Origin of the sequence: Rhizobium oryziradicis (assembly GCF_001939045.1) — a bacterium.
Lineage (GTDB): Bacteria > Pseudomonadota > Alphaproteobacteria > Rhizobiales > Rhizobiaceae > Allorhizobium > Allorhizobium oryziradicis.
The window spans coordinates 401,449-458,561 of record NZ_MKIM01000028.1; the positions used below are offsets into that span (position 1 = coordinate 401,449).

Below are 57,113 nucleotides of genomic sequence, written 5' to 3' on the forward strand. Positions count from 1 at the left end.
TTGTGGTCACGATCGAAATTGCCAGGGGTGGAGCCGTAAGGACGATTTTCGGAGGCGGGCGAACCGGCACCTGGTGTATCGGAATAAGGCCAGCCGTCGCGAATGTTGCGTGATTCAAGGTCGCGAAGGTCGTCTTCGCTCGGAGCTGCGTTTTCATGTCTCGGATAGGTCATTTCGTGCTCTCCCTGATGATCTGGCCGTGCTTGATGGCCTGACGATGATCTTGAGGAGAGAACGTTTGAACTGCGGTTTTGTTCAATTGGCGCGAAAACCCATTGTCCGATAAAACGGCGCGAAGCCTTTCGTGATCAGGCGCGGCTTGCTTTCTGCCACTTTTTGAGTAAGCGCTCGCGCTTCAGACGAGAAAGGCGGTGGATCCAAAATTTTCCGTCGAGCTGGTCGATCTCGTGTTGCATGCAGATGGCGGCGAAATCCCGCAGCTCTTCTTCTACAATGCTACCATTCAGTGTTTGGTATCGTATGACCGCCGCTCTGGGCCGCGTGACTGTTTCCGTCATGCCGGGCATGCAGACGCTGCCTTCCACGTGCTCCATGGTCTCATCAGAGAGCGACAGTATTTCCGGGTTCACATAGGTCTTGCGGCCACCCAGTTCGGGTAAGTCGAGCACCACCAATCGAATGAATTCGCCAACATGCGCGGCCGTGATGCCCACGCCCGGTGCGTCGCGCATGGCATGATAAAGCTGGTCGGAAAATAGACTGAGCGCATCATCAAAACACTGCACAGGCTGGCACGGCTGTTCCAGACGTTGATCCGGGTATCGCAGGATTTTCAACGCCATGGTGGTTATTGATCAACACCGCCAGCGATGCGCAAGCGGCGCTCATCGGGAACGATGACATGTCGATTGTTTTCAATGACAATGACATTCTCTTTGCGGAGTTTGGTCATTTGCCGGCTGACAGTTTCGATGGTCAAACCCAGAAAATCGGCAATATCGGCGCGCGACAGAGGCAGATCAAACGTCTTTTTAAATGCCTGAGTTGGATCAATATGGGTGGCGATCAGATAAAGGAAACTTGCCACCTTCTCCTGCGCTGTCTTGCGGCCCAGGGTCAGCATCCACTCTCTCGCTTCATCCAGCTCTTTCAGAGCTTGCTGGTGCAATTTGTGTTCAAGATCCGGCGCTTCACCCACCAGCCGGTCAAAACTGGCGCGCGGGAACGCGCAAACTTCGACATTTGTGGCGGCCTCCGCTGTGAGACTGCTTTCCTTGAGGAAAGGGCGCCCCATGAAATCGGGAGCAAATTGCAGGCCAACAATCTGTTGGCGGCCATCTGCCATCATTTTCGAGAGCTTGACCACGCCATGGAGAATATTGCTGTAGCCTGCGGTTTGTTCGCCCTGGCCAATCACTTCACTTCCGGCCTCGAAATGGCGTTTTGTTGATGTGCGGTTGAGCTCGATCAATTGCGCGTGGGAAAGTGCGGCGCATACTCCGCCGTGTCGTGCTTCGCATGCGCTACACACTGACGGGGGCGCATCGGGCACACCCGTGTTGTTGTTTCTGCTTTGCGTATCCATTGTTCGCCCCACGCTTAACGTATGAACGGCTGCACCATCCATGGTCGATATCGAGCCTTCGCTACGACCCGCTTTACATCGATATCTCTACTTAAACGAGACTATCAAGAAATTGATCGAAGTCAAAGCGCTGTTATTGCCGATCCTCTAATTCATGAGGCCAAGATGCATTTTTACAAGGCCGAGCCTGATGACTGTGAAAGACCTGCTGGATAAATATTCTGCCGCCGTTCCTCGTTACACGAGCTATCCCACTGCGCCACATTTTCACAGTGGCGTAGACTGCGGCAAATATTCGCAATGGCTTTCCAGTCTTGCGTCCGGGCAGTCCATTTCTCTTTATATTCACATTCCCTACTGTGATCGTCTTTGCTGGTTTTGCGCCTGCCATACACGGCATACTCTGAAATATGGGCCAATAAAAACCTATCTCGAAGCACTTTTTATCGAAATCGAGCAGGTTGGTGCTCTTGTGAGCAATGATTCCAAAGTCGTAGAAGTTCATCTTGGTGGCGGCTCACCCACCATGCTGCGGCCAGAAGACATGATCGGCCTGATGGACCATTTGCGCACGCATTTCAGCTTTGCTGAGGCGGTGGAGGTCAGCGTTGAGATGGATCCCAATGATCTTGATGAAGGTCGTTTTGATGCCCTTGCAGCCATCGGTCTGACGCGCGCCAGCCTTGGTGTTCAGGATTTCGATCCTGTCGTGCAAAAGACCATTAATCGTATTCAGACATTTGAGCAGACAAAATCAGTGGTTGAGGCGGTGAGGGCCAGAGGCGTCACCTCCGTCAATTGTGATATTTTATACGGATTGCCGCACCAGACAGTTGGCACCTTGCAAAGCACTGTGCGCGATATTCTGTCTCTGGCCCCGGATCGGATCGCGCTCTTTGGCTATGCCCATGTGCCATGGATGAAGAAGCACCAGACCATGATTGCTGAGGATGCGTTGCCGGGTGTCGGGCAGCGCTTTGAGCAAATGTCGCGCGCAGCATCCATGCTGGTCGATGCTGGTTATCAGGCGATTGGCATTGATCATTTTGCCCTGCGCGATGATTCGATGGCAACGGCTGCGCGGGAGGGGCGCTTGCGGCGTAATTTTCAAGGCTATACCACGGATGCAGCCGATGCACTGATCGGTCTCGGCGCGTCCTCCATCAGCCAGTTGCCGCAGGGCTATGTGCAAAACATGGCCGCCACAGGGGAATATCAGCGCATGGTCAAGGATGGCGGTCTGGCCGCCGTGCGCGGCATTGCGCTCTCGACAGATGATCGCGCCCGCGCTGCCGTGATTGAGCAAATCATGTGTGACTTCGGCTTTTCATTTGCCGAATTGCGCAAGGCTTTTCCGCAGGATGCCGAGCTGATCATCACGGAGGCTAAGGTTTTTGCAGGCAGTGATCGCGATGGCTTATGCACCATCGAGCAGGACTATTTTGCCTTGAGCAAGGTTGGGAGAACCTTTGCCCGCAGCGTGGCGGCGGTGTTTGATTGCTACCTTTCAAATGGCAAAGCACGGCATTCCATTGCAGTTTGAAGCGCGATGATCGAAATTTTGCGGCAAAGGGGCCAAACAGGCCATTGGCTTTTGTCTGAGTTTTGCCTATGTGAGACGCTGAATTTGAATTTGTGAAGGAAAAATGGCGTGACCGCTACATTCGATAAAGTTGCCGACATCATTGCTGAAACCAGCGAGATCGACCGGGAAACCATTACGCCTGAAAGCCACACCATCGATGATCTTGGCATCGACAGCCTCGATTTCCTCGACATCGTGTTTGCGATCGACAAGGAATTCGGCATCAAGATCCCGCTGGAAAAGTGGACTCAGGAAGTCAACGAAGGCAAGGTAACCACGGAAGAATATTTCGTGCTCAAGAACCTCTGTGCCAAGATTGATGAGCTGAAAGCCGCCAAGGCTTGATGATCAAAACATCAGGCGACGCTTGATGCAGGCGACGCTTGAGGTTTTTGCGAAAGGCAAAGGGTATCTGATGCTTTTGGAATATTTCCAGATGGTCGATAAGGTTGAATCCGTCGATCTCAGTGGTCCAACGTTGAAGGCGCAATCGGTTGTGCCGGAAAAAAGCCCCGTTTTTGAAGGGCATTTTCCTGGAATGCCGCTTGTGCCCGGCGTGTTGCTGATCGAGACGATGGCCCAGGCCTCGGGGCTTCTGGTTCTCGCTGTCACGGATTTTGCGTCCATGCCATTCTTGATGTCGGTGGACGGTGCAAAAATGCGCAGCTTTGTCGAGCCGAATGCCGTGTTGGATATCGAAGCCTATCTGGAGCACGAAGGCTCTGGTTTTGCTGTCACCAAGGCGAAAATAACCTGCGAAGGCAAGAAAGTGGCTGATTGCCAGCTTAAATTACGCACCATGTCCTTTTCCGAGATCCCACTCGGCGACATCGTGCGCAAGCGGGCCGAAGATATCGGCCTGATGGCTGCAATCTCTGCTGCGCGTTAAGTGAGATTCTGAGGAATTCGTCAATAAGGCCGCCGCTTTTGCGTGCGGCCTTATTGCGTAAATCTGTCTGTCGGAGTACGGCAGGTCTATAGCCCTGACCCTGGGGTTTTCGCTTGGGTCAGATATTCGGCTGTAAGAGTTTGTTCGGGAAGAGTGGCTACCAGTTTTCTCCAGAGATAAACGCAAGTAAGAAAATTGAGAGGCTGTGCCGGTTGGCATGAACACGACAGACTCCCTATGTACGGTGCTGCTGGTTTCAAGGCACGGTGTTGCTGAAGAGGTATGATATGCAAAAGACACCCAAGGATGTGGTCATTACCGGCATCGGTATTGTCAGTTGCTTTGGTACGGGTAAAGAACCGCATATTGCGCTTCTGTCTGGCAAAGATGCGCCTGTTCCACCCATTGAGTCGGAAAAGTTCAAGCCATACCCCATTCATCCCATGCCCGAGATTGACTGGTCCTTGCAGATTGCCAAGCGCGGTGATCAGCGCCAGATGGAAAACTGGCAGCGGCTTGGGGTTTATTCTGCCGGTCTCGCTTTGGATGATGCCGGGCTGAAAGATAACGTGGAAGCCTGCGCCACCATGGACATGATTGTGGCGGCGGGCGGTGGCGAGCGTGACATTGCTGTCGATACGCTGATCGTCAACGAAGGGCTGAAGCGCAACGATCGCGAGCAGCTTGTGAACGAGAAGCTGACCACAGAATTGCGGCCAACACTGTTTTTGGCCCAGCTCTCGAATCTGATGGCGGGCAATATCTCGATTGTTCACAAGGTCACAGGCTCGTCGCGCACATTTATGGGCGAAGAAGCGGCTGGCCTGTCCGCCATTGAAACCGCATTTCACCGCATTCGCGCCGGGCAATCGACGCACTCGCTGGTGGGCGGCGCATTTGTTGCCGGTCGTGATGACATTTTTCTGCTGGTCGAGGGCATTCAGGCCCACGCCACTGGCGAATGGAAACCGCTGTGGCAGCGTGAGCAGGCGGACGGCGGCGGCATGATTCTTGGCACCGTTGGCGCATTCCTGGTGCTGGAATCGCGTGAACATGCGGCAGCCCGCGGCGCGCACATCTATGCAACGATTGACGCCATTGAGAGCGACCGGGGCCGCCGCGACGAAGGCGGTCTGGAAAAACGCCTGAACCGTATTGCTGAAGCCGTTGGCAAGGATGTTGCCTCTGGTGCTTTGGTGCTCTCCGGTGCAAGCGGCATGCATGATATCTCAGTGCGGGAAAAGGTTGTGCTGGATGCTGCATTCCCCGGCGCTGTGGTGCGCGGTTTTGGCGGCGTTACAGGGCATGGGCTGGAAGCACAGTTTCCGGTCGGTCTGGCGCTGGCAGCTTTGGCGCTGGATTCCAAAACCACGGTTCCGGCTTTTGATGAAAAGGCCGAAGCTGTCATGAGCAAGCCTGCCAGCGAGGCGATTGTCACAACGGTTGGCTATGTGCGCGGCGAAGGCATGGCGCATCTGTCGGCTGAAGCCTGAGGAGTTGAGACATATGACGAATTCTCGTTTCAAGGATCATTTGGGCCGCCCCATTGTTGCCGTCACCGGCATGGGCGTCATCACCTCGCTGGGGCAGGGGCTTGCTGACAATTGGGCCAAGCTCACCGGCGGCATCTCCGGTATTCACGCCATCACCCGTTTCCCCACGGAAGGCCTGAACACCCGCATCAGCGGCACGGTGGATTTTATTGACGTGCCAGCCAATAACGCTGTTGAGCGCTCCTATGCGATGGCGCGCGAAACAACGCTGGAGGCCTTGGCTCAAGCCGGTATTTCCGGCGAGTTTAACGGTCCGCTTTTCCTCGCCGCCCCGCCGGTTGAGCCTGAGTGGGAAGACCGTTTCATTTTGGCGGAGCGCGCACCCAAGGGCGATTATGCCCATGCGTATCAACAGGTTTTGGCCGCAGTGCGGGCAGAAGCTGACCCTGTGTTTTTGGAAGCTGTGCAGTTTGGCTCGATTTCCGAGCGTCTGGCGGATCGTTTCGGCACCCGTGGCCTGCCAGTGACGCTCTCGACGGCCTGTGCATCGGGCGCAACTGCAATCCAGCTTGGTGTGGAAGCCATTCGCCAGGGCCGCACCGATCGTGCCTTGACCGTTGCCACGGATGGATCTGTGGGCGCAGAAGCGCTAATCCGGTTTGCGCTTCTGTCGGCACTCTCCACTCAGAATGATCCGCCAGAAAAGGCCTCCAAGCCATTCAGCAAGGACCGCGACGGTTTTGTGATTGCCGAAGGCTCGGCAACACTGGTGCTGGAATCGCTGGAAGCGGCTGTTGCGCGCGGCGCAAAGGTGCTTGGCATCATGAAGGGTTGCGGCGAAAAGGCCGATCATTTCCATCGCACCCGCTCTTCACCGGATGGTGGACCAGCTATTGCGACGATCCGGGCCGCTCTTGATGATGCAGGGCTTTCGGCAGAAGAGATCGGCTATATCAACGCCCATGGCACTTCGACGCCTGAAAACGACAAGATGGAATATGGTGCCATGCTCTCGGTGTTTGGTGAGCGCCTGAGCGATCAGATTCTGGTGTCCTCCAACAAATCGATGATTGGCCACACATTGACGGCGGCTGGTGCCGTTGAAGCGGTCTTTTCCATTCAGACCATGTTGACCGGCACTGTGCCGCCAACCATCAACTATACCAACCCGGACCCAAGCATCGTTATGGATGTGGTGCCCAATGTGAAGCGCGATGCGCAAGTCACCGCTGTTTTGTCAAACAGCTTTGGCTTCGGTGGGCAGAATGCCAGCCTGATCATGACGATGGAGTCTGCATAATTGCAGGTTCCCACCCGGAATTAAAAGAATAAGGCCTTCGGGCAAGAAGGATTGAGACCTATGCGCGCATTGCAACTGATCGACGATCGTAAGCTGGAAATCACCGACCTGCCGGAGCCAGACGCTCCCGGCCCGGGTGAAGTGACGCTGCGCGTCAAAGCGGTCGCACTGAACCATATCGATGTCTGGGGCTGGCGCGGCATGGCTTTTGCCAAGCGCAAAATGCCCTTGGTGATTGGCGCTGAAGCATCGGGCGTGGTCGAAGCCATTGGTCCGGGCGTTGGCAATATTCTTCCTGGCCAGTTGGCCGCCGTCTATGGCGCGCGCACCTGCGGGCTGTGCAAGCCTTGCCGCGAAGGTCGTGACAATCTGTGCGAACACGTTGGCGGCGTGCACGGCTTCCATCTTGATGGCTTTGCCCAGGAAAAGATCAATATTCCGGCCCGTTTGCTGGTGCCTGCCCCTCCCGGTGTGGATGCGGTGGCGGCAGCCCTTGCTCCCGTAACCTTTGGCACCGTTGAGCATATGTTGTTTGATAATGCCAAGCTGGAGCCCGGCGAGACCATTTTGGTGCACGCCGGTGGCTCGGGCATTGGTACGGCGGCGATTCAGTTGGCCAAGAAAATCGGCTGCACGGTTATCACCACCGTTGGCTCGGATGACAAGATTGAGCGCGCCAAAGCGCTCGGTGCTGACCACGTTATCAATTATCGCACAGACCGCTTTGAAGGCGTTGTGCGCAAGCTGACCAAGAAAAAAGGCGTTGACGTTGTGTTCGAGCACGTTGGCAAAGACACCTGGGCAGGCTCCATGCTGTGCATGAAGCGCGGCGGGCGGCTTGTGACTTGCGGCTCCACCTCTGGTGTTTCGACCGACATGAACCTGATGATGCTGTTTCAGCAGCAGTTGAAGCTGCTCGGCTCCTTTGGCTGCCGCATGGAAAACATGGCCAATGCCATGCAGAAAATGGCGCGTGGCATTGTGCATCCGGTGATCGATACGGAAGTGACCTTTGAAGATATCGATGTTGCGTTGACGCGCATGGAAAGCCGACAGATTTTCGGCAAGATCATTCTGAAAATGGATTGATGCCGTGAAACGGCTGTTGCGACGCATTCTAACGCCGCTGGTTTTGCGCTTTCGTGCGTTTCCGCAATGGTTGGTGGCCAAGCTGCTGCTGATCTTGCTGCTGACGCTAAAAGTGTTTCCAGCGGATGCAGCCCTGAATTTTGCTGATCGTGTGGTGCGCTTTGTCGGGCCTAAGCTGGCCCGGCATCAACTGATGTTGACCAACCTGCGCAACGCCTATCCGGAAAAAACTGCGGCCGAGATCGAGAAAATTGCCTCAGATGCCTGGGGCCATATGGGCCGTCAGACGGCGGAATATGTGTTTCTGGATAAGCTGTTTGATTTTGATCCGGCAAAGCCGGGCGAGGGGCGAATCGATGTATCTGGCATTCCAATCTTTATGGAATTGCTCAATGCGCGCCGCCCTTTCATTGTTTTCACAGCTCATACCGGCAATTTTGAAATGTTGCCCGTGGCCGGTGCGGCCTATGGTCTGGACGTGACGGTGCTGTTTCGTCCGCCCAACAATCCATATATCGCCGATATGGTGTTTGGCTTTCGAAAAGCCCGTATGGGAAATCTGGTGCCATCGCATGCCGGCTCGGCCTTTCATCTTGCCAGCCAGCTGGAAGGTGGCAATGGCGTTGGTGTCTTGGTGGATCAAAAGTTTTCGCGTGGAAAGCCCACCACCTTTTTCAATCAGGATGTGCGCACCAATCCGCTGTTGGCCAAGCTGGTTCGCCAGTTTGATTGCGATGTCTTTCCTGCCCGCTGCATTCGCTTGCCCGGAAATCGTTATCGGCTGGAAATCGAGCCCAGAATTGCGCTGCCCTTTGATGACAAAGGCAACCTTGATGTGCAGGCCACGGCGCAAATGCTGAATGACAAGGTAGAGAGCTGGGTGCGGGAGTATCCCGAGCAATGGCTTTGGTATCACGACCGCTGGAACATCAAAAACACCCTTCAGGCCTCTTGAAACCAGCGGGCGGCAATTTCGGAATTTCGACCGTTGCGAACGCGCCCGCTCCGCGCTAAACCTCAACCATGAGCGACATATCCAGACCCGAAACGCTTCGCATTGCGGTAGCACAGTTTAACCCGACCGTCGGCGATGTGGCTGGCAACCTTGCGAAAGCGCGGGACGCGCGCGCGCAGGCGGCAGCTCAGGGTGCTGACCTGGTGTTGCTGACAGAGCTGTTTCTGTCGGGCTACCCGCCAGAAGATCTGGTGTTGAAACCAGCTTTTCTCAGAGCGTGTCAAGCGGCGGTTGATCAGCTTGCAGCCGATACCGCAGATGGCGGTCCCGGCATGATGATTGGTTTTCCACGCCAAAGCGAAAAAGGCCGTCATAATTCGGTTGCCGTCATTGATGGCGGCAAAATTTTAGGCTTACGCGACAAAATCGATCTGCCCAACTATGGCGAATTTGATGAAAAGCGGGTTTTCATTGAAGGCGAAATGCCGGGGCCGGTGAATTTTCGCGGTGTGCGCATTGGTGTACCGATCTGCGAAGAGATCTGGAATGATCTTGGCGTGTGCGAAACGCTGGCCGAAAGCGGCGCAGAGATTTTGCTTGTGCCCAATGGCTCGCCCTATTATCGCGGCAAGCTGGATGTGCGCTATCAGGTGGCTGTGCGGCAAGTCATGGAAAGCGGCCTGCCGCTGGTGTTTGCCAATCAGGTTGGCGGACAGGATGAACTGGTGTTCGATGGTGCCAGCTTCTGCCTCAATGCCGATAAATCGTTGGGATTTCAGATGCCGCAATTCGAGGAAGCCTTGACGCTGACAACCTGGCAGCGCGGCAAGGATGGCTGGCGCTGCGAAGCGGGCGTGGTTGCAGACATTCCGCAAGGCGAGGAAGCCGATTACCGAGCCTGCATGCTGGGCTTCCGCGATTACGTGAACAAAAATGGCTTCAAAAGTGTTGTGCTTGGCCTGTCTGGCGGCATTGATTCGGCCATTTGTGCGGCTATGGCGGTGGATGCGCTGGGGCGTGAGCGGGTGCGCACCATCATGCTGCCGTACCATTATACCTCGGAGGAATCCTTCAAGGATGCCGAGGATTGCGCCAAGGCGCTGGGTTGCCACTACGACATTGTGCCGATTTCAGAGCCTGTTGAAGGTTTTCTCTCAAGCCTTGCCGATATGTTTGAGGGTACCGAAAGCGGTATTACCGAAGAAAACCTGCAAAGCCGCACCCGTGGCACCATTCTGATGGCGGTGTCCAACAAATTTGGCTCGATGGTTGTCACAACGGGCAATAAATCTGAAATGTCGGTGGGCTATGCCACGCTGTATGGCGACATGAACGGCGGCTTCAACCCCATCAAAGACCTCTATAAAATGCAGGTCTACGCACTGTCGGCGTGGCGCAACACGCAGGTGCCGGTCGGTGGGCTTGGACCAGAGGGTGAGGTCATTCCTGCCAATATCATTTCCAAAGCGCCTTCAGCAGAGCTTCGGCCAAATCAGACCGACCAGGACAGCTTGCCGCCCTATCCGGTGCTGGACGATATTCTCGAATGCCTGATTGAGAAGGAAATGTCGGTGGACGACATTGTTGCCCGTGGCCATGATGTAGCCACCGTGCATCGCGTTGAACACCTGCTTTACTTGGCCGAATACAAGCGCCGCCAATCGGCACCGGGCGTTAAAATCACCAAGAAGAACTTTGGCCGTGACCGTCGCTATCCGATTACCAATCGTTTTCGGGACAGGTAGAGGCTGATGCTGCGCAGCTCCGTTGAGATCTATAACATCAAGACTCGCCAGAACCGCATTGTCTGGCAGACGGAGCGGCTGGTCGAGGCCCCAAACTGGTCACGCGATGGCGCGTCTCTCATCCTCAACAATGATGGGCTGATGTATCGGCTGCCGCTCTCTGGCGCACCGACGCCCTCCAAAATAGACACCGGCTTTGCCACCCGCTGCAACAATGATCACGGTCTCTCGCCTGATGGTGCGTGGCTGGCGATCTGCGATAAGGTGCAGCACGACAAAACCTGCCTTTACATTCTGCCTGCCGAGGGCGGAACGCCCATTCAGATCACCGATCATCTGCCATCCTATTGGCATGGCTGGTCGCCAGATGGGCAACGGGTGTGCTATTGCGGCATCCGGGATCAGGTGTTTGATATTTACACCATCACCGTCGAAGGCAGTGACGAGCGCCGCCTGACCCATGGTGAGGGCCGCAATGATGGGCCGGATTGGTCGGCAGATGGGCAGTGGATTTATTTCAACTCCAGCCGCACGGGTTTGATGCAGATCTGGCGCATCCATCCGGATGGCACCGGCTTGCAGCAGCTGACCAATGACAATTACGGTAACTGGTTTGCCCATCCATGCCCAAACAATCGTAAAGTCGTGTTTATCTCCTACGATCCAGAGGTGTTTGACCACCCGCGTGATTTGAATGTGCGCATGCGACTGATGGATATGGATGGCGGCAATCTGGAAACCCTGTTTCAGCTGTTTGGCGGGCAGGGCAGCATCAATGTGCCCAGCTGGTCACCATCGGGCGAGGAATTTGCTTACGTGCGCTATTTCCCTGAAAGCGCCTAGCCGCGTCATCATCTTTCCATTACATAGCCTGTCGTCAGGTGCTCATTTTGCAATGAGAGAATCGGGAATGCGGTGAAATTCCGCAACGTGCCCAACGCTGTGAGGTGGATGGTTGCAGCTTTTGCCACTGGTGAAAACCGGGAAGGTGCGGCAGCCAGATGAAGCCCAGTCAGAAGACCGGCCTGACAAGATAGACGTGCCTGCATGGACGGCAGGCGCGTTTTGCTGATCGCGATTCGGTAAGAATCGCGGGAGGCGCATTGTTGGGGACCAAACGATGCAAGACAAGCCAACTGATTCTCTGGTTTCCGCCGGAGCCTTCTCTGACGAAGAGCGCGCCGCCGTCTACCGGGCCATTATGACCCGCCGCGACGTGCGCGATGAATTCTTAGCTGATCCAATCGACGATGACGCACTCTGGCGCATCCTGACTGCCGCTCACCACGCCCCCTCCGTTGGCTTCATGCAGCCGTGGAACTTTGTGCTGGTGCGCGATAGCGCCCGCCGCCATGCCGTCTGGAAAGCCTTCTCGAAGGCCAATGATGAAGCAGCAGCGCTGTTTGAGGGCGAAAAAGCCACGCTCTATCGTAATCTCAAGCTAGAAGGCATTCTCAAAGCTCCCCTCGGCATCTGCGTCACCTGCGATCCAGACCGCGCCGGCCCCGTGGTGCTGGGCCGAACCCACAACCCCCGCATGGACAGCTATTCCACCGTCTGCGCCATCCAAAACCTCTGGCTCGCCGCCCGTGCCGAAGGCATCGGCATGGGTTGGGTCAGCATTTTTCACGATGCCGATTTGCGGGCACTTTTGAATATTCCTGAGCGGATTGAGATTGTTGGCTGGCTGTGCCTTGGCCATGTTGCCGAGCTTTATGATGAGCCGGAATTGCAGGTAAAGGGGTGGCGCAAGCGGTTGCCGCTGGAGGATTTGGTGTTTGAGGAGGGGTGGCAGGAGAATTAGGACCAATCAACAGGAGATGGTTGAATATTAGTCTCTTGCCAGCTTGTAAGCGGAGAACGCAAATACAATTCCCAATGTGCCATCTATCCATCGGCGAAGACGGCTGTAAATGGACACCATTTGGGGCGTGGAGAATGCTATGGCAATCAGCGTATAAAAAACAATAGAGAAGGAAATTGTGCCGGAAAGGACTGCAAAGATTGTCCAGATAGGGGCACCAGGCTCAATCGCGAGAGAAATTATGGCAACCCAGGTGAGAACTGCTTTAGGGTTGGCCAAGTTCAAGCCGCATCCTCGTAAAAACACATGAAATGCTTGGTATTCCTTATTGCCGGTAAGGTTTACATTGAGGTCATAGGTTGAAAATGCAGAGGAAAATGCCTTGTAGGCGAGATACAAGAGATACAAACATCCAAGGATGCGGATAATGTCCAGCATGCCAGCATAGGCTACCAGCAGAGTGGACAGGCCTAGAAACGCAAGAACGCCCCATATCAGTGCACTCATTGCGATACCAAGGCCCAACGCGATGCCAGCTTTTCGCCCCGATTCCATTGCTGTTCCCATCGTTGCCAGCATGGCTGGACCTGGGCTGATCGCTGATACGGCGTAGGTAGTGTAGGCCAGCATGATGCCGGGCCAATAGGAATGGATCGAATTCATCTGTTGCCCTGAAATCAAAAAATATTTGAAATGATATTGGCTCAATTTTCAGACATAAGCCATGCCAATTCTGCGGCAAATTCAATCATTCTGCCAGTCGTTATGAATTTTACAACCGCGATGTTCTCTTGATAGCCGTTGGCGGGCGTTTGTAAACTTCCAGAAAAACGGCGTTGAAGCGTCTGAGGCTGGTGAAGCCGGATTGGAGAGCGATGTCGGTGATCGGTAGGTTCGTTTCTGTGAGAAGGCGTTTTGCGCGTTGCACGCGGGCTGTTTTGGCCACCTGAAGGGGGCTTGCTCCCAGGTGTTTCTGAAACAGCCGTGTAAGATGGCGCGCACCAACGCCAACGCGCTCGGCAAGCCTCTCTACTGTTGCTTCTCGTGCATCCAGAGCGCCTTCCTCTCGTATAAGCCTTGCCGCTCTTTCCACGATTGTCGCGCTGCCTTTCCATGCCGGGCAAAAAGGCGCGGTTTCAGGACGGCATCGCAGGCAGGGCCGATAGCCCGCCAGTTCGGCCGCCGTAGCACTTGGCAGGAATTCGACGTTGCGGCGATAGGGAAGCCGCACTGGGCACACGCAACGGCAATAGATCCCTGTGGTTCGAACGCCAATGAAGAAACGGCCATCGAACTCGGGATTGCGTGCCAGCCACGCTTGCTCACATAGGGAGATATCCAAACTCATGAACGCGATATTATCGCAGTCGCGATGCCCGTAAAAGGACGGAGTCCGATTCCGGCGAGTAAGAGGCGTGAGATCGGATAAGTCTGTCTCATAGTATCACGACAGGACCTTTCCATGCAGAAAACCCAAACCATGCGTCTCTTCGATTGGGCTCTCCTTTTGTTTCTCTCCGTTCTATGGGGCGGTTCTTTCTTCTTTTCAAAACTTGCTCTCTCTGCGCTGCCGCCATTCACCGTGGTTTTTGCGCGTGTGGCAATTTCCGCCTTCGCGCTGTTTGTCTACCTGCGGGCCACGCGGCAGCCCATTCCAACAACTATGAAAATCTGGGCGGCGTTCTTTGGCATGGGGCTGCTGAACAATCTTATTCCGTTCAGTCTTCTTTTCTGGGGGCAGACACAGATTGCCAGCGGTCTTGCTTCTATTCTGAATGCAACAACGCCGATCTTTTCGATTGTTGTGGCGCATTTTCTGACCACAGAAGAACGGATGACGCGCAATAAGGTCGCAGGCATTGTCTTTGGTTTCATGGGCGTGCTGGTGCTGATGTCGAGCAATGCCCTGTCGTCGCATGAGCTGTCATTGCTTGCCCTGTTTGCTTGCCTCGGGGCTGCCCTGTCCTACGGGTTCGCGGGTGTCTTCGGTCGCCGGTTTCGGCGCATGGGTATTACGCCAGCAACAAGCGCTTTTGGCCAGACAACCGCGACAACTCTTATGATGATCCCCATCGTTGCCTTTGTGGATGCGCCCTGGCACTTGGCGATGCCGAGCGGCACAATCATCGCAGCGCTTCTCGGGCTGGGACTGCTGTCCACCGCGCTTGCCTATATCATCTTCTTTCATATTCTTGCGGTGGGCGGCGCGATTAACAGTTCGCTGGTGACTTTGCTCATTCCCGTGAGCGCTATATTTATGGGAAGAATGTTTTTGGGTGAAATATTGCTGATCAACCATTTCGTAGGCATGGTTTTGATTTTTATGGGGCTGCTGTCAATCGACGGGCGTCTGTTTCGCCTGCTTGGTGGAGGAAGCGCGGCGAGGGGCCAATGAAGACTATTCGCTATACTTTTATGAACAGTCCGATCGGCAGCCTTCTGCTGGCGGGTGATGGTCATCGACTATCCCGTATTGGTTTCCCAAGCGGGAAGGGTGCCGTTCAGCCCAAGCCGGAATGGATGTTTGATGATGCCGCTTTCGACGAGGCGAAAGCCCAATTGCAGGCATATTTTGACGGCAAAAGGCAGGAATTTGATCTGCCGCTTGATCTGAATGGAACCAATTTTCAATGTGACGTGTGGCAGGAGCTGATACGAATTCCGTTCGGCGTAACAATTAGTTATGGCGAGTTGGCAAGGCGGATAGGCCGCTTATCGGCGAGTCGTGCAGTTGGGGCTGCGAATGGAGCCAATCCTCTGCCGATTGTCATTCCATGTCATCGGGTGATTGGTGCAAACGGAAGCCTGACCGGATTTGGTGGTGGCCTTGATACGAAAAAATGGCTTTTGGCGTTGGAACGCGCCGTCGCAGGGGACGATGAGCCACGATTGCTTTGATAATAATATCAGAGAGCAATGAAAGCCTTCTGCGCAATCAAGGCGCAGAAGGCTGTTTGTCTTATACCGGGCGAACCAGAATATGCTTCTTCTTGCCCAATGACAGCTTGATCACGCCATCACCAGTTACTTCACCAGCCCCAATGCTCATACGCTCGTCAGTAACGCCTTGATCATTGATCTTCACGGCTCCGCCCTGCACATGGCGGCGGGCTTCGCCGTTGGAGGCAGCAAGGCCGGCCTTGACGATCAGGGCGAGGAGGCCGATGCCGGATTCGAGTTCGCTAGTAGTGACCTCGATGGAGGGAAGGTTGTCGGACAGTGCACCTTCTTCAAAGGTTTTGCGGGCGGTTTCTGCGGCTTCTTCGGCAGCTTGGCGGCCGTGCAGGATGGCGGTGACTTCCGTTGCAAGCACCTTCTTGGCTTCGTTCAGCTCTGCACCGCCAAGGGCGGCCAAGCGGGCCACTTCATCCATCGGCAGTTTGGTGAAAAGCTTCAGGAAGCGGGCAACGTCGGCATCTTCCGTGTTGCGCCAGTACTGCCAGAAATCATAGATCGGCAGCAGGTCAGCGTTCAGCCACACAGCACCAGAGGCGCTCTTGCCCATCTTTGCGCCAGACGACGTGGTCAGCAGCGGTGCGGTCAGTGCGTAGAGCTGTGGTGTGTCCATGCGGTGGCCAAGGTCGATACCGTTGATGATATTGCCCCATTGGTCAGAGCCGCCCATTTGCAAGCGGCAGCCGTAGCGCTTGTTCAGCTCCACGAAGTCATAGGCCTGAAGAATCATGTAGTTGAATTCGAGGAAGGACAGGGACTGTTCACGATCAAGGCGCGTCTTGACGCTATCAAACGACAACATGCGATTGACCGAGAAATGGCGGCCGACATCGCGCAGGAATTCGAGGTAGTTCAACCCGCGCAGCCATTCGGCGTTGTTGATCATCAAGGCACCGCCCTTGGGGCCTTTATCATAATCAAGGTAATGGGCAAAGCAGCGCTTGATGGAGGCGATGTTGTCCTCAATCATGTCGATGGTCATCAGTTTGCGGGCTTCTTCCTTGAAGGATGGATCGCCCACCATGCCCGTGCCGCCGCCCATCAGCGAAATTGGCTGGTGGCCGGTTTCCTGAAACCAGTTCAACATCATGATCTGCATCAGGTGGCCAACATGCAGGCTGGATGCCGTGGGATCATACCCGATATAGGCGGTCACGCTTTCCTTCGACAGCAGGTCATCCAGGCCGGTTTCGTCAGACATCTGGTGGATGAAGCCGCGCTCGGACAGGATATGCAGGAAATCGGACTTGAACTTTGACATGATCGTCACGCCTTCTGGTATCAGACTTGTGGAATTTGAGGCGGCTTTAGCATTGTTCTTTTGAAATTGCACCCATTTCGGCCATGAATTACGTGGTTTATGCGCCTGTCAGAGAAGGAATCTGGACGTTGAGCAAAATCTATCGCGCCATTGGGCTTATGAGCGGCACCTCCATGGATGGTATCGATGTGGCCATGCTCACCACGGATGGCTTGGGCAATGTTGAACGTGGACCATTTTTATCCGTTCCCTATGACGACACTTTTCGCGCCCAGCTTCGCCAGGGGCTTGAGGATGCCAAGAGCATCACCGAGCGGCGACAGCGGCCCGCAAGTTTGCTCTCACTGGAGCACGCGCTGACATTGCGCCACGCCGAGGCCGTAAAGGCATTTCTAACCGCCAATGCGATTCGTCCACGCGATATTGATGTGGTGGGGTTTCACGGGCAAACGGTACTCCACCGGCCAGATCAGGCATTGACCATTCAAATCGGCGATGGAGCCTTGCTTGCGCGTGAAACCGGCATATACGTGGTCTATGATATGCGCGCCAATGATATGGTGCATGGCGGGCAGGGTGCACCACTGGTGCCGGTCTACCACGCAGCAATTGCTTCATCGATTGGTACGTCCGCCTTGCCGGTATGCTTTGTCAATATTGGCGGTATTTCCAACCTGACCTTCATTGGCGCGGATGGGGACATTGCGGCCTTTGATAGCGGGCCGGGCAATACGCTGATTGACCAGTGGGTGGAGGCGCAGACCGGCAAAGCCTATGATGCCGGTGGCGAGATCGCTTTGAGCGGCAAGGTCGTCCCGGCGCTTGCGGATCGCTATCTCAAACATCCATTTTTTACCTCAAACACGCGGCGCTCGCTGGACCGAAACGATTTTGCACCACCCAATGTTGGCGATGCCAGTTTGGAAAACGGCGCGAGAACCCTGGCATATGTGGCGGCGGCCTCGATTTTTGCCTCTGCCCGACATCTTCCCCAAAGGCCAAAGACCTATGTGATTTGCGGTGGTGGCCGCTTGAATGCGGCCATAATGGCCGATTTGGCGGCGATGGCAGCGTGCGAGAGCGCCGTGGTGATCAATGCCGATGATTTGGCACTGGACGGTGACGCGATGGAAGCGGAAGCCTGGGCTTACCTCGCCGTGCGATCTCTCAAATGTCTGCCGCTGACATTTCCGGGCACCACGGGGGTAAAGGCAGCGGTGTCGGGTGGCGTGCATCAGATCCCGGTGGTTTGCGAAACGCAGCGTTTGATTTTGACCCCTTGGCGGGCAGGCGATGAAGCCTTGCTGGTCGATCTGCATTCAACGGCCGAGACCAGCCAGTTTGTCAGCACAGGCGAGCCATGGAGTGCACAATACGCAGCCCAGCGCATATCTGGATGGCTGGATGCCTATGAGGAAAGCGGCTTTGGCAAGTTGAAGCTGCTTGCCAAGGATGATGGGCGTTTCATAGGTCGGGCCGGATTTTCATGGTTGGAGGAAACATCCAGTTTTGAGCTTGGCTATTCTATTCGGCGGGAAGAATGGGGCAGGGGCTTTGCCACAGAAATCGGCAAGGGCTTGAGCCAATGGTTTTTTGAGCGCATGCCGAATGAGCAGTTTATCGCCTTTGCCCATGTGGACAATGCGGCATCCCTCGCAGTGCTGCGCAAACTTGGTTTGCGCGAAACGGATGTGCGCCAACACAAAGGCCGCCCATTTCAATATTTTCAAAGTCTGTCTGGAACATGAACGGCATCGTCAGCGTTAATTCATCAAGAGATCGCTAATTCTAGGCCATCGACTTTACGGAAGACACGTTAGGAGACAAAAATGAGAAAAATTATCGTTGCTGGCCTGATCGCCATCGGTTGCATCACCGCGACAGCTGCCCCCACCATGGCACAAAGTGCGATGGTGGTCATCTCTGACCGTGGCCACCATTCAGATCGTTATGAGCGCCGCCATGACCGCTTTGAGCGCTATCAAGACAGACGTTTCTATGGCCGTGAGCGTGTGCGCCATTTTCGTGGCGAGCGTTGCCGCACGAGCACTGTGAAGTTCCGCCATCACGGTCGTTGGGTCGTGGAAAAGCGCACAGTTTGCCGCTAAGTTCTGGAGTATATCCTGAAAATGAAAAAGCCAGATCGGTAACGATCTGGCTTTTTTACATCAGCTGTAACGCTGGAATATGGCTCCTCGGGCCGGATTCGAACCGGCGACCTGTCGATTAACAGTCGAATGCTCTACCGCTGAGCTACCAAGGAATAACCGCTTGAAGACGTATGATGCGCTTCGTTTGGTGTGAGTGGGCTTCTAGTGGGCCTTAATCGATTTGCCAAGTCTTTTATCGCAATTTTGCACAAGGTTTTCAAAAAAAACATTTTCCCACTGCGTTCCGCCGAGACAGTTGGGCTTCGATGCGCATGAAGCGCCACGATGGCTAATTCTTGATCAAAATTATGAAAATAAAAAAGCCACGCTGCATTAGCGTGGCTTTTAACATCAACCATTCGGTTGGAATATGGCTCCTCGGGCCGGATTCGAACCGGCGACCTGTCGATTAACAGTCGAATGCTCTACCGCTGAGCTACCAAGGAATAAGCCGCCTGAAATGGTGTGAACCACTTCGTTTGGTGTGAGTGGGCTTCTAATCAGCCTTGATCGATTTGCCAAGCCCTTTTTTTGAAAACCAAGTCGTTTTTTTGAAAAAATGACAACTTCCGTCGTTTTCTGCCTTTTGCTATCGGCAGGTGTGGATAACCGAAGCACCTGTCACCATATAAAGCATGGGTAAGTTGGCTGTGGTACTCGAAGTTTTCCTCTTAAATCATTGCAGGTTTAGGGAAAAACTCAAAAGATTTGCAAAGAGGCAGGAGAGAGCGTGAGCGCACGAAAAGCCCGTAAATATCGGATTGATAACGTGAGCGGACGATTGCATCTCGGAGCAATCTCCATGCCCTTTCCTCAGTCTAAGGCCGGTAGGGTGGCTGTGGGCGCTGGCTTGGTTGCCGGTGGCTGTCTGGGTTTTCTGCCTGTTTTGGGTTTTTGGATGGTGCCGCTGGGTCTGGTGGTGCTCTCGCATGATTTTGCCACTGCCCGGCGCATCCGTCGAAGATCCGGCGTCAAGCTTGCCCGGCTGGGGCTGAGATATCGGCAGTGGCGGCAAAAGGGCAGAGCAGACAACGCGCGATAAGCGGTGTCCCCGGAATTGCTGGCAAGCCTGTCAGGCAAAATATTTTTTGCGGGGTTCAATGGCCTGTGCGCTTGATACGGCTGGCAGGCTTTGCATGACGCGCTTGGCGGGCAGAATTGCAATGACTTCTGTGCCTTCACGCAATTTCGACTTCAGCTTGAACTCGCCACCATGCTTGGTCAAAATGGCTTGCACGATTGGCAGGCCAAGCCCCGTGCCTTGTTCGGCGCTTTTGATCGCAACCGACCCTTGCCCAAAGGCCGAAAGCACCACGGGGATCTCTTCTTCGGCAATGCCGGGGCCGTTGTCCTTGATCGACAGGTATTGGCCTCCGCCGACGGTCCAGCCAACTTTTACGACAACTTCTCCGCCTTCCGGGGTGAATTTCACCGCATTGGACAAAAGGTTCAGCACCACCTGACGCATGGCTTTTTCATCGGCCCAGATGGACGGCATATTGGCTTCATACTGGGAGCGGATCTTGATGCCCTTGGATTTCGCCCGCATTTGCACCATGCCCACACAGTCTTCTGCAACGTCCACGAGCGAGATTGCTTCTTCGGAGAGGTCGTATTTGCCCGCCTCAATGCGCGAGAGATCAAGAATTTCATTGATGAGAGCCAGCAGATGTTGGCCAGAGCGATGGATATCGCCGGAGTATTCCTTGTAGAGAGGGTTGTTAAGAGGCCCCAGCACTTCGTGCGCCATGACTTCAGAGAAGCCAAGGATGGCGTTGAGCGGCGTGCGCAATTCATGTGACATGGAGGCCAGAAACCGGGATTTGGCCATATTCGCCTCTTCCGCCCGCCGTCTTGCCTCATCCGAGAGGGACTTTGCCACCTCAAGCTCGGCAATCAGGTCGTCCTTTTCATTTTGAAACGACAAGAGTTTGAGATTGGAAGCATACAGCCGACCGGTGATATAGGTGAAAAAGCCAACGCAGATAATGAATGTGCCTGCAAGTGCTATGTCGTCCATGGCGCGGCTGGTGGCGGCCTGCACACAGAGCGACATAACAATGGGTGCCGCCGCATAGAGCACGGCCTGCCGCAGCAGAATATTGCACATCGCGGTGACGCTCAACACAATCAGAAGAACGGCACCTTTGAGCAAAAGGTCGGCGGTTGGCCCGCAGACTTCGCAGCTTTGATAGGCAAAAATTGCCCAGCAACAGCCCATCATCACGTGACCGGCCAGCAGCAGGTGTCGCCAATGCTCTTGATGTTTTGATATTGGAATGCGCTTGGCGGCTTTGCGAATAAGAAGAATGTTGCCCGCATGCGCACACAGGGTCAAAAGCGCCCAGACGATATAGCCCGGATTATGCGAAAAATAAGCGGAAGCCGCGGCAAAAATCACCGTAACAAAGGGCGTTATCGCCGCACCTTGCAAGCTGGCTTGCGCATGCATCGACAACAGCTCTTTTTCAAAAGCCGGTGTGCCGCCATGGGTGGATTGCAGCCGTTCTCTTGTCGCGCGCAAGGCTTTGGCCGTCGCGTCGTTGCGGCGGTTGCGCTTGAGGTCGACAATGTGTTTGTCAGACGAGTTTGAGACGGTGTTACCCATGATATGGTTGCATTTTTTCCAAAGTGACCCTTACATTAGCGAGGAAACCTTAAGAGTTACTTTCTGGAAAGGTTTTGTTTGCCAATTTTAGACACGGGCTGTTATCCAAATGGGCCGCAATGTGGCGATCGCGAATAGGTGACAATGACAGACGATCAACGAAGGCGAGAAATCGCAGCGCTGCTGCAGGCCGTGCAAGCCTGTCGACTCTGCTATGAATGTCCGGCGGGCGGCCCGGAAAAACAGCTCCCCCATGAGCCAAGGCCGGTTGTGACGCTGTCGTCTTCGGCGCGCATTTTGATTGCGGGGCAGGCCCCCGGCAAACGGGTGCATGAAACTGGGCTTCCCTTTAATGACGCCTCCGGCGACAGGCTTCGACAGTGGCTCGGCATTGATCGTGACAGCTTTTATGATCAAAGCCGATTTGCCATTGTGCCCATGGGTTTTTGCTTTCCGGGCTATGATGAGCATGGCCATGATCTGCCGCCGAGGCGCGAGTGTGCGCCGCTGTGGCGTGAGCGCATCATGCAATCGATGCCGCAGATTGAGTTGATTTTGTTGATCGGCCAATATGCGCAAAAGTGGCATTTGGGAAAGCGCCGAAAGCCGGGTATGACGGGAACGGTCGAGGCATGGCGCGAGTATTTTTTCAGCAATGAAGCCGGGCCAAAAATGCTGCCGCTACCGCATCCGAGCTGGCGCAATACCGGCTGGCTCAAAAAGCATCCGTGGTTTGAGGCGGATGTTCTTCCCGTGTTAAAAAAGGAAGTGGATCATCTCATAAGGTGAGAGCATTTGGCTGTCATCTGTGCTTTTTTGGGATATACCGGAAAAAAATTTCGATTGGATCGCATATGGATCGTCTGGACAGAAAAATTCTTCGTATTTTGCAAGAGGATTCAACTCTTGCCGTCGCGGATCTTGCCAAGAAGGTTGGTTTGTCGACAACGCCCTGTTGGCGGCGGATTCAAAAGATGGAAGAAGATGGCGTGATCATGCGTCGTGTGGCGCTGCTGGACCCGGCCAAGGTGAACACCAAGGTCACGGTGTTTGTGTCGATCCGCACCAACACTCACTCGATTGAATGGCTCAAGCGCTTTTCCGAAGTGGTGGGCGAGTTCCCTGAAGTGGTCGAATTTTACCGCATGAGCGGCGATGTCGATTATCTTTTGCGTGTCGTGGTGCCGGATATTGCGGCCTATGATGCCTTCTACAAACGCCTGATTGCGAAGATCGAGATTCGCGACGTGTCTTCGGTGTTTGCGATGGAGCAGATTAAATACACCACGCAATTGCCGCTGGATTACATGACGCTGGATAACAATAAATCCGGTGAGGAATAAGCGGCAACAGAAGCGGGCAGATGGCCGCCCGCTTCCGATAATTTTTACTTTTCCAATCGCGCCAACAGCGAAGATGTATCCCAGCGCTTGCCGCCAAGTTTTTGCACCTCTGCATAAAACTGATCCACAAGGGCGGTCACAGGCAGGCTCGCGCCATTGTTTTTGGCCTCATTGAGCACGATGCCCAAATCCTTGCGCATCCAGTCGACGGCAAAACCGAAATCATATTTACCTGCATTCATGGTTTTGTGGCGGTTTTCCATCTGCCACGATCCGGCAGCACCCTTGGAAATCACCTCGACGACTTTTTCAATATCCAAACCGGCGCTTTTGCCAAAATGCACGGCCTCAGCCAATCCTTGCACAACGCCCGCGATGCAAATCTGATTGACCATTTTGGTCAATTGTCCGGAGCCTGCTGGCCCCATCAGGCCAATCATCTTGGCAAAGGCTTCAATCACGGGCTTGGCAGTGGCAAACACGGCCTCGTCGCCACCACACATCACGGTGAGCACGCCGTTTTCCGCGCCGGCCTGACCGCCTGACACAGGCGCATCAACAAAGCCGCAGCCCTTGTCTTTGGCAAACGCGTAAAGCTCACGGGCAACATCGGCAGAGGCGGTGGTGTTATCAATCAGAATTGCGCTGGACTTCATGCTGGTCAAGACGCCATCAGCACCAATGGTCACTGCACGCAGGTCATCGTCGTTGCCAACGCAGGTGAAAACAAAATCAGCACCTTTGGCGGCCTCTGCCGGTGTCAAAGCATGGGTGCCGCCAAATTGCTTGACCCAGTTTTCTGCCTTGGCAGTTGTGCGGTTATAAACCGTGACATCATGTCCACCCTTGGTCTTTAGGTGTCCCGCCATGGGGTAGCCCATGACGCCCAATCCGATGAATGCAACTTTGGCCATGCCTTGTTCCTTGCTTGTTTTAATCGCTTTGACTCCCTGTTCGAAGCCCGATTATCCGTCACAAATTATCGCGTGGTGGGCGCAATCAAAAGGGTTAAAGATCAACAATCGGTCCTGTTACGGGTCGATTTTTTAAAAATACACCCAAACCATAGCCGGGCGCATCCATGAAGGCCACGCCACCTGTCTCCAGTGCCAGGCGCAATTGCTCGGCGGTTGTGCGGTGGATGTCATGCCGATCACCCTCAAAATCCCGAATCGTGCTACGCGATACGTGAGAATGTTCCGCGAGCTCAATTTGCGTCCAGTTCAACATGCCCCGTGCCGCTCTGCACAGCGCTGGTGTTAAAATACCGCTTTTATCACCTTGACCCACGTTTCTATACTGCCCATATTGGTCAACATAGAATTTTCATAGCAATGTTTCCGTCTGCTTTCCAGTCTTTGATAAGGAATTCCCATGCCCCATGACACACCACTGATCTCAACAATTGTCGGTGGTCTCGTGTTGGCGTTTATTTTTGGTGTTATCGCGCACCGGTTCAAAATGCCGCCTCTGGTTGGCTATCTGGTTGCCGGTATTCTGGTTGGGCCACACACGCCCGGTTTTGTGGCAGATCAGGGGCTGGCACCCGAGCTTGCGGAAATCGGCGTCATCTTGCTGATGTTCGGTGTCGGACTCCATTTCTCCCTGAAGGATCTTTTGTCTGTTCGTTTTATTGCTGTGCCGGGGGCCGTTGTGCAGATTGGCGTGGCAACGCTGATGGGTCTGGGCATGGGGTATATGATGGGCTGGCCCATCGCTGGCGGCCTGGTGTTTGGCTTGGCGCTGTCCGTTGCCTCCACCGTGGTGTTACTGAAGGCCTTGCAGGAGCGGCGTATCGTTGAGACCGAGCGCGGCAAGATTGCGGTTGGCTGGCTGATTGTTGAAGATTTGGCCATGGTGCTGGCTCTGGTTCTCATTCCGGCCCTGGCCAAGGGTCCAAGCGATGTATCTCACGCCGATCCTGTATCCGTGATGATACAAAACATGCTGGGCATCGATCTGGGGGTTGGCGGTGCAATTGCGTTGACCTTGTTGAAGGTCGCATTGTTTGTGGCCGTTATGTTGGTGTTTGGCCGCCGGTTGATTCCATGGATCCTGCACCACATCGCCCATACCGGATCGAAAGAGCTTTTTCGGCTTGGCGTTTTGGCCATTGCGCTGGGCGTGGCCTTTGGTGCCGCCAAATTGTTTGGTGTATCCTTGGCGCTTGGGGCTTTCTTTGCAGGCATGGTGTTGTCGGAAAGTGAGCTCTCCAATCGCGCAGCGCAAGAAAGCCTGCCCCTGCGTGATGCGTTTGCAGTGCTGTTCTTCGTCTCGGTTGGCATGCTGTTTGATCCAGCCATCATTGTTTCCGAGCCATGGCTGATTTTGGGCACTATTTTCATCATCGTCGTTGGCAAATCACTGGCAGCCTTCCTGATTGTTCTGGCGTTTCGCAAAACCGTGTCAACGGCACTGACAATTTCCGCAAGCCTTGCGCAGATCGGCGAATTTTCCTTCATTCTCGCGGAGTTGGGTGTGGGGTTGAAGATCTTGCCAGAAGAAGGGCGCGATCTGATCTTGGCCGGTGCCATCATTTCCATCGTGCTTAATCCGGTGATGTTCTTTGTTTGTGACCGGATTAAAGATTGGCTGGAGGTCAGGCTCAATGCGGCTCCGGCAACCTTGGCGATGCAATCGGCCTCTCCAGGTGTCGGGGCGGCGGTCCATGCTGAGGCGGTTGTGTCGGATGGTCGGGTTTCGACCGGGCAAAACAATCGTGAAGATGCCCATGTTGTCACCTCGGCGGGTGATGAAGGGGATGTGGTGCGCAGCGCGCTATCGGGCCACGCCGTCGTGGTGGGCTACGGTCGCGTCGGGCAAATTCTTGTGTCCAATCTCAAGGCGTCCAATATTCCAATGCTGGTGATTGAGGATTCCGAACAGCGGGTGCAGGAATTGATGGCGATGGAGGTTCCGGTCATTGGTGGCAATGCAACATCTGAGCGCGTGTTGAAACTTGCCAATCTCGAGGCCGCAAAAAGCATTGCCATTGCTATTCCCAATGTGTTCGAGGCTGGCAATGTTGTGGCCAAGGCGAGGGCGACCAATCCCGGACTGCTGGTTCTGGGACGCGCCCATTCCGATGCCGAGATCGATCATTTGATGAAACAGGGCGCAGATACGGTCATTATGGGCGAGCGGGAAATTGCCAATGGCATGTTGAACCGTCTCAACCAAATTCACTTTGGATCAACTGGATAGAGTGAACAGCTTCAACGATGCACGATGCCATGTTGGGCGCACTGCTGTCATGGCCGCCATCTTCGACCACAATCAATTGGCTGCCCGGCCATGCCTGATTGAGCTGAAATGCGGTTTTCAGCGGACTGCCAAAATCGAGGCGGCCATGAATCAAGACGGCAGGAATGTCAGCTAGCCTGCTGATATGATTCAAAATTTTTCCCTCCGACAACCATGCCCGGTTTGCCCAGTAATGGGTAACCAGTCTGGCAAAGCACAAACGAAAGCGGGCATCGTCCCAACGCGGGTTGGGTGTATAGCCAGGAGTTGTGGCGAGAATGGAATTTTCCCAATCACACCAGGCACTTGCGGCCGGTTCATGAATCATTCTATCCGGGCTTGAAAGCAGACGATGATAGGCTGTTGCGAGATCGGCACCGCGTTCATGGGCTGGAAGATGATCAACGAAGCGCTGATGTTCGCGTGGAAAAAACTGCCCAACGCCATGGGTGATCCATTCGATCTCGGCGTCGCTGGTGGTGACGACCATGTAAAGCACAAAGCCGAGCACGCGATCCGGGTGGGCCTGTCCATAGGCCAGCGCCAGCGTTGATCCCCATGAGCCGCCCACCACCAACCAGCGTTCGATATGGAGAAAGTCGCGCAACGCTTCAATATCGCGCAGCAGATGCGCAAGTGTGTTGTGGCTGAGATCAACGACAGGATCACCCGCATGGGGCAGGCTGCGGCCGCAATGACGCTGATCAAACTGTATGATGTGATAACGGCCCGGATCAAAATATCGACGGGCTGTTTCCGATCGGCCAGAGCCGGGGCCGCCATGCAACACAATGGCTGGAATCCCGTTTGGGTTACCGCTGCATTCAAAATAAAGATGATGGCCATCACCAACTGGTAGATGGCCATGTCTGAAAGGTGTCAGTGGCGGGAAAAGCTTATGCATAATCCCCTCCCGCCGTTTTAAATTAATTCAGGGTTTTAAGCTGGGCAATCACCAGATGGCCGGGCGATGGCTCGCCATCTTGCATGCGCACATTGATGTCGGAAATTTCCAGCACTACAAAACCCGTGGCCGCAAGCCGCTCGCGCACATAGCTTTGCGCGTGCACGAAGCGCTGGTGTGGACCCACTTTATACGGCACGTCCTCGCCCATGGTCTCTGAGGAAAACACAAAAATGCCGCCCAGCGCCAGATTTTCAGACACGCCGAAAAACAATGGCTCAAGCGCGCCGAGATAGGGCAGCACGTCGGTGGCGGTCACCAGATCAAACAGTTCTTCATCATTGTCTTCGAGAAAGTCTTCGACTTCGGCCACGTAGAGCGTGTCGTAGAGGTCTTTCTCATGGGCAATTTCAACCATGTTTTCAGACAGGTCGATGCCGGTGATGTCTTCTGCCATGTCGCGCAGCGTGCCGCCGGTCAGCCCCGTGCCGCAGCCGAGATCCAGCATGCGCTTGAATGGGCCAAGGCCCAATTCTTGCAGGCGCTGGCGCACGATGGCAGGCACCGCATAACCCAACTGCTCGACCAGAATATCTTCAAAATCTTCTGCGTGTTGGTCAAACAGGGTTTCGACATAGGCGTCAGAGGCGCGCGATGGCGTTTCACCGCGCCCCAGCGAGGCAATGCGTACTGCAGCACCTCCGTGATCTTCCGGGTCGATGGCCAATACTTCTTCATAGGCTTTGACGGCTTCGTCAATCTTGCCTGCTTTTTCCAGCGCCAAGGCCCGGTTATAGGCCTCGGACAGCTTTTCTTCATCAATCTTTGCCATTGCGAAACCCTCAAAGCCTGTGCTGCCGCGCAGCTATTGTGGCAGGGAATATCGTCTCAAATACCATTTGGCAACATGAGGAAACCAAACCTTGAGATTTAGCCGGGTTCCTTGCGCCGTGAGGACGGCAGGAACTCCTGCACTGAAAATGGGCAGAAATTAATCACATGTTAGAGGAACAAATATATATTGACAGTTGAATTATCGGATTAACCCGGAGCCAAACGATGTCGTTTTCAATCCGAAACGTGCTGATCAGTGTGTTTGCAATACTCAGCATTCTGCTGGCGGTCCTTGTTGCAAGTTCGCTCTTGAAATCCTACCGAAATTATCAGGTCTATGCTGAGGTCTCAGAACTGACAGGCCTCGACAAGGCGCTTTTTGAGGCACTTCTTGCATTCCGCAGTGAGCGCGGCGATAGCCGCTCCGCTCTGGCGCTCAGCGCGACGGATGGTGCCGGTTCCATTGAATCGATGAAGAAGAAGCGCGCTGCGGTTGACGAGGGTATGACGCAGGCCAAGCTGATTGCGACGCGACTTGCTGCACCGGAACTTGAAGCGCCGGTTGCCAGTGTGATGGGGCGTTATGACGCCTTGCTTGCATTCCGCAAGGTGATTGACGGGGAGTTGGCAAAACCGGTTGATGCGCGCGACGCCAATACCGCCAAGAACTGGATGACGATTGCTGGTGATTTTCTCACCGAGCTGGAAAAAACGTCTCTGAAGGCTGAAGCGCGGATGCGCACGCTCGATCCTTCCCAGATGCCAATGATCCAGACACGCGCCTACGCCTGGGCAACGCGTGCAACCGCTGGCGATGCACTTATCATTCTCAGCAATGCGGTGACATCTGGCAAGCCGATTAACGCAGCGTTGCAGCAAAAGCTTGCGGTTGCCGATTCGAATGCCGCCCTTGCGTGGTACAATGTCAGCATTCTTGTCGATCATCCTCAAACGCCAAAAGCGATCCAGGATGCTTATCAGATCGCGACTCAGTCCTATTTCAAGGGCCAGTTCGCCGATATGCGTGCCGATCTGATCACCAAGATCAGCTCTGGTGAGAACCCGCCGCTGAGCATTGATCAGTGGCGCACGGCCACGACGCCTGCCATCAATTCGATTGCTGCTGTGGCCTCGCTGGCCATGGATACGCTCAACAACGATGCGCAAGCCGCCAAGTCGAAAGCCTTGGTCAACATGTTCTCGTTCCTCGCTCTGTTTATCTTCGTTCTTTTGCTTGGCGCAATCGGCATGCTGGTGATCCTTCGCAAGGTCATTCGGCCAATCGGCACGCTAACCAGCTGCATGCGCACATTGGCCAGCGGCGATCTTTCTGTGATGGTTCCTGGTGCAAAGCGTCGCGATGAAATCGGAGAAATGGCGCGTTCGGTTGAAGTCTTTCAGGTTGCAGCAAAACGAAATCGTGAGTTGGAAACAGAAGCTGAAGAAAGCCGCCGGGCCAATGAACGTGAACGTGCGGAAGTGCAGGCTCGCGCCGAGGCTGAAGCGGAGGCCCGCCTTATCCAGGCAACGGGTACGCTGGCCGCAGGCCTCAAGCGTCTGGCTGCCGGCGACTTGATGTGCGAAATCGATCAGCAATTTGCGCCGCAGTTTGAAGGGCTGCGTCATGACTTTAACACCTCCGTCAAGCAGCTGCGCTCCGTCCTTGTGTCGGTTGGCCAGTCAGCAGGTGCCGTGAGCGGCGGTTCCGGCGAGATTTCCTCCGCTTCGGACGATCTCGCCAAACGCACCGAGCAACAGGCTGCGGCCTTGGAGCAGACGGCGGCCGCCCTTGAGGAAATCACCGCCAATGTCTCGGCAACATCGCGCCGCACAGGTGATGCTCGTAACATCGTTCGCGACACGCGCAACCGTGCAGAGCAGTCTGGCGTGGTCGTGGGGAATGCTGTGACGGCCATGGAGCGAATTGAGCACGCTTCCAAGCAGATCAGTCAGATCATTGGCGTGATCGACGAAATTGCCTTCCAGACCAATTTGCTGGCGCTCAACGCCGGGGTCGAGGCGGCGCGGGCTGGTGAGGCTGGCAAGGGCTTTGCGGTGGTTGCGCAAGAGGTGCGTGAACTGGCGCAGCGCTCTGCCACTGCGGCGAAGGAGATCAAGGCGCTGATCAGCAATTCCGAAATTGCTGTTTCTGAAGGTGTCAAGCTCGTCAATGAAACGGGCGACGGCCTCAATTCGATCTCCGGATTGGTACAGGCAATCAACGAGCATATGGATGCGATCGCATCTGCCGCGCAGGAGCAATCCATTGGCCTCGGCGAAGTGAACTCTGCGGTCAATCAGATGGATCAATCGACACAGAAGAACGCAGCGATGGTGGAAGAAATGAACGCCGCCTCTGCGGGCTTGGCTCAGGAGGCCGCCAATCTTGCAGACCTGCTCCGTCAGTTCCGCACAGGGCTGGAGGGGACGGGAGCAGAGAACCAGCGTGTCCGGACACAGGCTCCATTGGTTTCGCCAAATCGCGCGCGCTCCCAGCAGATGACGGCTGGAAACACGGCGCTTGCCCGCGATAACTGGCAGGAGTTTTAACGCTCCTCTACCGCATCGGTCCGAAACGTGGAAACCCGTTTTCGGACCGATGCTTTTAATGATGAAAGATTAAACGCACGGTGGACCTGGCGTGTCACATGGTCTTTTTGCGTTTGATACAATGAATGGCATCGTCAGCAATGATTGTGCGCCGCAGACCAAGGTTAGACGCGCTCACGCATTTTTGCTTTGAGGACATTGCAAATATCTCAAATGCTGTCCAAGGGCTTGAGATATTTGCAAAAGGGATACCCAGTGAAACGTTCAATGCCTTTGTATCAGTGCAGAATGAACTCGCCCTTCAGGGCGCGCCATTCGTTGGCAGCAATCAGCTTGCGATGGACGTAGCGGACTGAATGCAGCGGCCCATCCAGCTTTTCCTGCCAGAATTTCAAAAAGCTCTGCATTTCGGGAAAATCCGGTGCCAGATCATAGTGCTGCCAAAGATAGGTTTGCAGTACGCTTGGATGATCCGGCATGCGGTAGAGAATGTGTGCGGTTGTCAGGCCGTAGCCTTTCAGCATCATTTCCATGTCTTCGTTCATGGTGACCTCGCTTTCAATCCCACAGGTTGCGCGCGGAACAGATGCCGACAGGACATCCGCTCCGCATCGGCTGTGCCGATAGAGGAATGGTTCCATGTCAGGCTTAATCGAGGCTTAACAAAACTGTCATATTCAAAAAAATGATTTAAATATCAGTGTGTTAGCAGCTTATTGGCGTGAGTGCTGCTAATGTGCTTTGCGTTTATGGGATTCAATCGAGCCGCGCCGTATTCGTCTTTGAGGCTGTCGCGCTCAAATCAATCCGGTTGAGCGCGACATGATTCAGCGTTTGAGATGGCGGGTAAGGTATTTCTCAATCGCGGCCCAGACGTGGCGCAGTGTTTCCACAATTGCGAGATAGAAAATCGCAGCCCATAAATAGGCCTGATAATCAAAGGTGCGCGAAAAGGCGTAGCGGGTTTGGCCCATCAAATCGAGCACAGTGATAATGGCCAGAATGGCCGACGCCTTCACCATCAAAATGATTTCGTTGCCATAGGGGCGCAGGGCAACAATCAAGGCTTGTGGCACAATGATTTTCCAAAAGGTTACGCTGCTGGAAAGCCCGAGCGATGCCGCACCCTCGCGCTGACCGCGCGGCACGCTCTCAATTGCACCGCGCAAGATTTCGGCCTGATAGGCGGCCGTGTTGAGGCTGAGGGCCAGAACACCGCAATACCACGCATCGCGGAAGAACCACCACAAATCCACCTGCTCAAAGGCGTCTCGAAACCCGCCCAAGCCGTAATAGATCATGAAAACCTGCGCCAGCAGCGGTGTGCCGCGAAAGACATAGACATAGGCAAAGGTGATGACATTGGCGATTCGATTTTTCGACATGCGGCCAATGGCAATCGGCACCGACAACACCGCACCACAAACAATCGAAACAGCAACGATCAACAGCGTGGTGACCAGGCCATCAAGAAGCCGTGGGCCGTATTTGACAAACTTATCCTGATCCCAATTGGTGATCATCATCGCCAGCAAACCAACGCCAAGGGCGGCCCAGATCACCAAAAGCACAATGCCAAGCACGCGCGCCGGGTTGAGGCGCGTATAGGCCGCCGGCGGGGCGGGGCGGGGCGGAATAAGGTCTTGTGAATAGCTCATCGGCTTGCTCCAGCGCGTTTTGTCCAGCGATCAATAAAGCCAATGGCAATCGACGATAGAACGGCCAGCACGAGATAGAGCGCGCAGGCGATGAGATAAAACAGGAAGGCTTCTTTGGTAACGCGTGCTGCAATGCCGGTTTGGCGGATAATGTCCGTGAGACCGACAACGGAAACAAGGGCCGTGTCTTTCAAAAGGTTCATCCACAAATTCACGATTCCCGGCAGAGCGATGCGAATGAGTTGTGGTAAAATAACCAGCAACATCGTTTTGGTTTTGGACAGGCCAATGGCCGCACCCGCTTCATATTGGCCATTGGGAATTGCCTTGAACGCCGATTGCAGCACTTCGGCGCAATAGGAGGAAAATACGAAGGCCAAAGCAATCATGCCAGCAAAGAAGGCATTGATTTCGAGCCGCTCCTGAAAGCCAATCGCGGCGAGAGCTGCTTGCAGAAAAATTTGCAGGCCGTAATAGACAATGAACAGTGTCAGCAATTCGGGCAGGCCACGAAAAATCGTGGTGTAAATGGCAGCGGCGCGCCGCAATGGTTTTTCCTGGCTCTGGGCTGCCAGAGCGATCAAGAAACCGATGGTCAAACCGATGGGCAAAGTTGCGCAGGCAAGCGTGACCGTGACTTTGAAGCCAAAGCCAATTTCATCACCCCAGCCAGAATCGCCACAGGCAAGGAGGGTGTTGTTCGCAAACAGCGAGAAAACCCCGACACTGCCGCAAAATGGATCGAAAATATGCGAAACGAACGCCCAGAGAGCGTCGAGCGCGGAAGCCAGTCCGCTCATTGAGCCAAATCCCCGCGCGGTCTTTGCCGCTTTATTGTTGGGTCAAAATCTCTGGCGGATGATTTTTCACCCGCCAGAGGCGTCTTAACCAGATTTATTCGTCGCCGTAAACGTCGAAGGTGAAATACTTTTCGTTGATCTTCTTGTAGGTGCCGTTGGCGCGGATGGCGGCAATGGCCTTGGAGAAACGATCAGCAAGGGCGGTTTCACCTTTGCGCACGGCAATGCCTGCACCTTCGCCGTTGATGGCGACATCAACCGGCAGCTTGGTGAGGATCTTGCAGCAGGCACCCGCGTCGCTCTTGGTCCACTGTGTCAGCACAACGATATCATCGATAACGGCGTCAACGCGGCCATTGGCAATATCCAGCTTGTACTCATCTGCGGTTGGATAGAGCTTCAGCTCAGAGCCGGGCATATGCTTTTCAGCATAGTTGGCGTGAGTCGTTGCCGATTGCGCACCGATGATCTTGCCCTTCAGGTCATCCAGGCTTTTGATCTTGGAATCTTTTGGCACGGCAATGGCTGGTGGCGTGTTGTAATATTTCTTGGAGAAGTCAACCTTTTGCAAGCGCTCCGGCGTGATCGACATAGAGGCGACGATGGCGTCGAACTTCTTGGCCTGAAGGCCGGGAATCAGTCCATCCCAATCGTTGCTGACAAAGGTGCAGGTCACCTTCATTTCGGTGCACAGAGCTTTGGCGATATCGATGTCAAAGCCTTCAAGCTTGCCATCGGTGGTGAGGCTGTTGAACGGAGGGTAAGCACCTTCTGATGCAATAACGAGCTTTTCTTCAGCCATTGCATTGCCCGCAAACAGCGACAGCGCGGTAATGGAGGCAGCGGCGAGAAAACGAATTGAAATACGCATGAGATCCTCTCTGTTGGGTGCCATCGGATAGTACATCATCGCGATGGCGAGGCTCCAGAAAATTGAATGTCTTTTTTTACTGGAACGATTTTCCAGTTTTCCCGTTTTTAGCCAAATTGCAACCGCTAAAATGAAGGCTTCCCCACACAATGGTGATGAACAGGGTGTTCACAGCGGGTTCATTCCCCTGGGGTCATCTTTGTGCCTGAAATTTAGCGTGTGTTCGCAATGTTACGTGGCGGTAACGCTTAATAATGCGAGGTAATGTGCCTCGCTCGTGAGGAAATATCTATGGCTGGAAAAATTGACATAACAGCATCAGTGCTCATTGCACTTGCAAGTTTTACGGCAGGCCATGCAATGGCCGCGACCAATACTTTGGATGCAGCGAGCAACGTTGACAGCTTTAACGCGAATACGAGATCAATGGCATCCGGTACAATGCTGGATGGCCGCGCTACTTTGCGCCCGGCTGGTCAACCCGCATTGCTTTTGGCGCAGGCGCAAGAGCCTCCAGCTGCCGGGCAGGAGGATCCGGAATTGCTGTTGAAGAAAAAACATGAAGGCGAGGGGCAAAAGCCCGAACATGCGCAGCCGCATGAAGCGCCAGCAGCCCAAAAGCCGCCCCATGAAGCGCCACCACCGCCTGCGGAAGCAAAAGAGCCACCGCCGCCGCGCGCACCTGAGCCGCCCAAAATGGAGGCTCCTAAGCCGGAGCCGCAGAGCGCTGCCCCCAAGCATGCCGAGCCGCCACCGCCAAGAGCAGAGCCTGCGCCCGAGCAGCCAAAACCCAAAGCACGTGAGGCGGCACCTGCCGAGATGGCACCGGCAGAACCACCGGCAGTTAAGCATCGCGCACCGGACGCCGAAAAGCCGCCGGTTGAGCCAAAACCAAAGCGTGAAAAGCCTGCGGAGCCAGCCGCAGCTGTGCCACCTGTGGAGGGCAAGGAGCTGCCAGCGCCGAAAGCCGCATCAGAGCAGGCTCCTGAGGGCGTAGCGCCTGCGCTTAAACATAAGGACCCAAAGCCGCCAAAGGCTGAGCAGGCCCCTGCACCTTCCGAGCTGGCACCTCCCGAGGAGAAGCCTGCTGATAAACCAGTGCCAAAGCCAAAGCCTTCTGCTGCCCCGCAGCAAGAAGCGCCTGCGGCCAAGGCTGAGGAGAACTCCCCGCAAAAACCAGCTGAAAAGCCACCTGTTGTCACGGCACCTGCGGCCCCCACCAAGACGCCGCCAGCGCCAGCCGAACAGCCTGCTGAGCCAAACAAAGTTGCTCCCCCACCGGTTGAAGCACCCGCTGGTGAAGCACCCGTAAAGCAGAGACCAGCCAAACCGGGTCAGCCAGAGCCAGAAGCCCGCCCAGCTGAACCCGCAGGCCAGGCAGCAGGGCAGGCAGCACCGCCGCCAGTTCCACCGGCTCCCAATGCCGCATCCGGCTCTCCGCCACCCGTACCACCGGCACCAGCTCCCGGCGATGCGGCCAAAGGGAGTGCGGCCCCTCCTGCAATGTTGCCGCCTTTGAACACCGTGCAATCGCGTGAGCAAAACCAGCCGCCCCAAGGTGGGCAAGGTGGTCAGGGCGCTGTGGGTGGCAAGCCCCCACGTCCCGGACAGCCAGCACAGCCAGGCCAACCCCCGCAGGTGCCTGAAGCAGCGCGTCCGCAATTCTCTCAAGAGCAGCAACCTTTCACACCGAAAGAATTGCAGCGTTTGAAGGCGCTGGCAGCGCGGCCGGATCAATCGAACGATACGATTGTATTGCCGGTTGATAATGGCGCGCCTGTGCTCGACAGTGACAAGGATGCCAATTGGCGCCGGGGCATGACCAACGATCAATTGCGGCAGCTTCGTCAGCGATCGGCTCAGCAGTGGAACTATGCTGTGCCCACATCCGATGAGCAGGCACAGCAAGAATATTACGGCAACCGCCAGCGTCCACGCGTTGAGATCGAATCGATCGATCAATATCAGGGCCGCCGCCTGCAACGGCCACCGCAATTTCTCTATCCAGAAGATGTGCGCGTTGGTCAGGAGTTTGACGATGACCGCCGCGTGATGGACTATGACGGGCAGATTGTTGTTCGCGGAGACGATAACCGTCGCTTTGAGCAATATGGCCGTCCAGTCATTTACGAGCAGGTGGATCACCAGCGTATTCGCGAAACGGTGTTCAAGAAGAATGGTGATCGTATTGTCACCCTGCGCAATCGTTATGGTCAGTTGATCCAGCGTTCACGCATCGATGCTGATGGTCAGGAAGTGGTGTTGTTCTACTCGCCAGCACTCTATGAGGCCGATGATAGCCGTGAGGTGGTCTACCGTGACCCCGGTGCAAGCTTGCCACCCATGCGCCTGCGCGTTCCGCTGAACGATTACATCGTCGATGTCGGCAGCCAGCCGAACCGCGACTACTATGATTTTATCGAGCAGCCGCCGGTGGAGCCCGTTGAGCGGGTTTATACCATCGATGAAGTGCGCAACTCGGCCCGTATCCGTGACAAGATGCGCCGTATTGACCTTGATACGATCACATTTGCCACGGGCAGCTGGGACATTTCGATGAATCAGGCTGGAACGTTGAAAAAAGTGGCGGATGCAATGGCAAAGGTGCTGCGCAACAATCCGGCGGAAACCTTCCTGATCGAAGGACATACGGATGCGGTTGGCTCGGCGCAATCGAACCTTGTTCTGTCTGACCGCAGAGCGCAGGCTGTTGCCGATGTGCTGACCCAGGTTTACGGCATTGCGCCGGAAAACATGGTGACGCAGGGCTATGGCGAACAGTTCCTGAAGGTGATGACCTACGGGCCAGAACAACAGAACCGCCGCGTGACCATCCGTCGTGTCACGCCGCTGGTGCGGCCGTTGCAATAATTCAAACAAAAACCTATCCGCCGCCGGAGTGATCCGGCGGCTTTTTTATGCGCGGAATTCTGGCAGGTTGGTTGCTTGAGCGATAAAATCGGCGATTGCAATGGTGTCATCAAGATCGAAGACGGGGATGGAGCTGTTGTCGATTGCGTGATCTGCGGCAATGGCCACAATATGCGGATCCTGTTCTGAAAGAGGTGTTAGCTTGCTGGCTTCACGCCGCCTGACCTCAATTTTCGCAATCGGCTCGTGTTTATAGCCTTCAATCAGAAGTAGGTCGCACGGTGCCAGACGCGGCAGAATATCGGCAAGTGTTGGCTCTGGTGCTCCGCGCAATTCATGCATGATGGCAAATCTTGCGCCGGAGACAATGGTGACTTCCTGCGCGCCGGCCTGCCGGTGCCGATAGCTGTCTGCGCCTTGTTTATCGATGTCAAAATCATGATGGGCGTGTTTGATGGTCGAGACGACATAGCCGCGCCGGGTAAATTCTTCCACCAAGCGAACGGTGAGCCCGGTTTTGCCAGAGTTTTTCCAGCCGGAAATGCCAAATATGCGGGGATGGGTCATGATTGTAGGGCTTTGAGATAGTGTTCGGCCTGAGCGAGATCGTCTGGCGTGTTGACGTTGAAAAATGGATCAACCGGGCCGATCGCCGTTTCAACATCAGCAAAATCGACGCTGACGACATTGAGAGTTTGCAAAAATACCATCAGCTTTCGGTTTTGCGGATTTTGCAACCAGTGTGTGATCTGTTCTGCCAGCATGACCGGCCAAAGCCCGATAACCGGATGCATGCGACCATTTGAGCACGCCAGAACGACGGCATCATTGCCTGGCTGCGCACCAAGCAGTGCTGCGGCCAGATTATGGGGTAGAAAAGGTGTGTCGACCGGCACTGTCAGGACATGGCGCGCATCTGGCACTGTTCGTGCAAACTGCGTGGCGCGCGCAATCCCCGCCAACGGGCCGGGATGGTCTTCTACTGCATCGGCGATGGTGGGGAAATCGCGATGGGTAAGGCCCGCATTGCTGTTGATGGCCAGCGCGCTGACCTGTGGCAAAAGCCGCGCAAGGATATGATCCAGCATGGGCTTGCCCGCCAAAAGAGTGGCCGCTTTGCTCTGACCCATACGTCGTGACAAACCTCCGGCCAGAATCACACCGGGTACATGGGTTCGGCAGCGAGGATCAACCATCATGCTTCCACGATTACTTTTCTCTGACGCTCCCGGTGGAATGTATAGAGCCCCGAGAGCATGACAATGGCCATGCCGAGCAGCATGATCGGCTCCGGCCAATCCTGAAACACGATAATGCCAAGCCCGATGGCCCAGAGCATGCTGGAATAACGAAAGGGCGCGATGAACGAGATTTCTCCGGTGCGCATTGCTAGAATGACGGTTTGATAGCCTATGAACAGCATAACTGCTGCCAACAGCAACACAGCAAACATGCTCAGCGACACCGGTTGCCATCCGCCCTGTACGGGAATGAGCAGCAATCCTGCAAAGGAATTTCCAGCGGCGGTGAGCAAGGTTACGATAATGGTGGGTGTCGTGATGTTGATTCGCGTGGTGACCAGATCACGGGTGGCCGCAAAAAATACGCTGCCCAATACATAAAGCGCAGACAGCGTGAAGCCTTCCACGCCGGGGCGAATGATGATCATCACGCCAACGAAGCCAACCAGAATGGCCATCCAGCGACGCCAGCCCACCGGCTCACGTAGAAAAACGGCGGCTCCCAGCGTGACTGCCAAAGGCAGCGATTGCAGGATGGAGGCAGCATTGGCCAGAGGAATCAGGGAGAGCGCGGTGAGATACGTAATCGAGCCCAGAATTTCACACATCACACGGGTCAAAATCAAAGGATCTTTGAGAACGTGAAGTGACATGCCAGCACCGGCGCGGCGCGCCACGATATAGATCAGCAATGTGGCTAACGCACCGCGGATAAACATGATTTGGCCAACGCTTGCCATTTGCGTGACAGATTTGGCCAGAGCATCATTGATGGTGAATCCTGCCATGGCGCATGCCATGAACAATGCGCCTTTCATGTTTCTGGTCAATGCCATGGAGAAATGCTTTCTGGATATGGAAATGTGCGCATTGCGCGCTTTATGTCATACGCAGAAAAGAACAGGTTGCAAAGCCGTTGATTTGCCTCAGCCGCCCGTCACACTCATATGGCGCGCCACGGCGGGGCGCTTGGTTGTGCGGTCGATAATGAAATCATGGCCTTTTGGTTTGCGCGTGATGGCCTCATCAATGCTGGCAAAGAGATAGGCATTGTCGTCGCTTGCCCGCAAAGCTGTGCGCAGATCGGCGGCATCATCCTGGCCGAGGCACATATACAGCGTACCAGTGCAGGTGAGGCGCACGCGGTTGCAGCTCTCGCAGAAATTATGGGTCATCGGCGTAATGAAGCCAAGCTTGCCGCCCGTTTCCTCAACCTTCACGTAGCGGGCAGGGCCGCCGGTTTTATAATCCAGATCGGTCAAGGTAAATTGTTCAGACAGCGTTTGACGCACGCTGGAAAGCGGCAAATATTGATCGGTGCGATCTTCGTCAATTTCTCCCATCGGCATGGTTTCAATCAGGGTCAAATCCATATCGCGGGCGTGGGCGAAGCGCAAAAGCTGCGGAATTTCGTCCTCGTTGAAGCCTTTAAGCGCCACGGCGTTGAGTTTGATCTTGATGCCAGCAGCCAATGCGGCATCAATGCCGTCGAGCACGCGGTCCAGATCGCCCCAGCGGGTGATGGTGTGGAATTTTTCCTTATCAAGCGTATCAAGCGAGACATTGATGCGCTTCACACCGGCGTCTGCCAGCTCCGTCGCATAGCGCCCGAGCTGCGAGCCATTGGTGGTGAGCGTCAATTCTTCAAGATCGCCGCTTTGCAAATGGCGCGAAAGACTGCGGATCAAAAACATGATGTTCTTGCGCACCAGAGGTTCGCCACCTGTCAGGCGCAGCTTGCGCACCCCCTTGGCAACGAAGGCGGAACAGAGACGATCCAGCTCTTCAAGCGTCAGCAGATCCTTTTTGGGAAGGAATGTCATGTTTTCTGACATGCAATAGGTACAGCGAAAGTCACACCGGTCTGTGACCGAAACCCGAAGATAGGTAACTGCCCGACCAAATGGGTCAATCATGGAGCCGGTTTGTTGTGCAATCGGGTCCGCTGTTGTGAAAAGGCCGGGCTTATAATCCACGGTAATCTCCTATATGCCTTTTAGTATTTGGCGATGAAGCCCTGGATAGTCAAGCGGCGGCCATCACATTGCATGGGTCGCTGCGCTTGCGCATGACCCGTCTGGCGTCTATTGCCCATACCGTCTGTTTGCAGTGGGAGCTATCGTGGAATGACCGAGATTTGGCCAATTGAATTGAAAGTGTCATCGGATCGTCGTTTTTTGACGGTGGTGTTTGATAATGGCGAGAGTTTCTCATTGCCGGCAGAGATGCTGCGGGTTCTTTCGCCGTCCGCCGAGGTTCAAGGCCATGGTCCGGGGCAGAAAATCACCGTGCCCGGCAAGCGCAACGTGCAGATTGCGCAAGTGCTGGCAACCGGCAATTATGCGGTTCGTATTGCCTTTAACGATGGTCACGACACAGGAATTTTCACCTGGAAATATCTGCGCGAACTTGGCCAGAAAGGCGAGGAATTGTTTGCCGCCTATCTGCAGGATCTCGAAGTGAAGCACCTGTCACGCGACCATCATTGACGGGGAGGGTGCTGCGATGAACAAAGGACGGCTGGAAGCATTTAGCGATGGTGTATTGGCCATTGTGATCACCATTATGGTGCTGGAGTTAAAAGTGCCGGTTGAAGCAAGCTTTGCGGGGCTGATCCCTTCATTGCCACTTCTGCTGGGCTATGCCCTGAGTTTTGTTTATGTGGCGATTTACTGGAACAACCATCATCATTTGCTGACCTTGGCAAGCCGCGTTACGCCGGGGGTGATGTGGGCCAATATGCATCTGTTGTTCTGGTTGACCCTGACACCGTTTGTCACGGAATGGATGGGCAAGCAGAGCTTTCAACCAGAACCCATTATGGCTTACGGTGCTGTTTTTTCCCTGTGTGCATTGGCCTATCACATTCTCCAATGGCAAATAGGCATCACCACAGCGCACCCGGAGCGGTTTAAACAGGCGTTCGGGCGCGATTTAAAGGGCGTTGTGTCGCCTGTTCTCTACCTCATGGCCATAGGGCTTGCCTATGTTTCGCCCTATCTGTCTTACGGGCTTTTTCTGCTGGTGGCGCTGCTGTGGATTATACCCGACAAACGGCTTGTGGCCGTTTTTGAAGCGTCAGACGACGGCAAGCACGATGTGTGACAAGCTTTGCAACATGCTCAAAATTACTTGTAAATCAGCCAGTTTTTGGTGAATTCCTTGCGCATTCCGGCCTCAAACTCGCGTGTACAATTGCGCCCAGAGTTTTTTGCGCAATAGAGGGCAATGTCGCTGCGGCTATAGAGTTCGCCAGAATCCTCGCATTCTGCCGCAGACGAGTAACCAATAGATGCCGTTACCGGACCATAGTTGATGCCCGTGCGTGAGTTTCGAAAGGGTGTGCTTTCCAGATTGACGCGGATACGCTCACACAGGGTGTGAATCTCCTCGTCAATGGAACTCTCAAGGATAATGGCGAATTCCTCGCCTCCGGCGCGGGCCACAAATCCCTCGCGGGGCGCATTGGCGCGAATGACGCTGGCAACGGTTGCCAGGATTTTATCACCAACCGGATGGCCAAACGTATCATTGATGCGCTTGAAATGGTCCACATCAATCAGGATCAGAGTTGCTCTGGACAAATTGGTTGGGAAGTTGAAAAGGCCGGCCAGCTTTTCATCAAAGGCACGGCGATTGGCAAGGCGGGTGAGCGAATCGGTATTGGCGATTCGCTTGTACTCGTCCAACTCCCGGCGCACTGCTTCCATTTCCTGAGATTTCTGGTTGAAACTTTCTGCCGTCTTTTCGCCCCGCGCCAATGTGTCGCCGGTTGCCAGTGTCAGGATTTGAATGGCATTGCGCAGCAGATCAACACTGGCCGTGTTTTTGGCATTGATGCGAACGGATGTTTCGTCCAGCAGCTTGTTGTAGGTTTCGAGCGAGCTCTGCTCTTGCTTCATCAAACGCACAAGGCTGTCGAGCTCTGAAGCGAGCCTGGAATGGGCGTTTTCGATAATGCGGTTGGAGTTGTGGCCAAAAAACTCTTCGGCAATCACATCAATATCAGCTTGCGTGGCATGACTGCCGAGGGCCGCAAGCTTGCGCGTTAATGCGGGGTTTGAGCCAATATAAGCTTCGTAAAATACGGCATAATTCCGCGGCAGTGGCGGCAAGCCCATGGAGCGCATCGCGAAAGTAATTTGTGCCGCTATGTCGAGACCTTGCGGCTTCGGAGTTGATGTCGTATTCATTCGCGCCCCCACGAGAGTGACCTGTACTTGTTATTATTATTAAACAAACATTAATTATTTAAGAACGTAAGTACATATAATATTATACTATACAATTTCTTAAATTGGAATCAATTCAAGCAGGAGTTATGTCGCAAATTTGAAGTTTTGCAGTGTTCGGTGCGCGTTTGATAAAACGCAACGCCCCGTCGCTAAGATCCAAGGGCTTTCAATAAAGCTATTTTCATCACGTTAGCAATGAAAAAAGCGAGCAACCTATGGCTGCTCGCCTGATTTTTAAATCAACCCAAATTGAATTCCTGGAAGAAGTCGTTGCCCTTGTTGTCTGTCACGATAAAGGCGGGGAAGTCTTCCACCTCAATTTTCCAGACCGCTTCCATGCCAAGCTCGGGATATTCCAGAACCTCGACCTTCTTGATGCAGTCCTGCGCAAGACGTGCAGCCGGTCCGCCGATCGAGCCAAGGTAGAAGCCACCATGCGCCTTGCAGGCCTCGCGCACAGCGCGCGAGCGGTTGCCCTTGGCCAGCATGATCATGGAGCCACCAAAGGACTGGAACTGATCAACATAGGAGTCCATGCGGCCTGCTGTGGTTGGACCAAAGGAGCCGGAGGCAAAGCCAGTTGGGGTTTTGGCGGGGCCTGCATAATAAACCGGGTGGTTTTTCATGTATTCGGGCATGCCTTCGCCCTTTTCCAGCCGCTCGCGGATTTTCGAATGGGCCAGATCGCGCGCCACAATGATGGTGCCGGTCAGCGACAACCGGGTTTTGACCGGGTGCTTATCGAGCTCTGCCAGAATTTCGCTCATTGGCTGGTTCAGATCAATCTTGACCATCGACGAGGAGAGGGCGCTCTCATCAATCTCTGGCAGATACTTCGATGGATCAGCTTCGAGTTGCTCGATGAAAATCCCGTCTTTGGTGATCTTGCCCATCGCCTGACGGTCGGCGGAACAGGACACACCAAGGCCGATTGGCAAGGATGCACCATGACGTGGAAGGCGGATAACCCGCACATCATGACAGAAATACTTGCCGCCAAATTGCGCGCCCACACCCATGGACTGGGTGAGCTTGTGAATTTCCTGCTCCATTTCCACATCGCGGAAAGCATGACCGCTCTCGGAACCCTCAGTGGGCAGGTTATCCAGATAGCGGGCTGATGCCAGCTTGACGGTCTTTAGGTTCATCTCCGCAGAAAGCCCACCAATGACAATGGCCAAATGATAGGGCGGACAGGCTGCCGTACCCAGCGTGAGGATCTTCTCCTTAAGGAAGTCGATCATCCGGTCATGAGTAAGAAGCGATGGTGTGCCCTGATAAAGGAAAGTCTTGTTGGCCGAACCGCCGCCCTTGGCCATGAACAAAAACTTGTAGGCGTCTTCGCCTTCTTCATAAATGTCGATCTGGGCGGGCAGATTGGTCTTGGTGTTTTTTTCCTCAAACATCTTGAGGGGCGCAAGCTGCGAGTAGCGCAGGTTCTTGCGCTCATAGGCATCGCGCACGCCTGCCGCTAAGGCTTCATAATCGCCGCCATCGGTCCAGACCTTGCGGCCCTTCTTACCCATCACAATCGCGGTGCCGGTATCCTGACACATGGGCAAAATACCGCCTGCGGCAATATTGGCATTTTTCAGAAGGTCAAAGGCCACGAAGCGGTCGTTATCCGTTGCTTCTGGATCTTCCAAAATCGACGCCAATTGCTTCAAATGGCCGGGGCGTAGCAGATGGTTGATATCGGAGAGGGCGGTTTCGGCCAAAAGCCGCAGGCCCTCAGGCTCAACCGTCAGGATTTCCTGCCCTTTGAACGTCTCAACCGAGACATAATCCGAGGTAATTTTGCGGTAAGGGGTTTTATCTTCGCCAAGGGGAAAGAGATCGTCAGCCATCAAAGGACCTTTCTTGCCGGATCGGTATTTTTCCGAACATCCGTCTAGTCCTGCGACGGTAGATTTGCAAACGATTCTAAACTGGAGTTTGCAGTGCACCTTTTTTCGCCTGAGATTTAGTTTATTGCTAAGGAATGATATTTTGGGAGGGGCGTTTGAAGACCTTTTTATGCAAGGCCTGCAGATGCGGTGGCAGTAAAGGGAATATGGGCTACGGGTTGATTGTTTCACGTGAGGATCAAGCGTCGCATTTTGATCGCTCGATCAAGGAAGTTCTACTTTTGATTCCGGGGTTTGATGAGGCTGTCAAAATCAACATCGATAAACAGTCATTCTGGGGTGATTGCCGTAAATTGATAAAGAAAGAAATAGGCGTTTGGTTAAGAAATAGTGGCCTAGCGCCATGGGCAAAGGGCTCCCCACCTATTGTGAAATTAGTTGTTAGGGAGCCTGGAGTTTTTATGATTGAAGAAGTTTGAAGATCACTTCGGCCCGATCATCAATTCAGGCCGAACGTATTCATCAAACTCTTCATTGGTGAGATAGCCTCCGCCCACGGCCTCTTCGCGTAAGGTTGTGCCATTCTTGTGGGCGGTTTTGGCAATTTTGGCGCAGGCGTCATAGCCCAGCTTGCTGTTCAGCGCGGTCACCAGCATCAGCGAGTTTTCAACGCCCTTTTTGATGTTGTCTTCGCGCGCCTCAATGCCCACCACACAATTGTCGGTGAAGGACACGCTCGCATCGCCGAGCAATTGCACCGATTGCAAGAAGTTATAGGCCATCATCGGGTTATAGACATTCAGCTCAAAATGACCCTGACTGCCCGCGAACGTAATGGCGGCGTTGTTGCCAAAGATGTGGGCGCACACCTGCGTCATGGCCTCAGATTGGGTCGGATTGACCTTGCCCGGCATGATGGATGAGCCGGGTTCGTTTTCGGGAAGCGCCAATTCGCCAAGGCCTGCGCGGGGGCCGGAGCCAAGAAAGCGAATATCATTGGCGATCTTGAAGCAGGCGGCGGCGGCGGCATTGATGGCCCCATGGGCGAACACCATGGCATCGTGGGCAGCCAGGGCTTCAAATTTGTTCGGAGCGGTCACAAATGGCAGGCCGGTGATCTTGGCGATTTCCTCGGCCACTTTTTCAGCAAAGCCGATTGGTGCATTCAGCCCGGTGCCGACAGCGGTGCCGCCTTGCGCCAGTTCATAAAGACCGGGCAGAGTCAGTTGGATCCGCTTGATGCTTGATGCCACCTGAGCGGCATAACCGGAAAATTCCTGCCCCAACGTCAGTGGCGTGGCATCCTGCGTGTGGGTACGGCCAATCTTGATGATATGGGCAAAGGCCTTGGCCTTGGCATCCAGCGCGTCATGCAGGTGCTGCAAGCCCGGCAGCAGATGATGGGTGACATATTCCGCCGCCGCAATATGCATGGCGGTAGGATAGGTGTCGTTGGAGGATTGGCTCATGTTCACATGGTCATTCGGATGGACCGGCTTTTTTGAGCCCATCACGCCGCCGAGCAATTCAATGGCGCGATTGGAAATCACTTCATTGGCATTCATGTTCGATTGGGTGCCAGAGCCGGTTTGCCAGACCACCAGCGGAAAGTGATCGTTCAGCTTGCCATCAATCACCTCTTGAGCTGCCTGAATGATGACCTCGCCAAGCTTAGAATCGAGCTGTCCCAACGCCATATTGGCGCGAGCTGCCGCCCGTTTGACAATGCCAAGGGCGCGAACCACCGGCAAGGGCTGCTTCTCCCAGCCGATCTTGAAATTTCCCAGCGAACGTTGGGCCTGTGCGCCCCAATATTTGTCACTGGCCACCTCAATTTGGCCAAAGGTGTCTGTCTCGATACGGGTGGATGTCATGGCATTTTCCTCATGATCAGACGAGGGAGCTTTGACGCTCCCATTGAAAAGGTGAGTATTTAATGCATCTTTTTGGTCGGCGCGTCAAAGGTATCGGCACAACGCAAATGTGAATGACTTTTTGTCCGCTTCGCAGGTTATGGTTACTGAATATTAACGGTTTGGCGGCTTAACCTTACCTCTGTGTTAACGATGCGCCAGTCCAAAAGGGGTCACGTTAAATTGACCCTTTCATTGTCGGCGTTTTCGCAACGAAAAACTTCCCAACACTGATGCAATCAGCTAGGGAAGCGACCAAAATCAACAGGGATCAATGCTTGATTCCGGTACGCGACTTTCTGAATGGGGAAGCAATTGCAAAAACCTTTACTTCGCAGGGCGCTGACGGTGGCCCTTATGACCACTGCAACCTTTGCCGTGTGCCTGCCGCAAACAGCTGGCGCGACCACATTGATGGATTTGTTGCGTGGCCGCCCCGAAAAGCGGCAGGAAACGCGACCTGCCGAGGTCATTCCTCCCGCGCAACTGGCTGATCCGGAGCCCATCTCGAAAGTTGCTTCTCCTCGCTATTACACCTACAAGCCCGATAGCCAAAAAGCGATTGCTATCAAAGCTCCAGAGACCCCGATTGCGGCCTTCGGCGCAGATCATGATCTGGCCGTAGCCCATTTGGCCATGTCGCAGGTGAAAGTCACAGCGTCTGCGGATGTGGCTGCAGCGGTCCAGAATTACTACAATAACAATGGCGCATTGATCTGGGTTGATAGCAACGGCGTTGCTGAAAAGGCCAAAACCGCCATTGATGCCCTGGCTCTGGCCGACACCGTTGGTTTGGACCCCGCCGATTATGCGGTCAAAGTGCCGCAAGATCTGGCTGGCATGGACGAGCAGGCTCGTCAGCAGGCGTTGATGAAGTTCGAGCTCGAATTGTCGACCAAGATGCTGACCTATGTGCAGGATACCGTGCGTGGCCGCATCGATCCAAATCGCATTTCCGGCTATTACGATTTCAAGCGCAAATCTGTGCCACTTGAGCCGGTGCTCGATCTGCTGCGCGCAAGCCCGGATGTCGGTGCCTATCTGCGCGGCAAAGATCCTTCCAGCCCACAGTTTCTGGCTTTGAAAGCCGAGCTGAAAAAAATGATGGAAGAAAATCAGGCGCAGCAAGGCCAGACGGTTAAGATCAACCTCAAGGGCATTTTGAAGCCGGGCGACACAAACCCCGAGCTTGCCAATATTATTGCCGGGGTGAAAGCCTATGGCAGCGATGCGCTGAAAACCGACAATGCTCTGACCTTGACCAATTACACCGGCACGCCAGACTATACGCCTGAGTTGGTTAGTCTTGTTGAAGCCTACCAAAAGGAACAGGGCTTAAAGCCTGATGGCGTGGTTGGCCCGGCAACAGTGCGGACCATGGTTGGTCACTCTGACGCAGAAAAGATCGAAAAGCTGGTCGTTGCCATGGAACAGCTACGCTGGCTGCCAGCCGATCTGGGTCCGCGCTATGTTTTGATCAATGCTGCTGCGTTTGAAGCCTATTACGTCAACGACAGGCAGCAGCAACTCGCCATGCGCGTTGTTGTCGGCGGCCCCGGCCACCAGACATTCTTCTTCCAGAATATGATCCAGACAGTGGAGTTCAATCCCTACTGGGGCGTTCCACGGTCGATCATCATCAACGAGATGCTGCCAAAGCTGCGCCGCGATCCAAGCTATCTTGACCGTCTTGGTTACGAAGTGAGCTATAAAGGCCGCCGCGTTCGCTCTTCCGAAATCAACTGGAATACGACCAGTGATGTTGATGTGCGTCAGCCGCCAAGCAGCGACAATGCTCTGGGCGATTTGAAAATTCTCTTCCCGAACGCTCATGCGATTTATATGCATGACACACCAGCCAAGAGCTTCTTCAAGCGTGATATGCGTGCACTCAGCCACGGTTGTGTTCGTCTGTCTGAACCTCGTGTGATGGCAGCCGCTGTGATGAACACCACTGTGGGAGATATCAACCAGCAGATCGCCTCTGGCCAGAACCGTGCGGTGCAAGTGCCGCAGAAATTCCCGGTCTATGTGGCCTATTTTACCGCATGGCCGGACAAAGACGGCGTGGTGCGCTATTACGATGATATCTATAACCGCGATGAAGCAGCGCGGAAGGCGTTTGTGGCAACGTCTGCTGCGCGCGCCGGTTAAACGAAGTGTGCTGAATTGAAAAAAGCCCGGGAGAAAATCCCGGGCTTTTATTTTGCTCAGATGAAACCGATTTGAACCAACTTGCTGCCAACGTCGGGCCTGAAAGACGTTTCTCCAAGTCGTGCTTTATGCCATCGCGACTGCAATTTCCGTGGCCAGGCGGGCATTGTTTTCCACCAAGGCGATGTTGGTCTTGAGGCTGCGGCCTTCGGTCAATTGGAAAATGGCATCCAGCAGGAAGGGCGTCACTTCCTTGCCAGAGATTTCCTCGCGTTCGGCGCTGGAAAGCGCGCGGCCAATGTAAATTTCCATCTCTTCGCGGGAAATTTCATGCTCTTCCGGCACAGGATTGGCAATCAACATGCCGCCATCAATCCCCAATTGATCCCGAACCTTCTGGAAATTGGCAATGGCAGCCGGGCTTTCCAGTGTCAGCGGGCTTTTCAGACCAGACTGGCGCGACCAGAAGGCCGGGAACTCATGGCTGTCATAGGTCACAACCGGAACCCCCGCGGTTTCCAATACTTCCAATGTTTTTGGCACATCGAGAATTGATTTTGCACCGGCGCACACCACAATAACGCGTGTGCGAGCCAGCTCCTGCAGGTCTGCCGAAATGTCAAAACTCTCTTCTGCACCGCGATGCACGCCGCCGATGCCACCTGTGGCAAAAACGGCAATATTGGCACGCGCCGCAGCAATCATGGTCGCGGCAACCGTTGTTGCACCGGAGCGGCGTTCGGCAATGGCAAAAGCCAGATCCGCACGGGAGACTTTCATCACGTCCTCCAATTGCGCCAGCTTTTGCAACTGGTCTTCTTCAAGACCAATATGCAAAACGCCTTCAATCACGGCGATGGTGGCAGGCACAGCACCTCCGTCACGGATAATCGCCTCGACGCTTTTGGCCATTTCAACATTGGCGGGATAAGGCATGCCGTGGGTGATAATGGTGGATTCGAGGGCCACGATGGGGGCGTTGCGCGCCTTGGCCGCGGCAACTTCATGGGAATAAACGATAGGCAGAAGCGGGGAGATAGCTCGGGTCATGAAGTGTCCACTTGTCTATTGGCTTAGAGCGCAGGGCTCTGGAATGTCATCGAGATGGGCTGAAAGGCGCTCTGGTGTCAGGTCCTCGGCAGTCGCATGAGGAGATAGCAGGGTCAGCCCCGCCAAGGCAACACCATGCTTCAGCGCTTGCGCCAAACCATGGCCCTTTACCAATTGCGATAGCGTGCCAGCGCAGAGAGAATCGCCTGCACCTGTTACGTCCACCAGAGTATCCAGCTTTGGCGGTGTCAGCGCAAAATCGCCCTCATTGTTAAAGGCAATAACCGGACCAGAACCATTGGTAACAACCCCGCCTTTGAGGCCGAGTTTGCGCAAAAGTGCTGGCCACTCGGCAGGATCAGACGGTGACGCGGCTGTGAGTGTTTTCGCTTCGGCAGCGTTTAAAAACAGATAGTCCATCGCGTCTAAGCAATTGCGATAGCGCACCACTTTTGCGGGCGAAATGCCGATGCCTGCCACGGGTTTTCCAATCTCTTGCGCGTGTCTTGCGAGCGATTCGATCGTTTCAGGCGGCAAATTTGCGTCGATCAGCAAGGCGCTTGCATTCAAAATAGCTTCGCGCACGGCTCTGATTTTTAACCGGCGCGGGGTGAAGAGCCGGTAGAGATCCATATCGGCTATCGCAATCACAAGGTTGCCATCGCGCTCTAAAATCGCGGTGTAGCTGGGCGTTGCGCGATCCAGAAACGTGAATGGACGGTCATCGACGCCTGCGTCTGCGGCCGCTTGCGCCACGCGCTGGCCAATCGCATCACCGCCGCGCGGCGATATCATTGTAACACGAAGACCAAGCCGGGCGAGTGAGCGCGCAGCGTTGAATCCGCCGCCGCCGGGTTCTTCAATCCACCGTCCGGGATTGCTCGCACCCGGCACTGTCTCGCCGTCGATTCGGCCACGACGATCAATGTGCGCGCCACCAAGCACAAGTATGTCGATTTCCACGTGCGACCTCTTCAGATTCTTTGAATTTCGAATCGCCTTTTAAGGCGTTTTCAATAATCGATATCTTGATTCCTCGCCCCATATGCTGCACATAAGTCCATGGAAACATTAAGAGAACAAACGGAAGATTGAGGAATGAACACAATTGGTTAGAGTGGGGTTGTCGAAATGGAACAAAACATGTACATATTCGATGTCTGCAGTTTCGTTGCCTATGCGGCTTCAATAACCTAAAGGTGTTTAAAATGTCACAAAATTCTTTGCGGCTCGTAGAGGACAAAACGGTGGATAAAAGCAAGGCATTGGAAGCGGCGCTGGCGCAGATCGAACGATCGTTCGGCAAGGGCTCGATTATGAAGCTCGGCGCAAATGAGAAAATTGTTGAGGTGGAAACGGTATCGACCGGATCGCTCAGTCTCGATATCGCGCTTGGTATTGGCGGTTTGCCCAAGGGCCGTATCATTGAAATTTATGGGCCTGAAAGCTCCGGTAAAACCACCCTTGCGCTGCAAACAATTGCAGAAGCGCAGAAAAAGGGCGGCGTTTGCGCCTTTGTGGATGCGGAACACGCGCTTGATCCGGTCTATGCCCGCAAACTGGGCGTTGATCTGCAAGGATTGTTGATTTCTCAGCCAGACACAGGCGAGCAGGCGTTGGAAATTACCGATACTCTGGTGCGCTCTGGCGCCATTGATGTGTTGGTTATCGACTCCGTTGCCGCTTTGACACCAAAGGCAGAAATTGAAGGTGAAATGGGCGATAGTCTGCCGGGTATGCAGGCGCGCTTGATGAGCCAGGCGCTGCGTAAGCTGACAGGCTCTATTTCTCGGTCAAACTGCATGGTTATTTTCATCAACCAGATTCGTATGAAGATTGGTGTGATGTTTGGTTCGCCAGAAACCACCACGGGCGGTAACGCTTTGAAGTTCTATGCTTCGGTGCGTCTTGATATTCGTCGTATTGGCGCGGTGAAGGATCGCGAAGAGGTTGTGGGCAACCAGACCCGCGTCAAGGTCGTCAAAAACAAGATGGCACCTCCCTTCAAGCAGGTCGAATTCGACATCATGTATGGCGAAGGCGTATCCAAGACCGGTGAGTTGGTGGATCTGGGCGTCAAGGCCGGCATTGTTGAAAAGGCGGGTGCATGGTTCTCTTATAACAGCCAACGGCTTGGGCAGGGACGTGAAAATGCCAAGACGTTTTTGCGTGACAATCCGGCGGTCGCAGAAGAAATCGAATTGGCCTTGCGTCAGAATGCTGGCCTGATTGCCGAGCGGTTCCTGGAGAACGGCGGCCCTGACGCAAATGACGGTATGGAGAGCGACGAGGGTTGATGAATTTTTTCATCAAATTGCAGGATGTCAAACGGCCGGAGTTTTATCTTCGGCCGTTTTTTTGTCACAGACTGGACAGGCGAGGCGACGGGCGATAAAAGCCGTTGTTTTCTGACGTTTGTCCGCGAGCGGACACTTATTTCCAAGGGCACCCCATGAGCGGCGTAAACGACATTCGATCGACATTCCTCAATTACTTCAAGTCCAATGGGCATGAGGTCGTTGCGTCGTCTCCGTTGGTGCCTCGCAATGACCCGACCTTGATGTTTACCAATGCCGGCATGGTGCAGTTCAAGAACGTCTTTACCGGGCTTGAGCACCGCCCATACTCGACCGCCACAACCGCGCAAAAATGCGTGCGTGCTGGCGGCAAGCATAACGACCTTGATAATGTTGGTTACACGGCCCGCCACCACACGTTTTTCGAAATGCTGGGCAATTTTTCCTTTGGCGATTATTTCAAGGAAAATGCCATTGAACTGGCATGGAACCTGATTACCAAGGAATTTGGCGTGGACCGCGAACGCCTGTGCGTGACGGTTTACCACACCGATGATGAGGCTTTTAATCTTTGGAAAAAGATTGCAGGTCTGCCGGATCACAAAATCATTCGTATCCCCACCAGCGACAATTTCTGGGCCATGGGTGATACCGGTCCTTGTGGTCCCTGTTCCGAAATTTTCTATGATCATGGCGACCATATCTGGGGTGGCCCTCCAGGCTCTGCCGACGAAGATGGTGACCGCTTTATCGAGATCTGGAATCTGGTTTTCATGCAATATGAGCAGATTACCAAGGAAGAGCGCGTTGATCTGCCTCGTCCATCGATTGATACGGGCATGGGCCTTGAGCGCATTGCAGCTCTGTTGCAGGGCAAGCATGACAATTACGACATTGACCTGTTCCGGGCGTTAATTGACGCTTCTGTCGATCTCACGGGTGTTGCGGCCGAAGGTGAACGCCGGGCCAGCCATCGCGTGATCGCCGACCATTTGCGCTCATCTGCCTTTTTGATCGCCGATGGTGTTTTGCCGTCCAATGAAGGTCGCGGCTATGTCTTGCGCCGCATTATGCGCCGCGCCATGCGCCATGCTGAATTGCTGGGTGCGCGTGAGCCGATTATCTACAAACTGCTGCCGGTTCTCGTTCAGCAAATGGGTCGCGCTTATCCTGAATTGGTCCGTGCGGAGTCACTGATTTCGGAAACCATCAAACTGGAAGAAAACCGTTTCCGCAAAACGCTGGAGCGTGGTCTTTCACTGCTGTCGGATGCGACGTCCAACCTGTCCAAGGGCGATAGCCTTGATGGCGAGACGGTCTTCAAGCTCTACGACACCTATGGTTTCCCGCTGGACTTGACCCAGGATGCCTTGCGCGCCCGTGGTATTGGCGTGGATATTTCCGGCTTCACCGATGCCATGGAGCGTCAAAAGGCCGAGGCCCGCGCAAGCTGGTCTGGCTCTGGCGATAAGGCAACTGAAACAGTTTGGTTTGAGGTCAAGGACAAGCACGGCGCGACAGAATTTCTTGGCTATTCGGCTGAGAGTGCTGAGGGCGAAGTCCAGGCGCTGGTGCGCGACGGTGCGGTGATTGAGAAGGCTGCCGCTGGCGAAAGCGTGCAGGTGGTTGTCAATCAAACGCCGTTCTATGCTGAATCTGGCGGCCAGATGGGCGATACCGGTGAGATCGTTGGCGAAGGCTTTGTGCTGGATGTGACCGACACGCAAAAGCGCGGCGAGGGGCTGCATGTTCATATGGCAACTGTGCGGGAAGGCACGGTTGCCACTGGTGCAGTCGTGGTGTTGAACGTGTCAAACGCTCGCCGGTCGCGGCTGCGGGCAAACCATTCTGCCACGCACTTGTTGCATGAAGCTTTGCGGGAAGTTCTTGGCACCCATGTGGCCCAAAAGGGTTCGCTGGTTGCACCGGATCGTTTGCGCTTTGATATTTCTCATCCCAAGCCGATCACAGCTGAAGAGCTGAAGATTGTTGAAAACATGGCCAATGAGATCATCTTACAAAATGCGCCGGTGACCACGCGTTTGATGGCGGTGGATGATGCAATTGCCGAAGGTGCCATGGCGCTGTTTGGCGAAAAATACGGCGACGAAGTGCGCGTTGTGTCCATGGGCACCGCAATTCGTGGTCCCAAGGCTGGCAAGTCCTATTCCACCGAGCTTTGCGGCGGCACGCATGTGTCGGCAACAGGTGATATTGGTTTGGTTCGTCTGCTGTCGGATAGTGCTGTTGGTGCAGGTGTACGCCGTATCGAAGCCCTGACGGGTGAAACAGCGCGCGCCTATCTCTCCGAGCAGGATGAACGGTTGAAAGCTTTGGCTGGAACCTTGAAAGCGCAGCCGAGCGAAGTCATTGGCCGCGTTGAAACGCTCGTGGAAGAACGTCGAAAGCTGGAGCGCGAACTAGCGGACGCCAAGCGCAAGCTGGCCATGGGCGGTGGCGCAAGCGGTGAGGCGGAAGCACCACGCGACATCAATGGCGTGAAATTCGTCGGAAAGCAGCTCACAGGCATCGATGCCAAAGACCTCAAAGGCATGGTCGATGATGCCAAGACCGCACTCGGCTCCGGCGTTGTGCTTTTGGTGGCTGTGGCTGACGATGGCAAGGCCAGTGCGGTTGTTGGTGTGACGGGCGATTTGACGGCCAAAGTATCGGCTGTTGAACTGGTGCGCATTGCTTCTGCTGCTCTCGGCGGCAAGGGTGGTGGCGGACGCGCCGATATGGCGCAGGCCGGCGGTCCGGATGGTGCGAAGGCCGATGAAGCCATTGAGGCCGTGGTTACTGCCATCGCGGCAGCGTAAGGTTTAAACTGGAATTTTCTTAGGGGAAGCGGAGTTTTCGCTTTCCCTGAGAGATGAAATTGACGTTTTCTGCCGGGTTTTGCGCTCGACTGGCGGAGCTGGCGATGTGCAAGGATTGTCCTAAAGCGCGGCGCGTTTTATCGGATTCAGCGGAGCCGCGCTTTATCTTTATTTTTGAGCATGTACGTTATCGTTCAACTGAGACCAGTTGAACGCGACATGCTGTAGCAGTCCTTCCTCGGCTTTTTACTGAATAATTTCTGACATCTAAATCGATTTAAGGCGAAAATTGTGCAGCAGATATAGAACGCTGTAGCGTTTGGCATGGAAATGCCGAATCCGTTTTTTCCGAAAAGATAAACTGAAACGCGAAAAATGCGGGACGATTTGGTTCGATATAACGAACAAGAATCTATTGCGCGGTGTGCTTTATCGAACCTATGAAGGGCCGCAACAGCACGTTTCGCCAACACGCCGAAATAGCTTATCTCTTTGAAATATGGCTTTGAGGTACTGCGATGTCGCGGAAGATTGTGCTGGTTTAGTCTTTCTTGATGCTCATCAGCATGTCCCACATATCAGCACCAGTCTCAAACACTTTAGCATTGGCAGCAAAGGCGTGTTCGGAGCCAATCAAGCCTGTCATCTCGTCAAGCAGGTCAACATTGGATGTGTCAGGTGCTGCTTTTGGTGTCTCTGAAACCGTCGTGGTGACGGATACGCCAGCAGGTGTGGTTGCATTCAGATTGGTATTGAGGCGTCTGTAGCCGGGGGTATCAACATTGGCGACATTACTGGCAATATTGGCCACACGTTTTTGTTGCGCCAACATGCCTAAGGTGGCTGTGTTTGTGATACCAGAGATACTCATGCCAACGCTCCTCATTATCCAAGTTTGCGTTTGTTACATGTATTCTATTAGAAAATTCTCAAGATTTGCGATGAACAGATTTGTTTGAGTGATGGATGAGATGTTATAAACTGATACAGCCGTTTTCCAAATGTGAATGTAAAGTATAACAGAGCCGTGTGTTTTCAAAAAGCACGGCTCTGCAAACTGTTTCTCTCCCCAAACGGGGAGAGAAAATTTTGTAACGGCTGATTACTCGGAAGCCTCGGCATAATCGGTCATCGGTGGGCAGGAGCACACCAGATTGCGGTCGCCGTAGACGTTGTCGACACGGTTGACGGAAGACCAGTATTTGTCCACGCGGAACGCGCCCGGTGGATAGCAGGCCTGATCGCGGCTATAGGGACGATCCCACTCGCCAACCAGATCTTCCACCGTATGCGGTGCGTTTTTCAACGGGTTGTTGGTCTTGTCCATCCGGCCTTGTTCGATGTCGCGGGCTTCCTCGCGAATCGCCAACATGGCGGTGCAGAAGCGGTCCAGCTCGGCTTTGGTTTCCGACTCGGTTGGCTCGATCATCAACGTTCCTGCCACTGGCCAGCTCATCGTTGGCGCGTGGAAACCACAATCGATCAACCGCTTGGCCACGTCATCGACAGTCACACCGGCGCTATCCACCAGCGGACGGGTATCGATGATGCATTCATGCGCCACCCGGCCATTGGCAGAGGTGTAGAGCACATCATAGGCACCGGTCAGGCGGGCGGCGATGTAGTTGGCGTTCAAGATCGCCACTTTCGTCGCCTGCGTCAGGCCTTCGCCGCCCATCATCAGGCAATAAGACCAGCTGATTGGCAAAATCGAAGGCGAGCCGTAAGGCGCGGCGGATACCGCGCCGGGGCGACCGTCGATTTCGATATGGCCGGGCAGGTAAGCGGCGAGGTGGGCTTTAACGCCAATCGGCCCCATGCCGGGACCACCACCACCGTGCGGGATGCAGAAGGTTTTGTGCAGATTGAGGTGGGATACATCCGAGCCAATATCGCCGGGGCGAGAGATGCCGACCATGGCATTCATATTGGCACCATCGAGATAGACCTGCCCGCCGTGGGCATGGGTGATCTCGCAAATTTCCCGCACCGTCTCTTCAAACACGCCGTGAGTGGAAGGGTAGGTGATCATGCAGCAAGACAGGTTTTCGGCGTGCTGACTGGCCTTGGCGCGAAAATCATCGAGATCCACGTCGCCATTGTCCAGCGCCTTCACCGGCACCACCAACATGCCCGCCATCTGCGCCGATGCCGGGTTGGTACCATGGGCCGATGTTGGAATGAGGCAAACAGTACGATGCGCGTCGCCATTGGCTATGTGGTAATTGCGAATGGTCAGCAAGCCCGCATATTCGCCTTGCGCACCAGAGTTTGGCTGCATCGAAATCGCATCATAGCCGGTGACGGCGCAGAGCTTTTCCGACAGATCGTCGATCATTTCCTTATAGCCCAGCGCTTGATCGGTGGGTGCAAAGGGATGAATGTCGGAAAATTCCGGCCAGGTGATCGGCAGCATTTCAGCGGTTGCGTTCAGCTTCATGGTGCATGAGCCAAGCGGAATCATGGCCCTGTCCAGCGCCAGATCGCGATCCGACAGACGGCGGATGTAGCGGGTCATTTCGCTTTCCGCGCGGTTCATGTGGAAGATCGGGTGCGTCAGGTAGGCGCTGGTGCGCAGCAGTCCTTTCGGCAAGCGATAATCTGGCGAGAAGTCGGCCACCGCGAAATTGCCGCCAAATGCACGCCAAACCGCTTCGACGGTAGCAGGCCTTGTGCGCTCATCCAGCGAAATGCCAATCTTGGTCTCGCCCACTTTGCGTAGGTTGATGCCTTCTGCCACGGCTGCACGCAGGATGAGGCCCTGCATATGGCCGACTTCGAGCGTAATGGTGTCGAAGAATGTCTCAGGCTCAATGGTAAAGCCAAGCTTTTCCAGGCCCTTGGCCAGCAGAACGGTTTTTTGATGCACCTGCTGTGCAATGGCCTTCAGGCCTTGCGGACCATGAAACACCGCGTACATTGAGGCCATCACCGCCAGCAGCACCTGGGCTGTGCAGATGTTGGACGTGGCCTTTTCGCGGCGAATATGTTGCTCGCGGGTTTGCAAGCTGAGGCGGTAGGCACGGTTGCCGCGCGAATCCACCGACACGCCGACCAAACGGCCCGGCATGGAACGCTTGATGGCATCTTTTACCGCCATATA

The 57,113-nt window shown here is 54.5% G+C and carries 52 protein-coding genes, 2 tRNA genes, 1 pseudogene and 1 riboswitch (2 of these 56 only partly in view); of the genes and pseudogenes, 27 read left to right on the forward strand and 28 right to left on the reverse strand.

Features of this window, described 5'->3' with window-relative positions:
- The 3 genes from BJF95_RS17420 to BJF95_RS17430 all read right to left on the reverse strand — a co-directional run.
- A protein-coding gene (locus tag BJF95_RS17420; RefSeq protein ID WP_075640701.1) for a BON domain-containing protein crosses the window boundary here: on the reverse strand, positions 1-173 show its start. The gene continues 325 nt to the left of window position 1, outside the view; only the first 173 of its 498 coding nucleotides appear in the window; its start codon is at positions 171-173; the stop codon falls past the left edge of the window.
- Positions 174-308: 135 nt separating this feature from the next.
- Positions 309-803, reverse strand: a complete 495-nt coding sequence (locus BJF95_RS17425; RefSeq protein WP_075640702.1) for a peptide deformylase — start codon at positions 801-803, stop codon at positions 309-311.
- A 5-nt stretch (positions 804-808) separates the two neighbouring features.
- Positions 809-1,546: a Crp/Fnr family transcriptional regulator gene (locus tag BJF95_RS17430; protein ID WP_075640703.1), complete on the reverse strand. Its 738-nt coding sequence runs from the start codon at positions 1,544-1,546 to the stop codon at positions 809-811.
- A 190-nt stretch (positions 1,547-1,736) separates the two neighbouring features.
- Between BJF95_RS17430 and hemN the strand changes: the two genes are divergently transcribed.
- The 10 genes from hemN to bluB all read left to right on the forward strand — a co-directional run bounded on the left by hemN (position 1,737) and on the right by bluB (position 12,406).
- Positions 1,737-3,089, forward strand: coding sequence for an oxygen-independent coproporphyrinogen III oxidase (gene hemN / locus BJF95_RS17435; protein WP_075640704.1), 1,353 nt, complete (start codon positions 1,737-1,739; stop codon positions 3,087-3,089).
- Between the two features lie 108 nt (positions 3,090-3,197).
- Positions 3,198-3,476, forward strand: coding sequence for an acyl carrier protein (locus BJF95_RS17440; protein WP_075640705.1), 279 nt, complete (start codon positions 3,198-3,200; stop codon positions 3,474-3,476).
- 70 nt (positions 3,477-3,546) lie between these two features.
- Positions 3,547-4,020 (forward strand): 3-hydroxyacyl-ACP dehydratase FabZ family protein, encoded by a 474-nt coding sequence (locus BJF95_RS17445; RefSeq protein WP_075641116.1) that lies wholly within the window; start codon positions 3,547-3,549, stop codon positions 4,018-4,020.
- Between the two features lie 287 nt (positions 4,021-4,307).
- Positions 4,308-5,513: a beta-ketoacyl-ACP synthase gene (locus BJF95_RS17450; RefSeq protein ID WP_075640706.1), complete on the forward strand. Its 1,206-nt coding sequence runs from the start codon at positions 4,308-4,310 to the stop codon at positions 5,511-5,513.
- A gap of 13 nt (positions 5,514-5,526) precedes the next feature.
- Positions 5,527-6,813: a beta-ketoacyl-ACP synthase gene (locus tag BJF95_RS17455; RefSeq protein ID WP_075640707.1), complete on the forward strand. Its 1,287-nt coding sequence runs from the start codon at positions 5,527-5,529 to the stop codon at positions 6,811-6,813.
- A 60-nt stretch (positions 6,814-6,873) separates the two neighbouring features.
- Positions 6,874-7,902: a zinc-binding dehydrogenase gene (locus BJF95_RS17460; protein ID WP_075640708.1), complete on the forward strand. Its 1,029-nt coding sequence runs from the start codon at positions 6,874-6,876 to the stop codon at positions 7,900-7,902.
- Between the two features lie 13 nt (positions 7,903-7,915).
- Entirely contained in the window at positions 7,916-8,857 is a 942-nt protein-coding gene (locus BJF95_RS17465; protein ID WP_245297377.1) for a lipid A biosynthesis lauroyl acyltransferase, read from the forward strand.
- Between the two features lie 68 nt (positions 8,858-8,925).
- A complete protein-coding gene (locus BJF95_RS17470) occupies positions 8,926-10,602 on the forward strand; it encodes an NAD+ synthase (protein ID WP_075640709.1) in 1,677 nt (558 codons plus the stop codon).
- Positions 10,603-10,611: 9 nt separating this feature from the next.
- Positions 10,612-11,445, forward strand: a complete 834-nt coding sequence (locus BJF95_RS17475) for a TolB family protein (RefSeq protein WP_075641118.1) — start codon at positions 10,612-10,614, stop codon at positions 11,443-11,445.
- A 19-nt stretch (positions 11,446-11,464) separates the two neighbouring features.
- Positions 11,465-11,645: riboswitch (cobalamin riboswitch) on the forward strand.
- 77 nt (positions 11,646-11,722) lie between these two features.
- Positions 11,723-12,406 carry a 5,6-dimethylbenzimidazole synthase gene (gene bluB / locus BJF95_RS17480; RefSeq protein WP_075640710.1) on the forward strand — a complete coding sequence of 228 codons (684 nt, stop codon included), beginning with the start codon at positions 11,723-11,725 and terminating at the stop codon, positions 12,404-12,406.
- Positions 12,407-12,433: 27 nt separating this feature from the next.
- Here the strand turns inward: bluB and BJF95_RS17485 are convergent, their stop codons facing one another.
- Together BJF95_RS17485 and BJF95_RS17490 are read right to left on the reverse strand one after the other, a co-directional pair.
- The gene (locus BJF95_RS17485; protein WP_075641119.1) at positions 12,434-13,069 is read right to left on the reverse strand and encodes a LysE family translocator; all 636 of its coding nucleotides are present in this window, start codon (positions 13,067-13,069) and stop codon (positions 12,434-12,436) included.
- 109 nt (positions 13,070-13,178) lie between these two features.
- Complete coding sequence (locus BJF95_RS17490) at positions 13,179-13,754, reverse strand: bifunctional transcriptional activator/DNA repair enzyme AdaA (protein ID WP_075640711.1); 576 nt, start codon at positions 13,752-13,754, stop codon at positions 13,179-13,181.
- A 114-nt stretch (positions 13,755-13,868) separates the two neighbouring features.
- Between BJF95_RS17490 and BJF95_RS17495 the strand changes: the two genes are divergently transcribed.
- Entirely contained in the window at positions 13,869-14,801 is a 933-nt protein-coding gene (locus BJF95_RS17495) for a DMT family transporter (protein WP_075640712.1), read from the forward strand.
- A complete protein-coding gene (locus BJF95_RS17500; protein ID WP_075640713.1) occupies positions 14,798-15,304 on the forward strand; it encodes a methylated-DNA--[protein]-cysteine S-methyltransferase in 507 nt (168 codons plus the stop codon). The genes BJF95_RS17495 and BJF95_RS17500 overlap by 4 nt, the downstream gene beginning before the upstream one ends.
- 61 nt (positions 15,305-15,365) lie before the next feature.
- Here the strand turns inward: BJF95_RS17500 and tyrS are convergent, their stop codons facing one another.
- Complete coding sequence (gene tyrS, locus BJF95_RS17505; protein WP_075641120.1) at positions 15,366-16,622, reverse strand: tyrosine--tRNA ligase; 1,257 nt, start codon at positions 16,620-16,622, stop codon at positions 15,366-15,368.
- Between the two features lie 128 nt (positions 16,623-16,750).
- Here tyrS and BJF95_RS17510 point away from each other — a divergent pair.
- From BJF95_RS17510 to BJF95_RS17515, 3 genes and pseudogenes are all read left to right on the forward strand, one after another.
- Positions 16,751-17,851: pseudogene (locus tag BJF95_RS17510) on the forward strand (anhydro-N-acetylmuramic acid kinase); the annotation flags it as partial.
- Positions 17,852-17,866: 15 nt separating this feature from the next.
- Entirely contained in the window at positions 17,867-18,370 is a 504-nt protein-coding gene (locus BJF95_RS24475; protein WP_245297378.1) for a GNAT family N-acetyltransferase, read from the forward strand.
- Positions 18,371-18,451: 81 nt separating this feature from the next.
- Positions 18,452-18,730 carry a hypothetical protein gene (locus BJF95_RS17515; protein ID WP_075640714.1) on the forward strand — a complete coding sequence of 93 codons (279 nt, stop codon included), beginning with the start codon at positions 18,452-18,454 and terminating at the stop codon, positions 18,728-18,730.
- A gap of 80 nt (positions 18,731-18,810) precedes the next feature.
- Here BJF95_RS17515 and BJF95_RS17520 read toward each other — a convergent pair.
- Together BJF95_RS17520 and BJF95_RS17525 are read right to left on the reverse strand one after the other, a co-directional pair.
- Positions 18,811-18,885 (reverse strand) — tRNA-Asn (locus BJF95_RS17520).
- A gap of 258 nt (positions 18,886-19,143) precedes the next feature.
- Positions 19,144-19,218: transfer RNA gene (locus BJF95_RS17525), tRNA-Asn, on the reverse strand.
- A gap of 284 nt (positions 19,219-19,502) precedes the next feature.
- Between BJF95_RS17525 and BJF95_RS17530 the strand changes: the two genes are divergently transcribed.
- Positions 19,503-19,814, forward strand: coding sequence for a PGPGW domain-containing protein (locus BJF95_RS17530; RefSeq protein WP_083638891.1), 312 nt, complete (start codon positions 19,503-19,505; stop codon positions 19,812-19,814).
- Positions 19,815-19,844: 30 nt separating this feature from the next.
- On the opposite strand, the gene BJF95_RS17535 is transcribed toward BJF95_RS17530, so the two are convergent.
- Positions 19,845-21,380 carry a sensor histidine kinase gene (locus tag BJF95_RS17535; RefSeq protein ID WP_075640716.1) on the reverse strand — a complete coding sequence of 512 codons (1,536 nt, stop codon included), beginning with the start codon at positions 21,378-21,380 and terminating at the stop codon, positions 19,845-19,847.
- A 144-nt stretch (positions 21,381-21,524) separates the two neighbouring features.
- On the opposite strand from BJF95_RS17535, the gene BJF95_RS17540 reads away from it, so the two are divergent.
- Positions 21,525-22,169 (forward strand): uracil-DNA glycosylase family protein, encoded by a 645-nt coding sequence (locus BJF95_RS17540; RefSeq protein ID WP_075640717.1) that lies wholly within the window; start codon positions 21,525-21,527, stop codon positions 22,167-22,169.
- Between the two features lie 65 nt (positions 22,170-22,234).
- Positions 22,235-22,723: an Lrp/AsnC family transcriptional regulator gene (locus BJF95_RS17545; protein WP_075640718.1), complete on the forward strand. Its 489-nt coding sequence runs from the start codon at positions 22,235-22,237 to the stop codon at positions 22,721-22,723.
- Between the two features lie 44 nt (positions 22,724-22,767).
- On the opposite strand, the gene BJF95_RS17550 is transcribed toward BJF95_RS17545, so the two are convergent.
- Both BJF95_RS17550 and BJF95_RS24480 read right to left on the reverse strand, forming a co-directional pair.
- On the reverse strand, positions 22,768-23,637 hold the full coding sequence (locus BJF95_RS17550) for an NAD(P)-dependent oxidoreductase (RefSeq protein ID WP_075640719.1): 870 nt from the start codon (positions 23,635-23,637) through the stop codon (positions 22,768-22,770).
- Between the two features lie 94 nt (positions 23,638-23,731).
- Complete coding sequence (locus BJF95_RS24480; RefSeq protein ID WP_075640720.1) at positions 23,732-24,013, reverse strand: helix-turn-helix transcriptional regulator; 282 nt, start codon at positions 24,011-24,013, stop codon at positions 23,732-23,734.
- A gap of 84 nt (positions 24,014-24,097) precedes the next feature.
- On the opposite strand from BJF95_RS24480, the gene BJF95_RS17560 reads away from it, so the two are divergent.
- The gene (locus BJF95_RS17560) at positions 24,098-25,927 is read left to right on the forward strand and encodes a cation:proton antiporter domain-containing protein (protein ID WP_075640721.1); all 1,830 of its coding nucleotides are present in this window, start codon (positions 24,098-24,100) and stop codon (positions 25,925-25,927) included.
- Here BJF95_RS17560 and pip read toward each other — a convergent pair.
- A complete protein-coding gene (gene pip / locus BJF95_RS17565) occupies positions 25,896-26,870 on the reverse strand; it encodes a prolyl aminopeptidase (protein ID WP_075640722.1) in 975 nt (324 codons plus the stop codon). The two genes, BJF95_RS17560 and pip, sit on opposite strands and share 32 nt — an antisense overlap.
- 22 nt (positions 26,871-26,892) lie before the next feature.
- Positions 26,893-27,702, reverse strand: a complete 810-nt coding sequence (locus BJF95_RS17570) for a class I SAM-dependent methyltransferase (protein ID WP_075640723.1) — start codon at positions 27,700-27,702, stop codon at positions 26,893-26,895.
- A 227-nt stretch (positions 27,703-27,929) separates the two neighbouring features.
- On the opposite strand from BJF95_RS17570, the gene BJF95_RS17575 reads away from it, so the two are divergent.
- The gene (locus BJF95_RS17575; protein ID WP_075640724.1) at positions 27,930-30,254 is read left to right on the forward strand and encodes a methyl-accepting chemotaxis protein; all 2,325 of its coding nucleotides are present in this window, start codon (positions 27,930-27,932) and stop codon (positions 30,252-30,254) included.
- Between the two features lie 278 nt (positions 30,255-30,532).
- Here the strand turns inward: BJF95_RS17575 and BJF95_RS17580 are convergent, their stop codons facing one another.
- The 4 genes from BJF95_RS17580 to BJF95_RS17595 form a co-directional block, all read right to left on the reverse strand.
- Positions 30,533-30,799 carry an usg protein gene (locus BJF95_RS17580; protein ID WP_075640725.1) on the reverse strand — a complete coding sequence of 89 codons (267 nt, stop codon included), beginning with the start codon at positions 30,797-30,799 and terminating at the stop codon, positions 30,533-30,535.
- Between the two features lie 282 nt (positions 30,800-31,081).
- Entirely contained in the window at positions 31,082-31,912 is an 831-nt protein-coding gene (locus tag BJF95_RS17585; RefSeq protein ID WP_075640726.1) for an ABC transporter permease, read from the reverse strand.
- A complete protein-coding gene (locus tag BJF95_RS17590) occupies positions 31,909-32,712 on the reverse strand; it encodes an ABC transporter permease (RefSeq protein WP_075640727.1) in 804 nt (267 codons plus the stop codon). The genes BJF95_RS17585 and BJF95_RS17590 overlap by 4 nt, the downstream gene beginning before the upstream one ends.
- A gap of 94 nt (positions 32,713-32,806) precedes the next feature.
- Positions 32,807-33,583, reverse strand: coding sequence for an ABC transporter substrate-binding protein (locus BJF95_RS17595; RefSeq protein ID WP_075641122.1), 777 nt, complete (start codon positions 33,581-33,583; stop codon positions 32,807-32,809).
- A 426-nt stretch (positions 33,584-34,009) separates the two neighbouring features.
- Between BJF95_RS17595 and BJF95_RS24575 the strand changes: the two genes are divergently transcribed.
- Positions 34,010-36,454 (forward strand): OmpA family protein, encoded by a 2,445-nt coding sequence (locus tag BJF95_RS24575; RefSeq protein ID WP_075641123.1) that lies wholly within the window; start codon positions 34,010-34,012, stop codon positions 36,452-36,454.
- Positions 36,455-36,499: 45 nt separating this feature from the next.
- On the opposite strand, the gene mobB is transcribed toward BJF95_RS24575, so the two are convergent.
- The 4 genes from mobB to moaA all read right to left on the reverse strand — a co-directional run bounded on the left by mobB (position 36,500) and on the right by moaA (position 39,611).
- Positions 36,500-37,021 (reverse strand): molybdopterin-guanine dinucleotide biosynthesis protein B, encoded by a 522-nt coding sequence (mobB, locus tag BJF95_RS17605; protein WP_075640728.1) that lies wholly within the window; start codon positions 37,019-37,021, stop codon positions 36,500-36,502.
- Positions 37,018-37,650 carry a molybdenum cofactor guanylyltransferase MobA gene (gene mobA / locus BJF95_RS17610; RefSeq protein ID WP_075640729.1) on the reverse strand — a complete coding sequence of 211 codons (633 nt, stop codon included), beginning with the start codon at positions 37,648-37,650 and terminating at the stop codon, positions 37,018-37,020. The genes mobB and mobA overlap by 4 nt, the downstream gene beginning before the upstream one ends.
- Positions 37,650-38,531: a DMT family transporter gene (locus BJF95_RS17615; protein ID WP_075640730.1), complete on the reverse strand. Its 882-nt coding sequence runs from the start codon at positions 38,529-38,531 to the stop codon at positions 37,650-37,652. The genes mobA and BJF95_RS17615 overlap by 1 nt, the downstream gene beginning before the upstream one ends.
- Before the next feature lie 90 nt (positions 38,532-38,621).
- Positions 38,622-39,611 carry a GTP 3',8-cyclase MoaA gene (gene moaA, locus BJF95_RS17620; RefSeq protein WP_245297380.1) on the reverse strand — a complete coding sequence of 330 codons (990 nt, stop codon included), beginning with the start codon at positions 39,609-39,611 and terminating at the stop codon, positions 38,622-38,624.
- A 210-nt stretch (positions 39,612-39,821) separates the two neighbouring features.
- Here moaA and BJF95_RS17625 point away from each other — a divergent pair, with 210 nt between their 5' ends.
- Together BJF95_RS17625 and BJF95_RS17630 are read left to right on the forward strand one after the other, a co-directional pair.
- Positions 39,822-40,184, forward strand: a complete 363-nt coding sequence (locus BJF95_RS17625) for a gamma-butyrobetaine hydroxylase family protein (protein ID WP_075640732.1) — start codon at positions 39,822-39,824, stop codon at positions 40,182-40,184.
- Between the two features lie 16 nt (positions 40,185-40,200).
- The gene (locus BJF95_RS17630) at positions 40,201-40,800 is read left to right on the forward strand and encodes a TMEM175 family protein (RefSeq protein WP_075640733.1); all 600 of its coding nucleotides are present in this window, start codon (positions 40,201-40,203) and stop codon (positions 40,798-40,800) included.
- Between the two features lie 23 nt (positions 40,801-40,823).
- Here BJF95_RS17630 and BJF95_RS17635 read toward each other — a convergent pair whose 3' ends face one another.
- Positions 40,824-41,888, reverse strand: coding sequence for a GGDEF domain-containing protein (locus tag BJF95_RS17635; RefSeq protein WP_075640734.1), 1,065 nt, complete (start codon positions 41,886-41,888; stop codon positions 40,824-40,826).
- Positions 41,889-42,169: 281 nt separating this feature from the next.
- Positions 42,170-43,777, reverse strand: coding sequence for a fumarate hydratase (locus tag BJF95_RS17640; RefSeq protein WP_075640735.1), 1,608 nt, complete (start codon positions 43,775-43,777; stop codon positions 42,170-42,172).
- A 155-nt stretch (positions 43,778-43,932) separates the two neighbouring features.
- Between BJF95_RS17640 and BJF95_RS17645 the strand changes: the two genes are divergently transcribed.
- Positions 43,933-44,256 carry a hypothetical protein gene (locus tag BJF95_RS17645; protein ID WP_139317553.1) on the forward strand — a complete coding sequence of 108 codons (324 nt, stop codon included), beginning with the start codon at positions 43,933-43,935 and terminating at the stop codon, positions 44,254-44,256.
- Between the two features lie 3 nt (positions 44,257-44,259).
- Here the strand turns inward: BJF95_RS17645 and fumC are convergent, their stop codons facing one another.
- Positions 44,260-45,651 carry a class II fumarate hydratase gene (gene fumC, locus BJF95_RS17650; RefSeq protein WP_075640737.1) on the reverse strand — a complete coding sequence of 464 codons (1,392 nt, stop codon included), beginning with the start codon at positions 45,649-45,651 and terminating at the stop codon, positions 44,260-44,262.
- A gap of 396 nt (positions 45,652-46,047) precedes the next feature.
- Between fumC and BJF95_RS17655 the strand changes: the two genes are divergently transcribed.
- Positions 46,048-47,844 carry a L,D-transpeptidase family protein gene (locus tag BJF95_RS17655; protein WP_075640738.1) on the forward strand — a complete coding sequence of 599 codons (1,797 nt, stop codon included), beginning with the start codon at positions 46,048-46,050 and terminating at the stop codon, positions 47,842-47,844.
- A 126-nt stretch (positions 47,845-47,970) separates the two neighbouring features.
- Here BJF95_RS17655 and BJF95_RS17660 read toward each other — a convergent pair whose 3' ends face one another.
- On the reverse strand, positions 47,971-48,894 hold the full coding sequence (locus tag BJF95_RS17660) for a pseudouridine-5'-phosphate glycosidase (protein WP_075640739.1): 924 nt from the start codon (positions 48,892-48,894) through the stop codon (positions 47,971-47,973).
- A 15-nt stretch (positions 48,895-48,909) separates the two neighbouring features.
- Positions 48,910-49,857 carry a carbohydrate kinase family protein gene (locus tag BJF95_RS17665; protein WP_075640740.1) on the reverse strand — a complete coding sequence of 316 codons (948 nt, stop codon included), beginning with the start codon at positions 49,855-49,857 and terminating at the stop codon, positions 48,910-48,912.
- Positions 49,858-50,102: 245 nt separating this feature from the next.
- On the opposite strand from BJF95_RS17665, the gene recA reads away from it, so the two are divergent.
- Together recA and alaS are read left to right on the forward strand one after the other, a co-directional pair.
- Complete coding sequence (recA, locus tag BJF95_RS17670; RefSeq protein ID WP_075640741.1) at positions 50,103-51,191, forward strand: recombinase RecA; 1,089 nt, start codon at positions 50,103-50,105, stop codon at positions 51,189-51,191.
- Positions 51,192-51,346: 155 nt separating this feature from the next.
- Positions 51,347-54,010 (forward strand): alanine--tRNA ligase, encoded by a 2,664-nt coding sequence (alaS, locus tag BJF95_RS17675; protein ID WP_075640742.1) that lies wholly within the window; start codon positions 51,347-51,349, stop codon positions 54,008-54,010.
- 541 nt (positions 54,011-54,551) lie between these two features.
- On the opposite strand, the gene BJF95_RS17680 is transcribed toward alaS, so the two are convergent.
- The gene (locus BJF95_RS17680; protein WP_075640743.1) at positions 54,552-54,881 is read right to left on the reverse strand and encodes a flagellar basal body rod C-terminal domain-containing protein; all 330 of its coding nucleotides are present in this window, start codon (positions 54,879-54,881) and stop codon (positions 54,552-54,554) included.
- Between the two features lie 231 nt (positions 54,882-55,112).
- Positions 55,113-57,113: the 3' portion of an aminomethyl-transferring glycine dehydrogenase gene (gene gcvP, locus BJF95_RS17685; protein WP_075640744.1), read on the reverse strand. Its footprint extends 864 nt past the window's final position; only the last 2,001 of its 2,865 coding nucleotides appear in the window; the start codon falls outside the window, past its right edge — the gene reads right to left on this strand; it ends in the stop codon at positions 55,113-55,115.

What these genes read in the sequence shown, in the direction of transcription:
- BJF95_RS17425 (WP_075640702.1), bottom strand. Translation starts at nt 803, where the DNA reads ATGGCGTTGAAAATCCTGCGATACCCGGATCAACGTCTGGAACAGCCG.
- BJF95_RS17430 (WP_075640703.1), bottom strand. Translation starts at nt 1,546, where the DNA reads ATGGATACGCAAAGCAGAAACAACAACACGGGTGTGCCCGATGCGCCC.
- hemN (WP_075640704.1), top strand. Translation starts at nt 1,737, where the DNA reads ATGACTGTGAAAGACCTGCTGGATAAATATTCTGCCGCCGTTCCTCGT.
- BJF95_RS17445 (WP_075641116.1), top strand. Translation starts at nt 3,547, where the DNA reads ATGCTTTTGGAATATTTCCAGATGGTCGATAAGGTTGAATCCGTCGAT.
- BJF95_RS17450 (WP_075640706.1), top strand. Translation starts at nt 4,308, where the DNA reads ATGCAAAAGACACCCAAGGATGTGGTCATTACCGGCATCGGTATTGTC.
- BJF95_RS17455 (WP_075640707.1), top strand. Translation starts at nt 5,527, where the DNA reads ATGACGAATTCTCGTTTCAAGGATCATTTGGGCCGCCCCATTGTTGCC.
- BJF95_RS17460 (WP_075640708.1), top strand. Translation starts at nt 6,874, where the DNA reads ATGCGCGCATTGCAACTGATCGACGATCGTAAGCTGGAAATCACCGAC.
- BJF95_RS17470 (WP_075640709.1), top strand. Translation starts at nt 8,926, where the DNA reads ATGAGCGACATATCCAGACCCGAAACGCTTCGCATTGCGGTAGCACAG.
- bluB (WP_075640710.1), top strand. Translation starts at nt 11,723, where the DNA reads ATGCAAGACAAGCCAACTGATTCTCTGGTTTCCGCCGGAGCCTTCTCT.
- BJF95_RS17485 (WP_075641119.1), bottom strand. Translation starts at nt 13,069, where the DNA reads ATGAATTCGATCCATTCCTATTGGCCCGGCATCATGCTGGCCTACACT.
- BJF95_RS17490 (WP_075640711.1), bottom strand. Translation starts at nt 13,754, where the DNA reads ATGAGTTTGGATATCTCCCTATGTGAGCAAGCGTGGCTGGCACGCAAT.
- BJF95_RS17495 (WP_075640712.1), top strand. Translation starts at nt 13,869, where the DNA reads ATGCAGAAAACCCAAACCATGCGTCTCTTCGATTGGGCTCTCCTTTTG.
- BJF95_RS17500 (WP_075640713.1), top strand. Translation starts at nt 14,798, where the DNA reads ATGAAGACTATTCGCTATACTTTTATGAACAGTCCGATCGGCAGCCTT.
- tyrS (WP_075641120.1), bottom strand. Translation starts at nt 16,622, where the DNA reads ATGTCAAAGTTCAAGTCCGATTTCCTGCATATCCTGTCCGAGCGCGGC.
- BJF95_RS17515 (WP_075640714.1), top strand. Translation starts at nt 18,452, where the DNA reads ATGAGAAAAATTATCGTTGCTGGCCTGATCGCCATCGGTTGCATCACC.
- BJF95_RS17535 (WP_075640716.1), bottom strand. Translation starts at nt 21,380, where the DNA reads ATGGGTAACACCGTCTCAAACTCGTCTGACAAACACATTGTCGACCTC.
- BJF95_RS17540 (WP_075640717.1), top strand. Translation starts at nt 21,525, where the DNA reads ATGACAGACGATCAACGAAGGCGAGAAATCGCAGCGCTGCTGCAGGCC.
- BJF95_RS17545 (WP_075640718.1), top strand. Translation starts at nt 22,235, where the DNA reads ATGGATCGTCTGGACAGAAAAATTCTTCGTATTTTGCAAGAGGATTCA.
- BJF95_RS17550 (WP_075640719.1), bottom strand. Translation starts at nt 23,637, where the DNA reads ATGGCCAAAGTTGCATTCATCGGATTGGGCGTCATGGGCTACCCCATG.
- BJF95_RS17560 (WP_075640721.1), top strand. Translation starts at nt 24,098, where the DNA reads ATGCCCCATGACACACCACTGATCTCAACAATTGTCGGTGGTCTCGTG.
- pip (WP_075640722.1), bottom strand. Translation starts at nt 26,870, where the DNA reads ATGCATAAGCTTTTCCCGCCACTGACACCTTTCAGACATGGCCATCTA.
- BJF95_RS17570 (WP_075640723.1), bottom strand. Translation starts at nt 27,702, where the DNA reads ATGGCAAAGATTGATGAAGAAAAGCTGTCCGAGGCCTATAACCGGGCC.
- BJF95_RS17575 (WP_075640724.1), top strand. Translation starts at nt 27,930, where the DNA reads ATGTCGTTTTCAATCCGAAACGTGCTGATCAGTGTGTTTGCAATACTC.
- BJF95_RS17580 (WP_075640725.1), bottom strand. Translation starts at nt 30,799, where the DNA reads ATGAACGAAGACATGGAAATGATGCTGAAAGGCTACGGCCTGACAACC.
- BJF95_RS17585 (WP_075640726.1), bottom strand. Translation starts at nt 31,912, where the DNA reads ATGAGCTATTCACAAGACCTTATTCCGCCCCGCCCCGCCCCGCCGGCG.
- BJF95_RS17590 (WP_075640727.1), bottom strand. Translation starts at nt 32,712, where the DNA reads ATGAGCGGACTGGCTTCCGCGCTCGACGCTCTCTGGGCGTTCGTTTCG.
- BJF95_RS17595 (WP_075641122.1), bottom strand. Translation starts at nt 33,583, where the DNA reads ATGCGTATTTCAATTCGTTTTCTCGCCGCTGCCTCCATTACCGCGCTG.
- BJF95_RS24575 (WP_075641123.1), top strand. Translation starts at nt 34,010, where the DNA reads ATGGCATCCGGTACAATGCTGGATGGCCGCGCTACTTTGCGCCCGGCT.
- mobB (WP_075640728.1), bottom strand. Translation starts at nt 37,021, where the DNA reads ATGACCCATCCCCGCATATTTGGCATTTCCGGCTGGAAAAACTCTGGC.
- mobA (WP_075640729.1), bottom strand. Translation starts at nt 37,650, where the DNA reads ATGGTTGATCCTCGCTGCCGAACCCATGTACCCGGTGTGATTCTGGCC.
- BJF95_RS17615 (WP_075640730.1), bottom strand. Translation starts at nt 38,531, where the DNA reads ATGGCATTGACCAGAAACATGAAAGGCGCATTGTTCATGGCATGCGCC.
- moaA (WP_245297380.1), bottom strand. Translation starts at nt 39,611, where the DNA reads ATGATTGACCCATTTGGTCGGGCAGTTACCTATCTTCGGGTTTCGGTC.
- BJF95_RS17625 (WP_075640732.1), top strand. Translation starts at nt 39,822, where the DNA reads ATGACCGAGATTTGGCCAATTGAATTGAAAGTGTCATCGGATCGTCGT.
- BJF95_RS17630 (WP_075640733.1), top strand. Translation starts at nt 40,201, where the DNA reads ATGAACAAAGGACGGCTGGAAGCATTTAGCGATGGTGTATTGGCCATT.
- BJF95_RS17635 (WP_075640734.1), bottom strand. Translation starts at nt 41,888, where the DNA reads ATGAATACGACATCAACTCCGAAGCCGCAAGGTCTCGACATAGCGGCA.
- BJF95_RS17640 (WP_075640735.1), bottom strand. Translation starts at nt 43,777, where the DNA reads ATGGCTGACGATCTCTTTCCCCTTGGCGAAGATAAAACCCCTTACCGC.
- fumC (WP_075640737.1), bottom strand. Translation starts at nt 45,651, where the DNA reads ATGACATCCACCCGTATCGAGACAGACACCTTTGGCCAAATTGAGGTG.
- BJF95_RS17655 (WP_075640738.1), top strand. Translation starts at nt 46,048, where the DNA reads ATGACCACTGCAACCTTTGCCGTGTGCCTGCCGCAAACAGCTGGCGCG.
- BJF95_RS17660 (WP_075640739.1), bottom strand. Translation starts at nt 48,894, where the DNA reads ATGACCCGAGCTATCTCCCCGCTTCTGCCTATCGTTTATTCCCATGAA.
- recA (WP_075640741.1), top strand. Translation starts at nt 50,103, where the DNA reads ATGTCACAAAATTCTTTGCGGCTCGTAGAGGACAAAACGGTGGATAAA.
- alaS (WP_075640742.1), top strand. Translation starts at nt 51,347, where the DNA reads ATGAGCGGCGTAAACGACATTCGATCGACATTCCTCAATTACTTCAAG.
- BJF95_RS17680 (WP_075640743.1), bottom strand. Translation starts at nt 54,881, where the DNA reads ATGAGTATCTCTGGTATCACAAACACAGCCACCTTAGGCATGTTGGCG.